The 55348-nt window shown below is 73.2% G+C and carries 53 protein-coding genes (1 of these 53 running past the window's edge); 21 read left to right on the top strand and 32 right to left on the bottom strand.

The window, feature by feature from the left end; all coding sequences use genetic code 11:
• The 4 genes from ABD954_RS19670 to ABD954_RS19655 all read right to left on the bottom strand — a co-directional run.
• A protein-coding gene (locus ABD954_RS19670) for an ADP-ribosylglycohydrolase family protein (RefSeq protein WP_345487350.1) crosses the window boundary here: on the bottom strand, positions 1-281 show its start. Its footprint begins 844 nt before the window's first position; the window shows 281 of its 1125 coding nt (coding positions 1-281); its start codon is at positions 279-281; its stop codon lies beyond the left edge, outside the window.
• 149 nt (positions 282-430) lie between these two features.
• Positions 431-3031 (bottom strand): bifunctional FO biosynthesis protein CofGH, encoded by a 2601-nt coding sequence (locus ABD954_RS19665; RefSeq protein ID WP_345487349.1) that lies wholly within the window; start codon positions 3029-3031, stop codon positions 431-433.
• A 133-nt stretch (positions 3032-3164) separates the two neighbouring features.
• Complete coding sequence (locus ABD954_RS19660) at positions 3165-4001, bottom strand: LLM class F420-dependent oxidoreductase (protein ID WP_345487348.1); 837 nt, start codon at positions 3999-4001, stop codon at positions 3165-3167.
• Positions 4002-4082: 81 nt separating this feature from the next.
• Positions 4083-4616, bottom strand: coding sequence for a GNAT family N-acetyltransferase (locus ABD954_RS19655; protein ID WP_345487347.1), 534 nt, complete (start codon positions 4614-4616; stop codon positions 4083-4085).
• Positions 4617-4686: 70 nt separating this feature from the next.
• Between ABD954_RS19655 and ABD954_RS19650 the strand changes: the two genes are divergently transcribed.
• Positions 4687-5481 carry a GNAT family N-acetyltransferase gene (locus ABD954_RS19650; protein ID WP_345492317.1) on the top strand — a complete coding sequence of 265 codons (795 nt, stop codon included), beginning with the start codon at positions 4687-4689 and terminating at the stop codon, positions 5479-5481.
• Positions 5482-5528: 47 nt separating this feature from the next.
• Here the strand turns inward: ABD954_RS19650 and ABD954_RS19645 are convergent, their stop codons facing one another.
• Entirely contained in the window at positions 5529-6002 is a 474-nt protein-coding gene (locus tag ABD954_RS19645) for a GNAT family N-acetyltransferase (RefSeq protein WP_345487346.1), read from the bottom strand.
• A 58-nt stretch (positions 6003-6060) separates the two neighbouring features.
• Here ABD954_RS19645 and ABD954_RS19640 point away from each other — a divergent pair, with 58 nt between their 5' ends.
• On the top strand, positions 6061-6279 hold the full coding sequence (locus ABD954_RS19640) for a hypothetical protein (RefSeq protein WP_345487345.1): 219 nt from the start codon (positions 6061-6063) through the stop codon (positions 6277-6279).
• 96 nt (positions 6280-6375) lie between these two features.
• Here ABD954_RS19640 and ABD954_RS19635 read toward each other — a convergent pair whose 3' ends face one another.
• The 6 genes from ABD954_RS19635 to ABD954_RS19610 form a co-directional block, all read right to left on the bottom strand.
• On the bottom strand, positions 6376-7938 hold the full coding sequence (locus tag ABD954_RS19635; protein ID WP_345487344.1) for an APC family permease: 1563 nt from the start codon (positions 7936-7938) through the stop codon (positions 6376-6378).
• 251 nt (positions 7939-8189) lie between these two features.
• Positions 8190-9629 carry an aldehyde dehydrogenase family protein gene (locus tag ABD954_RS19630; RefSeq protein WP_345492315.1) on the bottom strand — a complete coding sequence of 480 codons (1440 nt, stop codon included), beginning with the start codon at positions 9627-9629 and terminating at the stop codon, positions 8190-8192.
• An 89-nt stretch (positions 9630-9718) separates the two neighbouring features.
• The gene (locus ABD954_RS19625) at positions 9719-11458 is read right to left on the bottom strand and encodes an N-acyl-D-amino-acid deacylase family protein (RefSeq protein WP_345487343.1); all 1740 of its coding nucleotides are present in this window, start codon (positions 11456-11458) and stop codon (positions 9719-9721) included.
• Between the two features lie 127 nt (positions 11459-11585).
• Positions 11586-12710 (bottom strand): LLM class flavin-dependent oxidoreductase, encoded by a 1125-nt coding sequence (locus tag ABD954_RS19620; RefSeq protein ID WP_345487342.1) that lies wholly within the window; start codon positions 12708-12710, stop codon positions 11586-11588.
• 128 nt (positions 12711-12838) lie between these two features.
• On the bottom strand, positions 12839-13600 hold the full coding sequence (locus tag ABD954_RS19615; RefSeq protein ID WP_345487341.1) for an SDR family NAD(P)-dependent oxidoreductase: 762 nt from the start codon (positions 13598-13600) through the stop codon (positions 12839-12841).
• A gap of 17 nt (positions 13601-13617) precedes the next feature.
• Positions 13618-14535 carry an LLM class F420-dependent oxidoreductase gene (locus ABD954_RS19610; RefSeq protein WP_345487340.1) on the bottom strand — a complete coding sequence of 306 codons (918 nt, stop codon included), beginning with the start codon at positions 14533-14535 and terminating at the stop codon, positions 13618-13620.
• A 45-nt stretch (positions 14536-14580) separates the two neighbouring features.
• Between ABD954_RS19610 and ABD954_RS19605 the strand changes: the two genes are divergently transcribed.
• Positions 14581-14850 (top strand): PIN domain-containing protein, encoded by a 270-nt coding sequence (locus tag ABD954_RS19605; RefSeq protein WP_345487339.1) that lies wholly within the window; start codon positions 14581-14583, stop codon positions 14848-14850.
• Between the two features lie 163 nt (positions 14851-15013).
• Here ABD954_RS19605 and ABD954_RS19600 read toward each other — a convergent pair whose 3' ends face one another.
• The gene (locus ABD954_RS19600) at positions 15014-16231 is read right to left on the bottom strand and encodes an amidohydrolase family protein (RefSeq protein ID WP_345487338.1); all 1218 of its coding nucleotides are present in this window, start codon (positions 16229-16231) and stop codon (positions 15014-15016) included.
• Positions 16232-16866: 635 nt separating this feature from the next.
• On the opposite strand from ABD954_RS19600, the gene afsR reads away from it, so the two are divergent.
• The 3 genes from afsR to ABD954_RS19585 all read left to right on the top strand — a co-directional run bounded on the left by afsR (position 16867) and on the right by ABD954_RS19585 (position 20876).
• Positions 16867-19749 (top strand): SARP-family global regulator AfsR, encoded by a 2883-nt coding sequence (gene afsR / locus ABD954_RS19595; protein WP_345487337.1) that lies wholly within the window; start codon positions 16867-16869, stop codon positions 19747-19749.
• A gap of 323 nt (positions 19750-20072) precedes the next feature.
• Complete coding sequence (locus ABD954_RS19590) at positions 20073-20276, top strand: hypothetical protein (RefSeq protein WP_345487336.1); 204 nt, start codon at positions 20073-20075, stop codon at positions 20274-20276.
• A 276-nt stretch (positions 20277-20552) separates the two neighbouring features.
• Complete coding sequence (locus ABD954_RS19585) at positions 20553-20876, top strand: hypothetical protein (RefSeq protein WP_345487335.1); 324 nt, start codon at positions 20553-20555, stop codon at positions 20874-20876.
• Here the strand turns inward: ABD954_RS19585 and ABD954_RS19580 are convergent.
• A complete protein-coding gene (locus ABD954_RS19580) occupies positions 20873-21268 on the bottom strand; it encodes a VOC family protein (RefSeq protein WP_345487334.1) in 396 nt (131 codons plus the stop codon). The two genes, ABD954_RS19585 and ABD954_RS19580, sit on opposite strands and share 4 nt — an antisense overlap.
• Positions 21269-21731: 463 nt before the next feature.
• Between ABD954_RS19580 and ABD954_RS19575 the strand changes: the two genes are divergently transcribed.
• Entirely contained in the window at positions 21732-22121 is a 390-nt protein-coding gene (locus ABD954_RS19575) for a hypothetical protein (protein ID WP_345487333.1), read from the top strand.
• 91 nt (positions 22122-22212) lie between these two features.
• Here ABD954_RS19575 and ABD954_RS19570 read toward each other — a convergent pair whose 3' ends face one another.
• Complete coding sequence (locus ABD954_RS19570; protein WP_425584042.1) at positions 22213-23763, bottom strand: FadD3 family acyl-CoA ligase; 1551 nt, start codon at positions 23761-23763, stop codon at positions 22213-22215.
• A 110-nt stretch (positions 23764-23873) separates the two neighbouring features.
• Here ABD954_RS19570 and ABD954_RS19565 point away from each other — a divergent pair, with 110 nt between their 5' ends.
• From ABD954_RS19565 to ABD954_RS19555, 3 genes are read left to right on the top strand one after another with little or no spacing between them, the layout of a single operon-like run.
• A complete protein-coding gene (locus tag ABD954_RS19565) occupies positions 23874-25016 on the top strand; it encodes a lipid-transfer protein (protein ID WP_345487332.1) in 1143 nt (380 codons plus the stop codon).
• 23 nt (positions 25017-25039) lie between these two features.
• On the top strand, positions 25040-25465 hold the full coding sequence (locus ABD954_RS19560) for a Zn-ribbon domain-containing OB-fold protein (protein WP_345487331.1): 426 nt from the start codon (positions 25040-25042) through the stop codon (positions 25463-25465).
• Positions 25462-26244 (top strand): enoyl-CoA hydratase/isomerase family protein, encoded by a 783-nt coding sequence (locus ABD954_RS19555; RefSeq protein ID WP_345487330.1) that lies wholly within the window; start codon positions 25462-25464, stop codon positions 26242-26244. Before ABD954_RS19560 ends, ABD954_RS19555 begins: the two co-directional genes overlap by 4 nt.
• Here the strand turns inward: ABD954_RS19555 and ABD954_RS19550 are convergent.
• A complete protein-coding gene (locus tag ABD954_RS19550; protein ID WP_345487329.1) occupies positions 26231-26821 on the bottom strand; it encodes a hypothetical protein in 591 nt (196 codons plus the stop codon). The genes ABD954_RS19555 and ABD954_RS19550 overlap by 14 nt on opposite strands.
• Positions 26822-26951: 130 nt before the next feature.
• On the opposite strand from ABD954_RS19550, the gene ABD954_RS19545 reads away from it, so the two are divergent.
• Positions 26952-27743 carry a hypothetical protein gene (locus ABD954_RS19545; protein ID WP_345487328.1) on the top strand — a complete coding sequence of 264 codons (792 nt, stop codon included), beginning with the start codon at positions 26952-26954 and terminating at the stop codon, positions 27741-27743.
• A gap of 29 nt (positions 27744-27772) precedes the next feature.
• On the opposite strand, the gene afsK is transcribed toward ABD954_RS19545, so the two are convergent.
• Together afsK and ABD954_RS19535 are read right to left on the bottom strand one after the other, a co-directional pair.
• Positions 27773-30211: a protein serine/threonine kinase AfsK gene (gene afsK / locus ABD954_RS19540; RefSeq protein ID WP_345487327.1), complete on the bottom strand. Its 2439-nt coding sequence runs from the start codon at positions 30209-30211 to the stop codon at positions 27773-27775.
• 127 nt (positions 30212-30338) lie between these two features.
• Positions 30339-31328: a VOC family protein gene (locus tag ABD954_RS19535; protein ID WP_345487326.1), complete on the bottom strand. Its 990-nt coding sequence runs from the start codon at positions 31326-31328 to the stop codon at positions 30339-30341.
• A gap of 308 nt (positions 31329-31636) precedes the next feature.
• Between ABD954_RS19535 and ABD954_RS19530 the strand changes: the two genes are divergently transcribed.
• Positions 31637-32284, top strand: a complete 648-nt coding sequence (locus ABD954_RS19530; protein ID WP_345487325.1) for a TetR family transcriptional regulator — start codon at positions 31637-31639, stop codon at positions 32282-32284.
• A gap of 101 nt (positions 32285-32385) precedes the next feature.
• On the opposite strand, the gene ABD954_RS19525 is transcribed toward ABD954_RS19530, so the two are convergent.
• Positions 32386-32865 (bottom strand): nitroreductase family deazaflavin-dependent oxidoreductase, encoded by a 480-nt coding sequence (locus ABD954_RS19525; protein ID WP_345487324.1) that lies wholly within the window; start codon positions 32863-32865, stop codon positions 32386-32388.
• A complete protein-coding gene (locus tag ABD954_RS19520) occupies positions 32866-34257 on the bottom strand; it encodes an acyl-CoA dehydrogenase family protein (RefSeq protein WP_345487323.1) in 1392 nt (463 codons plus the stop codon).
• A gap of 106 nt (positions 34258-34363) precedes the next feature.
• Here ABD954_RS19520 and ABD954_RS19515 point away from each other — a divergent pair, with 106 nt between their 5' ends.
• The 3 genes from ABD954_RS19515 to ABD954_RS19505 all read left to right on the top strand — a co-directional run bounded on the left by ABD954_RS19515 (position 34364) and on the right by ABD954_RS19505 (position 37724).
• The gene (locus ABD954_RS19515) at positions 34364-35545 is read left to right on the top strand and encodes a thiolase C-terminal domain-containing protein (RefSeq protein ID WP_345487322.1); all 1182 of its coding nucleotides are present in this window, start codon (positions 34364-34366) and stop codon (positions 35543-35545) included.
• 113 nt (positions 35546-35658) lie between these two features.
• On the top strand, positions 35659-36927 hold the full coding sequence (locus ABD954_RS19510) for an FAD-dependent monooxygenase (RefSeq protein WP_345487321.1): 1269 nt from the start codon (positions 35659-35661) through the stop codon (positions 36925-36927).
• Between the two features lie 128 nt (positions 36928-37055).
• On the top strand, positions 37056-37724 hold the full coding sequence (locus tag ABD954_RS19505; RefSeq protein ID WP_345487320.1) for a pyridoxine/pyridoxamine 5'-phosphate oxidase: 669 nt from the start codon (positions 37056-37058) through the stop codon (positions 37722-37724).
• Positions 37725-37798: 74 nt separating this feature from the next.
• On the opposite strand, the gene ABD954_RS19500 is transcribed toward ABD954_RS19505, so the two are convergent.
• The 4 genes from ABD954_RS19500 to ABD954_RS19485 all read right to left on the bottom strand — a co-directional run bounded on the left by ABD954_RS19500 (position 37799) and on the right by ABD954_RS19485 (position 41371).
• Positions 37799-39013 carry an ABC transporter permease gene (locus ABD954_RS19500; protein WP_345487319.1) on the bottom strand — a complete coding sequence of 405 codons (1215 nt, stop codon included), beginning with the start codon at positions 39011-39013 and terminating at the stop codon, positions 37799-37801.
• The gene (locus ABD954_RS19495) at positions 39013-39726 is read right to left on the bottom strand and encodes an ABC transporter ATP-binding protein (protein ID WP_345487318.1); all 714 of its coding nucleotides are present in this window, start codon (positions 39724-39726) and stop codon (positions 39013-39015) included. The genes ABD954_RS19500 and ABD954_RS19495 overlap by 1 nt, the downstream gene beginning before the upstream one ends.
• Positions 39727-39734: 8 nt before the next feature.
• Positions 39735-40805: an efflux RND transporter periplasmic adaptor subunit gene (locus ABD954_RS19490; RefSeq protein ID WP_382746032.1), complete on the bottom strand. Its 1071-nt coding sequence runs from the start codon at positions 40803-40805 to the stop codon at positions 39735-39737.
• A 62-nt stretch (positions 40806-40867) separates the two neighbouring features.
• On the bottom strand, positions 40868-41371 hold the full coding sequence (locus ABD954_RS19485) for a hypothetical protein (RefSeq protein ID WP_345487317.1): 504 nt from the start codon (positions 41369-41371) through the stop codon (positions 40868-40870).
• A gap of 89 nt (positions 41372-41460) precedes the next feature.
• Here ABD954_RS19485 and ABD954_RS19480 point away from each other — a divergent pair, with 89 nt between their 5' ends.
• A complete protein-coding gene (locus tag ABD954_RS19480; RefSeq protein ID WP_345487316.1) occupies positions 41461-42120 on the top strand; it encodes a response regulator transcription factor in 660 nt (219 codons plus the stop codon).
• On the top strand, positions 42117-43382 hold the full coding sequence (locus ABD954_RS19475) for an ATP-binding protein (protein WP_345487315.1): 1266 nt from the start codon (positions 42117-42119) through the stop codon (positions 43380-43382). The genes ABD954_RS19480 and ABD954_RS19475 overlap by 4 nt, the downstream gene beginning before the upstream one ends.
• Here ABD954_RS19475 and ABD954_RS19470 read toward each other — a convergent pair.
• From ABD954_RS19470 to ABD954_RS19460, 3 genes are all read right to left on the bottom strand, one after another.
• Positions 43303-45225, bottom strand: coding sequence for an AMP-dependent synthetase/ligase (locus ABD954_RS19470; protein WP_382746028.1), 1923 nt, complete (start codon positions 45223-45225; stop codon positions 43303-43305). The two genes, ABD954_RS19475 and ABD954_RS19470, sit on opposite strands and share 80 nt — an antisense overlap.
• Before the next feature lie 188 nt (positions 45226-45413).
• A complete protein-coding gene (locus tag ABD954_RS19465) occupies positions 45414-46748 on the bottom strand; it encodes a dicarboxylate/amino acid:cation symporter (RefSeq protein WP_345487314.1) in 1335 nt (444 codons plus the stop codon).
• A 382-nt stretch (positions 46749-47130) separates the two neighbouring features.
• Positions 47131-47397, bottom strand: coding sequence for a DUF4229 domain-containing protein (locus ABD954_RS19460; protein WP_345487313.1), 267 nt, complete (start codon positions 47395-47397; stop codon positions 47131-47133).
• Positions 47398-47505: 108 nt separating this feature from the next.
• Here ABD954_RS19460 and ABD954_RS19455 point away from each other — a divergent pair, with 108 nt between their 5' ends.
• Entirely contained in the window at positions 47506-48039 is a 534-nt protein-coding gene (locus ABD954_RS19455; protein ID WP_345487312.1) for a GNAT family N-acetyltransferase, read from the top strand.
• A 56-nt stretch (positions 48040-48095) separates the two neighbouring features.
• Here the strand turns inward: ABD954_RS19455 and mqnE are convergent, their stop codons facing one another.
• Positions 48096-49259 carry an aminofutalosine synthase MqnE gene (mqnE, locus tag ABD954_RS19450; RefSeq protein WP_345487311.1) on the bottom strand — a complete coding sequence of 388 codons (1164 nt, stop codon included), beginning with the start codon at positions 49257-49259 and terminating at the stop codon, positions 48096-48098.
• A 69-nt stretch (positions 49260-49328) separates the two neighbouring features.
• Complete coding sequence (locus ABD954_RS19445; protein WP_345487310.1) at positions 49329-49784, bottom strand: Lrp/AsnC family transcriptional regulator; 456 nt, start codon at positions 49782-49784, stop codon at positions 49329-49331.
• A gap of 126 nt (positions 49785-49910) precedes the next feature.
• On the opposite strand from ABD954_RS19445, the gene ABD954_RS19440 reads away from it, so the two are divergent.
• Positions 49911-50039, top strand: a complete 129-nt coding sequence (locus ABD954_RS19440) for a hypothetical protein (RefSeq protein ID WP_345492653.1) — start codon at positions 49911-49913, stop codon at positions 50037-50039.
• Here ABD954_RS19440 and ABD954_RS19435 read toward each other — a convergent pair.
• From ABD954_RS19435 to ABD954_RS19425, 3 genes are read right to left on the bottom strand one after another with little or no spacing between them, the layout of a single operon-like run.
• Entirely contained in the window at positions 50036-50725 is a 690-nt protein-coding gene (locus ABD954_RS19435; RefSeq protein WP_345487309.1) for a UbiX family flavin prenyltransferase, read from the bottom strand. The genes ABD954_RS19440 and ABD954_RS19435 overlap by 4 nt on opposite strands.
• A gap of 22 nt (positions 50726-50747) precedes the next feature.
• Positions 50748-51650: a menaquinone biosynthesis prenyltransferase MqnP gene (mqnP, locus tag ABD954_RS19430; protein ID WP_345487308.1), complete on the bottom strand. Its 903-nt coding sequence runs from the start codon at positions 51648-51650 to the stop codon at positions 50748-50750.
• The gene (locus tag ABD954_RS19425) at positions 51647-53098 is read right to left on the bottom strand and encodes a menaquinone biosynthesis decarboxylase (RefSeq protein WP_345487307.1); all 1452 of its coding nucleotides are present in this window, start codon (positions 53096-53098) and stop codon (positions 51647-51649) included. Before ABD954_RS19425 ends, mqnP begins: the two co-directional genes overlap by 4 nt.
• A gap of 88 nt (positions 53099-53186) precedes the next feature.
• On the opposite strand from ABD954_RS19425, the gene ABD954_RS19420 reads away from it, so the two are divergent.
• Entirely contained in the window at positions 53187-53573 is a 387-nt protein-coding gene (locus ABD954_RS19420; protein WP_345487306.1) for a PLD nuclease N-terminal domain-containing protein, read from the top strand.
• Positions 53573-54454, top strand: coding sequence for a LysR family transcriptional regulator (locus ABD954_RS19415; RefSeq protein ID WP_345487305.1), 882 nt, complete (start codon positions 53573-53575; stop codon positions 54452-54454). The genes ABD954_RS19420 and ABD954_RS19415 overlap by 1 nt, the downstream gene beginning before the upstream one ends.
• On the opposite strand, the gene ABD954_RS19410 is transcribed toward ABD954_RS19415, so the two are convergent.
• Complete coding sequence (locus ABD954_RS19410; protein ID WP_345487304.1) at positions 54360-55280, bottom strand: DMT family transporter; 921 nt, start codon at positions 55278-55280, stop codon at positions 54360-54362. The genes ABD954_RS19415 and ABD954_RS19410 overlap by 95 nt on opposite strands.
• Positions 55281-55348: the final 68 nt, after the last annotated feature.

Raw genomic sequence — 55348 nt, 5'->3', positions numbered from 1 at the left:
CAGGCGCCGGTGTCGCGGCGGACGTGGGCGCGGATGAGGCCGTCGACGGTGAACAGGGACATCTGGGTGGCGGCGGTGACGGCGCCCCTGCGGCCGTGCGCGGGGACGGGCTCGGTCAGGCCCTCGGGTCCGTGGGCCGCGCGGAGCTCCTCGAGCGAGCGCCCGGCGGCCCCGGCGCCGAGGGCGTCGCCGACCGCCCCTCCGAGCAGACAGCCGCGGACCCTGGACCGGAAGTCCTGCTGTTCGGTGCGGCCCCACACAACCGCGGCTGTGGTGGTCACGACGTGCCCTCCCCCGGTCAGCAGCTCCTGGTCCAGCACTGTAATAGACTGGATGCGCTCGTTCGGGGGCCGGAACGTTATGTGATCCGTCGCCCTTCAGTCCTCTTTTGACCGCACTTTGTCCGGTCCATGAAGGGCCGCGGGGCGCCCTACTCCTGGACGACCGGCAGCAGCTCCGGCAGGTGCCCGTCGGAGGCGCGGGCCGCGCGCTGCCGCTCCTCGGGCACCTCCCCGTACAGGGTCGTCCGGGGCCTGGCGGGGCGGCCCGCCGCCTCGGCGATGGCCTCCAGGTCCCGGATCGAGCGGTACGAGCCGTAACTCGACCCGGCCATGCGCGAGATGGTCTCCTCCATCAGGGTGCCGCCCAGGTCGTTGGCGCCCGAGCGCAGCATCTCGGCCGCGCCCTCCGCGCCCAGCTTGACCCAGCTGGTCTGGATGTTCGGGATGTGCGGGTGGAGCAGCAGCCGGGCCATGGCGGTGACGGCCCGGTTGTCGCGGACGGTCGGGCCGGGGCGGGCGATGCCGGCGAGGTAGACGGGCGCGTTGGTGTGGATGAACGGCAGCGTCACGAACTCGGTGAAGCCGCCCGTCTCCTGCTGGATGCGGGCCAGGGTGCGGAAGTGGCCGAGCCAGTGGCGGGGCTGGTCCACGTGCCCGTACATCATCGTGGAGCTGGAGCGGATGCCCAGCTCGTGCGCGGTGGTGATCACCTCGATCCAGGTGGCCGTGGGCAGCTTGCCCTTGGTGAGGACCCAGCGGACCTCGTCGTCGAGGATCTCCGCGGCCGTCCCCGGGATCGAGTCGAGGCCGGCCTCCTTGGCGGCGGTCAGCCACTCGCGGATCGACAGGCCGGTGCGGGAGGCGCCGTTGACGACCTCCATCGGAGAGAAGGCGTGCACGTGCATGCCGGGGACGCGTTCCTTCACCGCCCGCGCGATGTCGAAGTAGGCGGTGCCGGGCAGGTCCGGGTGGATGCCGCCCTGCATGCAGACCTCGACGGCGCCGACGTCCCACGCCTGCTGGGCCCGGTCGGCGACCTGGCCGAGGGAGAGGGTGTAGGCGTCGGCGTCGGTGCGGCGCTGGGCGAAGGCGCAGAAGCGGCAGCCGGTGTAGCAGACGTTGGTGAAGTTGATGTTCCGCGTGACGACGTACGTCACGTCGTCGCCGGACACCGACCTGCGCAGGTCGTCGGCGACCGCGCACAGCGCGTCCAGGGCCGGGCCGTCGGCGTGCAGCAGGGCGAGGGCCTGCGGGTCGGTCAGCCGGGTCGGGTCGTCGGCGGCGACGGCCAGCGCCTCCCGGACGTCGGCGTCGATCCGCTCGGGCACCATGCCGGGCGCCGCGGCCTCGCGCAGGGCCTCCCAGTCGCCGTAGACGTGGTCGAAGTCCTCGCGGCGGTCACCGGTGCGGCCGGTGGTGTCGATGGTGCGGTGCAGGTCGGTGCGGCCGGTGCCGCCGGCGGCGGCGAAGGTCTCGTCGGGCTCCTGCCAGGGCAGTCCGCGCACCGGCGCGTCCGCCTTCGCGAGACCGGTCTCCGGGTCGGCGAGGGCGCGCACGTGCGGCAGCAGGCGGGGGTCGAGCCAGGGCTCGCCGCGGGTGACGAACTCGGGGTAGACGCAAAGCCGTTCGCGCAGGCGGAAGCCGGCGGCGGCGGACTTCTCGGCGAGCTCCTCGATGCGGGGCCAGGGCCGCTCGGGGTTGACGTGGTCGATGGTGAGCGGGGACACCCCTCCCCAGTCGTCGATGCCGGCGGCGATCAGCCGCCCGTACTCGGCGTCCACCAGGTTCGGCGGGGCCTGGAGGCAGGCGGAGGGGCCCATGATGAGCCGGGCCACGGCCACGGTGGCGACGAGGTCGTCGAGTTCGGCGTCCGGCATGCCGCGCATCGCCGTGTCCGGCTTGGCGCGGAAGTTCTGGATGATCAGCTCCTGGATGCCGTGGTAGGCGCGGGCGATCCGGCGCAGCGCGAACAGCGAGTCGGCCCGCTCCTCGTAGGTCTCGCCGATGCCGAGCAGCAGCCCCGAGGTGAACGGCACGGAGGAGCGCCCCGCGTCCTCCAGGACCCGCAGGCGCACGGCGGGCTCCTTGTCGGGCGAGCCGTAGTGGGGCTGCCCGGGCTCCTCCCACAGCCGCCGGGAGGTGGTCTCCAGCATCATGCCCATGCTGGGGGCGACGGGCTTGAGCCGCTGGAAGTCGGTCCACGACATCACCCCGGGGTTGAGGTGGGGCAGCAGCCCGGTCTCCTCCAGGATGCGGATGGACATGGCCCGTACGTACGCGAGGGTGTCGTCGTAGCCGTGCGCGTCCAGCCACTCGCGGGCCTCGGGCCAGCGGTCCTCGGGCTTGTCGCCGAGGGTGATCAGGGCTTCCTTGCAGCCGAGTTCGGCGCCCTTGCGGGCGATGTCGAGCACCTCGTCCGGCGACATGAACATCCCGTGGCCCTCGCGGCGCAGCCTGCCGGGGACGGTCGCGAAGGTGCAGTAGTGGCACTTGTCCCGGCACAGCCGTGTGAGCGGTATGAACACGCTCTTCGAGTACGTGATGACCCCGGGCCGCCCGGCCGCCTCCAGGCCCGCGTCCCGCACCCGTCCGGCCGTCGCGACCAGGTCCTCCAGATCCGCGCCCCGCGCCTGCAACAGCACGGCGGCCTCGGTGACATCGAGCGCGACCCCGTCCCTGGCCCGCCGGAGCGCGCGGCGCATGGCGTTCTCGGTGGGTACGGGGGTCCGGGGTGCCTGCTGATCGGTCATGGACCGAGCATACGAGCGGGTGAGGGGGCGCGGGTGGGGTCCGAAGCCGGGGGCCGGACCGCGTTCGTCGCGAAGCGCGGCCCGGGGGCGGCATGCCCCGACCGCACTTCGGAGCGTGTTCCGAAGGCAGGGCTCAGAGGTGGCGTCCGAACTCGTCCAGCACCCCCAGAACCTCCCGCTCGTCCCCCGGCGGCAGCTGGAGCACGACCTCCTCGCAGCCCAGTTCCTCGTAGTGGGCGAGCTTGCCGGGGCTGGGCAGGACCGCGTACGGGACGACCTGGAGCGCCTTCGGGTCGCGGCCGGCCCGGGCCCAGACCTCCCGGAGCGCGGGGACGGTCTCCGTCAGGCCGCGGCCGCCGATCGGCATCCAGCCGTCGGCGTAGTCGGCGACGTGGGAGAAGAGCCCGGGCCCCGCGGCGCCGCCGACGAGGGTGCGGGGGGCGCCGCCGGTGACGGGCTTCGGCCAGGCGTGGGAGGCGCGGACGGACAGGCCCGAGGTCGGGCCTTCGTACGGGGTGGGTTCGGGCGCCCACAGGGCCCGCATCAGGTGCATCGCCTCGCGGGTGCGTTCGCGGCGCCCGGCCCAGTCCACGCCGTGGTCGGCGGCCTCCTCCCGGTTCCAGCCGAAGCCGACCCCGAGCGTGAAGCGCCCGCCGGAGAGGTGGTCCAGGGTCGCGATCCGCTTGGCGAGGGCGATCGGGTCGTGCTGGGCGACGAGCGTGATGCCGGTGCCCAGGCCGAGGCGCTCGGTGACGGCCGCGGCCTGCCCGAGGGCCACGAAGGGGTCGAGGGTGCGGCCGTACTCGCGCGGGAGCGGGCCGCCCGCCGGGTAGGGGGTGGCGCGCTCGACGGGGATGTGGGTGTGCTCGGGCAGGTAGAGCCCGGCGAAGCCGCGCTGTTCGAGCTCGCGGGCGAGCCGCACGGGGGTGATCGTCTCGTCGGTCAGGAAGATCGTGGTCGAGATCCGCATGGGGGCACGGTAGGGGGCGGGGCGCGGTTTTCCGAGGGCCGTGACAGGAATGCGGTGCCACGGGACCTCGGGAGGAGCGCGTCAGGCCCGGTACTCCGTGAGGTCGATGGCGTGGACCCGCAGCGGGTGGCCGTACTCGGGGTCGACGGTCTCCCGCTCCGGGACCATGCCGAGCTTGCGCATCACGTTCTCGGAGGCGGTGTTCCCGATCCTGGCGATGCTGATGACCCGGTCGAGACCCCGGTCCTCCAGGGCGAACTCCAGGGCGGCGTGCGCGGCTTCGGAGGCGTAGCCCTGCCCCCAGAAGGGACGCCCGAGCCGCCAGCCGATCTCCACGGCGGGAAGGACCTCGGGGAGGAACTCCGGAACGGACAGGCCGGTGAAGCCGATCAGCTCGCCGGACCCGAGGAGCTCGACGGCGAACAGGCCAAAGCCCTCCTCGTCCCACATCTCCTCGATCCGCTCGATGGCCTCGGCGGTCTGCTCCAGGTCGCGCACCGAGCCGTCGCCGATCCACCGCATGACCTCGGGGTCGGCGTTGATCTCGGCCAGGGGGACGAGGTCGTCGTCGGTCCAGCGGCGCAGGAGGAGTCGGGGCGTGAGGATCTCGGTCATGGGTCCATCATCGCGCGTGCCCGGCCGGCCGCCGGAAATCCGCCTGCGCCCGCCCTCGCCCGCCTCTACCGTGGCCCGCGTGCTGAACCGAATCGAAACCTATTACGACGCCGTCCCCCGCTCGGCCGCCCGCGCCGAGGACTTCGGACCGCTCACCCTCTTCGTACGGGAGGGCGGGGGCTGGCCCTACTACGCGCGGCCCGCGCTCGGCCACACCGGACCGGTCGGGGTCGAGGCGGTGCAGAAGGTGCGGGCGCGACAGCGGGAGCTGGGGGTGCCGGAGGCCTTCGAGTGGGTCGCCGAGACGACGCCGGGGCTGCGGGCGGCCGTCGAGGAGAGCGGTCTGGTGGTGCACGAGCATCCGCTGATGGTGCTCGACGGGGCCGCGGAGGAGCTGCCCGCGCCGCCGCGGGACGTCACCGTGCGGATGGTCGGCGCCGGCGATCCGGCCCTGGAGACCTCGGTCGCCGCCCCGTACGCGGCCTTCGGCGCGGCCCCCGCGCCCGGCGCCGTCGCGCAGGTCGCCGCCCGGATCGAGGCCGGCCTGACCCGGCTCGCGGCCGCCCTCGACGCGTCGGGCACGGCCCTCGCGGCCGGCCAGCACCAGCCGGTCGGCCCGGTCACCGAGGTCGTCGGCGTGGGCACCCGCCCGGAGTCCCGCCGCCGGGGCCTGGGCCTCGCGGTCACGGCCGCCCTCGTGGCGGACGCCCGGGCCCGGGGCGCCGAGACGGTCTTCCTCACCGCCACCGACGAGACGGTGGCCCGCCTCTACGCCCGCCTGGGCTTCCGTACGATCGCCACGGCCCTGATCGCGGAACCGGCGGAGTCGGAGCAGACGGAGGCGGAGGCGGAGCAGGCCGGGTAGCTCGCACGCCGACGGGCCGTACGCGCCCTCCGCTCAGGTGCCCGCGCTCACCGCCCCGCCGCCGGCTCGCGGACCATCCACACGTCGACCGGGTCCTCGGCCTCGACGGTGAACCCCTCCCGCTCGTAGAGCCGACGGGCGGCGCTGCCCTGGAGGACGACGAGGCGGACGGGGACGCGGCGTGCGTCGGGGCGGGCGAGGAGGGCGCGCAGGACCGCCGTGCCGAGGCCGCGGCCCTGGGCCTCGGGGACCAGGTAGAAGTGCTCCAGGTGGAGGCCGCCGCCGTTCTCGGCGGGGCGGAGTGTCACGCAGCCCGCGAAGGCGCCGTCGGTCTCGACGACCGAGGTGTGGGCGGGCGAGAAGCCGTCCCGCAGGCGCTTGCGGACCCGGTGCTCGTCGTAGCGGCCGAGGCGTTCGAGGTCGTCCCGCATCACCCGGGCCCTGAGCTCGGCGATGACCTCCACGTCCTCCGCCCGGCCCGGGCGGAGAGACCAGTTCGGTTCCGTGTGCGCGTACGACATGACGGCATCGTAGGGAGCGGTACGTAACCCGGCGCGGCCGGTCGCCGTTGGGTGCGGCATGAAGAAGTTCCTCACCACCGCCGCCCTGACCTCGCTCGCCGTCGCGGGCGGGCTCGCCGCCACCGCCGGGACAGCCGCCGCCGAGAGCGGCGGCAACAGCCTCGGCCCGTCGCTCCCGCTGAGCGGTCTGCTGGACCCCGCAGAGAAGCCCGCGGCCCCGGCCGACATGCCCGCCGCCAACCGGCTGGTGGGGGGCCTGCTGCCGGGGCACCACTGAGCCGGCGGCCGCCGGGCCGGGACACGACGAAGGTGGCGGGACCCCCCACGGGCCCGCCACCTCGCCGTTTCCGCTACCGGTCGTCCGAGGAGTCCATCAGTCCTCGACGACCAGTGACGGGGTCTCCTTGGTGAGCACCTCGCCCCGGAAGAAGGCGGGGCTGCGGCGCTGCATGACCAGCATGATCACCACGCCGAGCAGCAGCAGTCCCACGCCGATCACGAAGACCGAGCCGACGCCGAGGACGGCGGAGCCGGAGCCGTAGGCCGGGTCCCACATGTCGTAGAGCGTCTTGCCGAAGACGGCGGTCAGCATCAGGCCGCCGAGCAGCGGCATGAGGCCCTTGTAGGCGAAGTCGCGGCCGGAGCGGAAGAGCTCGGCGCGGAAGTACCAGACGCAGGCGAAGGCCGTCAGGGCGTAGTAGAAGCAGATCATCAGACCGAGCGCGTAGATCGTGTCGACCAGGACGTTCTCGCTGACCAGGGTCATCACGGTGTAGAAGACGCCGGTCGCGACACCGGCGACGACCGTGGCCTTGCCGGGGGTCTTGAAGACCGGGTGGACCTTGGTGAAGGACTTCGGCAGGGCCTCGTAGGTCGACATCGCGAGGACCGTGCGGGCGACCGGGATGAAGGTCGTCTGCAGGCTGGCGGCGGCGGAGGCGAGGACGGCGACGAAGAGCAGGATGCCGAGGGCGGGGCCCATGACGGGGCCGGCGAGGGCGGCGAAGACGTTGTCGGAGGTCTCCGGGTTGGCGAGGCCGAGGCCCTGGTCGCCGGAGCCGACGGCCATCTGGGCGGCGATGCCGGTGGCCAGGTAGGAGGCGACCAGGACGACCATGGCGATCAGCGCGGCGCGGCCGGGGGTCTTCTGGCTGCCGGTGGTCTCCTCGTTGGTCGCCATGCAGGCGTCCCAGCCCCAGTACATGAAGATCGACAGGGAGAGGCCGGCGGTGAAGGCGGCGAAGGACTGGACCGCGAAGGGGTTCATCCAGGACCAGGAGAAGTCGACCGAGGTCTCGAAGGAGCCGGCCTTCGACAGCGCCATCGCCACGAAGAGGCCGAGGACGACGAGCTGGAGGCCGACGAGGGCGTACTGCACGCCCTTGGTGGCGGTCATGCCGCGGTAGCTGATCGCGGTGGCGACGGCGATCAGGGTGAGGCAGGTGAGGATGTGGACGGCCTTGTTGCCGTCGAGGGCGGCGACCGATTCGCTGCCGGTGATCTCACCGGCGAGGAGCCAGAAGTAGGAGGTCGCGACGCCGGCCAGGTTGGAGAGGACGATGATCGTCGCGATGACCAGGCCCCAGCCGCACATCCAGCCGATCTTCGGGCCGAAGGCCTTCACCGTCCAGGTGAAGGAGGTGCCGCAGTCCGGCATCACCCGGTTGAGCTCGCGGTACGCGAACGCGACGAGAAGCATCGGCAGGAAGCCCGCGAGGAACACGGCGGGCATCTGCAGTCCCACCTCGCCGGCCGTGGAGCCGAGCGTCGAGGTGAGGCAGTAAACCGGGGCGACAGTGGAGATGCCGATGACGGCACTGCCGAGGAGGCCCACGGAGTTCCCACCGAGGCCCTTGGTACGCACACCGTGACTGTCGCCCGGCGTGACGCCCCTTACCGTGTCTCCGGCCTGGGGCCGCGCTTCCACCTGAGTCATGAACAGGACGTTAAATGCTGCGGTTTCCACATCCGGAAGATCGAACTCCGCCGGTCTCGACGATCTATACCTTGCATTGCGAGGTCAAAATCGGACGCACGCCAATGATTGAAAGATCGACGACCCCGGCGAACCGACCAACCGGTAGGCGCCTGACCGACCGTCCGATATGCGGGAACCGCAGCGGTGCCCCAAATGTCCGTTTTCAAATTTTCCCGAGGAATTTTCGCGGAGGTCTCCCGGCCCCGGTTTCAGCCCGGCCAGACCACAGCCTGTAGCTCGCTGTACGCGTGCAGTGCGTACGAGCCCACGTCGCGACCGATTCCGCTCTTCTTGAAGCCGCCGAACGGCGCTTCCATGTTCCGGGCGATCGTGTTCACCCCCACCCCGCCGGCCCGCAGCCGGGCCGCGATGCGGAATGCGCGGGCCACGTCGCCGGACCACACGTAGTCGATCAGGCCGTAGTCGGTGTCGTTCGCCAGCGCGATCCCCTCCTCCTCGTCGTCGAAGGGCACCACCACGACCACCGGCCCGAAGATCTCCTCCCGCACCACCCGCATCCCGGGGGTGCAGTCCGCGAGCAGCGTCGGCGCCACGTAGAAGCCCCGCCCGTCGCCGACCACCGGCCGCTCGCCCCCCACGACGACCCGGGCGCCCTCCTTGCGGCCGAGCTCCACGTAGGACTCCACCCGCTCGCGGTGCGCCGCCGAGATCACCGGGCCGACCACCGTGCCGGCCGCCGCCGGATCCCCCACCCTCAGCCGGCCGGCGTACCCGGCGAGAGCGGCGACCAGCCGGTCGTGGATCGCGCGCTGGGCGAGCACCCGGGTCGGCGCCGTACAGATCTGCCCGCTGTAGAAGGAGAAGGTCGTCCCGATCCCCCGCACCGCCGACTCCAGGTCGGCGTCGTCGAGGACGAGGGCCGCGCCCTTGCCGCCCAGCTCCATCAGCTGCCGCTTCAGGTCCCGGCCGCACACCTCGCCGATGGCCTGCCCGACGGCCGTGGAGCCGGTGAAGGACACCATGTCGACCGCCGGGCAGTCCACGGCCGCCTCGCCCACGGCGGGCGCGGAGCCGGTGACCACGTTGACCACCCCGGCCGGGACCCCGGCCTCTTCCAGCGCCCGGGCCATCGCGTACACGGACAACGGGTCCTGCGGGGCCGGCTTCACCACGACCGTGTTGCCCATCGCGAGCGCCGGGGCGATCTTCCCGGCCGGGTTCGCCCAGGGGTTGTTGTACGAGGTGACGCAGGTGACGACCCCGACCGGGCGCCGCACCGCCACCGCGCCGACGATCCCGGCGCCGCCCAAGGGGCCGGCCTCGTTGATCTGCGGGGGCAGCGGCTGCTCGACGGGTTCCAGGGCGCCCCGGGCGTAGCGGCGGAAGCGGGAGACGCCGACGGCGACCTGCATCCCGCGGGCGGTGGCGGTGGTCGCACCGGTCTCGGCCCGGGCCAGCAGGGCGTTCGCCCCGGCGTCGCGGGCCATCACGTCCGCGGCCCGGTCCAGGATCGCGGCCCGCTCCTGCGGCTTCGTGCGGGACCAGGACGCGAAGGCCGCGCGGGCCGCCTCGGCCGCCTCGTACACCTGGGCGCGGGAAGCCTCGGGGGCGAGGCCGACGACCTCCTCGGTGGCGGGGTCGACCACCTCGTAGTGCCCGCCGTCGGGCTCGACCCACTCCCCTCCTATATAGAGGCGCTCGCTGACCGGCTCGCGCGCCGGCCCGCGCGCCGGACCGTGTGCGGGGCCGCGCGCCGGACCGTGTGCCGGGTGCCGGGTCACCGGGTGCTCACCGTCCTCGTGTCGCGGCCCGAGCGCAGCACCCGCCCCGGGACCGCGCCGGTCACCTCGTCGTCCCGGACCGTCTCCACCCCGTTGACCCGCACCGACACGATCCCGCTCGCCCGCGAGTCCAGGCGCGGGCTGCCGCCCGGCAGGTCGTGCACGAGGGTCGCGGGGCCGGCGTCGATCCGCCCGGGGTCGAAGAGGACCAGGTCGGCGTGGAAGCCCTCGGCGATCCGGCCGCGGCCGCGCAGCCCGAAGAGCCGCGCCGGGTCGTCGCTCAGCATCCGCACCGCCTGCTCCAGCGGGAGGAGGCCGCGGCCGCGCAGACAGTCGCCGAGGAAGCGGGTGGTGTACGGCGCCCCGCACATCCGGTCCAGGTGGGCCCCGGCGTCGGAGCCGCCGAGCAGCACGTCCTCGTGCTGCCAGGTCTCCCGCCGCAGCGCCCAGCTCGCCGGGTCGTTGTCGGCGGGCATCGGCCACAGGACGGTGCGCAGGTCGTCGTTGGCGCAGATCTCGACGAGGCACTGGAAGGGGTCCTGGCCGCGTGCGGCGGCGATGTCGCCGACCACCCGGCCGGTCAGTCCCTCGTTCTCGCGGCTGTAGGTGTCGCCGATGACGTAGCGGCCGAAGTGCGCGAGCCGCCGGAAGACGCCGGCCTCGCGGGAGTCGGCGCGGCGCAGCATCCCGGCCCGTACGGCGGGGTCGCGCAGCTTCGCGATGCGCTCGGGCACGGGAAGGCCGAGGATCTCGCCCCAGCCGGGGATGAGGTTGAGGGCGCAGAAGGTGCCGAGCGACATGTTCATGGGGGTGAGGATCGGCATGGTGAGGGCGACGATCCGGCCGCCGGACTTCCGGGCCCGTTCGGAGGCGAGGAGCTGGCGCGGGACGCGTTCGGGGACGGTGGCGTCGATGGTCAGCACGTTCCAGTTGAGGGGCCGGCCGGCGGCGGCCGTCATCTCGACGAAGAGGTCGATCTCGGCGTCGGAGAACTGGTCGAGGCAGCCGGCCAGGATCGCCTCGATCTGGGTGCCCTCGTGTTCGCCGACGGCCCGGGACAGGGCGATCAGTTCGTCGGGGGCCGCGTGCCGGGAGGGGACGGGGGCGCCGTCGCCGTCGGAATGGGTGGCGGACTGGGTGGTGGACAGGCCAAAGGCTCCGGCGTCCATGGCCTCCTTCAGCAGGGCGACCATCCGGTCCAGCTGCGCCGGCGTGGGCCGTCCGCCGACGGCGTCCGGGCCCATCACGTACCGCCGCAGGGCGCAGTGGCCGGCCATGAAGCCGGCGTTGACCGCGATCCGCCCCTCCAGGGCGTCGAGGTACTCGCCGAACGACGACCAGCTCCAGTGGACGCCCTCCTCCAGGGCCGTGAGGGACATGCCCTCGACCTTGGACATCATGCGCCGGGTGTAGTCGGCGTCCTCGGGCCGGCCGGGGTGCAGCGGGGCCAGGGTGAAGCCGCAGTTGCCGCCGACGACGGTGGTGACGCCGTGGTTCATGGAGGGCGTGGCGTACGGGTCCCAGAACAGCTGGGCGTCGTAGTGGGTGTGCGGGTCGACGAAGCCGGGGGCGAGGACGAGACCGCCGGCGTCCTCGGTGCTCCGGGCCTCCTCGGTGACGCCTCCGGCGTCGGCGATCACGGCGATCCGGCCGTCGCGGACGCCGACGTCGGCGACGCGGGCGGGGGCGCCGGTGCCGTCGACGACGGTGGCGCCCTCGATCAGGTGATCGAGCATGACGTTCCCCTCTCTGCACGTGGGCACGGGTGCGCCCCGGACCGGGGCCGCCGCGGAACGGCCGCCGGCCGGGGCCGGTACGGGGCGGCGGTCCGGGAAGACACCGCCCCGCGCTGGGTGGGGCCCGTCAGGAGCCGGCGGCCTGCCGGAAACGGGTCGTGCGGTGGACCGGGTCCGTGTCGACGGCGGGGATCACGTGCTCGCCGATCAGCTTGATCGTGTTCATCGTGTCCTCGTACGAGATCCCGATCGGCAGCCCGAAGGACAGCTGGTCGGCCCCGGCCCGCTCCCACCGCCCGCACTGCGCGCGCACCTCGTCCGGGTCGCCGCAGATCATCAGCTCCTCCTGGATGAGGAGTTCGATGATCTCCGTGGAGTACTCGGGGAGGAGCTCCGGCCACTCGGGGACGCCCTCGGGCCGGGGGAAGGTGTCGTGGTAGCGGAAGAGCAGCGACTGGAGGTAGTTGAGACCGCCGCCGGCGGCGATCTCGACGGCCTTGTCGTGGGTCTCGGCGCAGATCGCGGTCGAGGTCACCATGACGTTGTCGTTGACGAAGTCGCCCACGGCCTTCGCCTCCTTGATCGCCGTCTTGTACGACTCGACGACCCACTCCATGTCCGAGACCTTCTGCACGCTGAAGCCGAGGACCCCGAGCCCCATCCGGCCCGCCATCGCGTACGAGGTCGGGGACCCGGCCGCGTACCACATGGCCGGGTGGGACCTGCCGTACGGCTTGGGCAGGACCTTGCGCGGCGGGAGCGACCAGTGCTTGCCCTGGAAGCCGACGTACTCGTCCTGGAGCCACATCTTGGGGAACTCGGCGATCGTCTCCTCCCAGATCTCCTTGGTGTGGTTCATGTCGGTGATGCCCGGCATGAACCCGAGGATCTCGTGGGAGCCCGCGCCGCGCCCCGACCCGAACTCGAAGCGTCCGCCGGAGAGGTGGTCGAGCATGGCGACCTTCTCGGCGACCTTGACGGGGTGGTTGACGGGGGCGAGCGGGTTGAAGATGCCGGAGCCGAGGTGGATGCGCTCGGTGGCGTGGGCGAGGTACCCGAGGTAGACGTCGTTCGCGGAGAGGTGGGAGTACTCCTCCAGGAAGTGGTGCTCGGAGGCCCAGGCGTACTTGAACCCGGACCGGTCGGCCTGGATGACGTACTCGGTCTCCTCCATGAGCGCCTTGTGCTCGGCTTCGGGATCGGTCTCGGCGCGCTTGCCGACGTATCCCTGTACGAAGATCCCGAATTCCAAGGGAGTTCACCGTCCTCGAGAGTTTCTGACGTTCCGTCAGATTGTGTGATGCGCCGGGGCCTGTCAATACCTGATGGGGCGTCAGGCACCCTCGGGGGCGCGGTTCGGCGCACGGATCAGCGCACGGTTCAGAAGAGCCGCACGCCCGCCAGCCAGCCCCCGTCGATCACGAACGGCTGGCCGGTGATGTACGAGGAGTCCTCGCCGGTCAGGAACAGCGCCAGGGCCGCCACCTCCTCCGGCCGCCCGATCCGCCCCAGCGGCACCAGGGAGCGGTACAGCTCGGCCGTCGCCGCCGGGTCGACGCCCTCCGGACGGCTCATGGGCGTGTCGACGGCCCCGGGGCAGACCGCGTTGACCCGGATGCCCCTGCCCGCGAGCTCCAGGGCCGCGACCCGGGTCAGGCCGAGCACGGCGTGCTTGCTCGCCGCGTAGGCGCCGACCCCGGCCATGCCGGTGACGCCGGTGTACGAGGCGGTGTTGACGATCGTGCCGCCGCCGGCCGCCTCGATCTCCGGCGCGACGGCCCTGATGCCCAGGAAGCAGCCCGTCTGGTTGACCCGGACGACCGCCTGGAACTCGTCGAGCGGCGTCGACACCAGCTCGTTGAAGCGGAGGATGCCCGCGTTGTTGACCAGGCCGTCGATCCGGCCGAAGCGCTCCTTCGCGGCGGCCACGGCGGCGGCCCAGTCCTGCTCGCTGGTCACGTCGAGGTGGACGTAGAGCGCCCGCTCCTCGCCCAGCTCCTTCGCCAGCGCCTCGCCGGGCGCGTCGAGCACGTCCCCGAGGACCACCCGCGCCCCCTCGGCGGCGAAGAGCCGCGCCTCCTGCTCGCCCTGCCCGCGCGCCGCGCCCGTGATGACGACGACCCGCCCGTCCAGCTTGCCCATGCCCGTACTCCTCGCCTCTAGAGGTGGGGTGCCACCTCGGCCGCGAACGCGGCCATCTGGTCGGTGAGTTCGGTGCGGCTCCGGGAGCGGAACCGCACCTGGATCTGGTGCACGCCCATCTCCCCGTAGGCGCGCAGGGAGCTCGCCAGCGCCTCGGGCTTGCCGGCGAGCGTGCGCCGCCCGACGTCCCAGCCGGGCTCGCCGACGTACAGCGCCTCGGTGATCGCGCCGACGGTGACCGGCTCCTCGATCCCGGCCTCCTCGCGCAGCCGCCGAAGCCGCGCGATCCGCTCCGGGAGCCGGTCGCGCGGATCGCCCTGCGGCAGCCAGCCGTCGCCCCTGAGCGCGGCCCGGCGCACGGCGGCCGGGGACGAGCCGCCCACCCAGACCGGGACCCGCGGCTGCGCGGGCCGGGGCCGCTGCCCGAGGTCGCGGAAGGAGAAGCGCTCGCCGCCGTGCTCCGGGTACTCCTCGGGCCCGAGCGCCGCCCGCAGCGCGTCGATCGTCTCGTCGAGCACGCCGCCGCGCCCGGCGAAGTCGGCCCCGACCGCCTCGAACTCCTCCCGCACGTGCCCGGCCCCGACCCCGAGGACCAGCCGGCCGCCGGAGAGGTGGTCGAGCGTCGCGTACGCCTTGGCCGTGACCAGCGGGTGGCGCAGGCCCACGACGGCGACGTGGGAGAGCAGCCGGACCCGCTCGGTCGCGGCGGCCAGGAAGGAGAGGGTGGCCACCGGGTCGTACCAGACGGTGCTCATCGCCCCCGCCAGGCGGCGCGGGATCGCGACGTGGTCGCAGCAGGCGACGTAGTCAAAGCCGTGGACGTCGGCGGCCCGCGCCACGGCGACCAGATCGGCGGCCCCGGCCCCGGCCTCCCAGGGCTCGGCGTACAGGGTGCTCTGGGACTGGACGGGCAGCTGGATGCCGAAGACCACCATGGGACTCCCCTTGTCTGACGTGTCGTCAGTTACGGTGTGCGGGCCATGCTCGCCGCCGACGGGCCGCCCGGGCAAGGGGTGCGACGAGGAGCGGGCGGTCACGGCGGCCCCGCCCTCACGGCCGCAGGGCTCGCCGACCTGCTGTCGGTGACATGGGCCGGGGAACACGGGAGCGCCTCGGTCGTCGACCTGCTCATCGCCGCCACCGCGGCCCATCACGGGCCGGCCGTGCCGCACGACGACGCCGACCACCGCACCCTCGCTCGGCACGCCCCGGACCTGAGCGAGCACAGCGTCCACGACGTCCTGCCGTAGCCGAGGCGGGCCGCGACTCGCGGGGCGGACCCGGACCCCGCCCGGACCCGGACTCCTCACGGACCCGAACCCCTCACGGACCCGGACTCCCCACGGACCCGGACCCCTCGTCCGCGCGCTCTGCGCCGGTCCACCGGCAGTGCCGGCCCGGCAGGGCGCTCCGTCACGGTCGCCAGAGGCCGTCCTCCGTCAGGCCCAGGAGGTCGATCGCGTTGCCGCGCACGATCCGCTCGACGACGTCCGGCGCGAGGTGGGCCATCTGGGCCTCGCCGACCTCCCGGGACTTGGGCCAGGTGGAGTCCGAGTGCGGATAGTCCGTCTCGTAGAGCACCTGACCGACCCCGATCGCGTCGAGGTTGCGCAGCCCGAAGGCGTCGTCGAAGAAGCAGCCGTAGACGTGCTCGGCGAAGAGCTCGGACGGCGGGCGCAGTACTTTTTCGGCCACTCCGCCCCAGCCGCGGTTCTCCCCCCAGACGACGTCGGCGCGCTCCAGGATGTACGGGATCCAGCCGATCTGTCCCTCGGCGTACATGATCCGCAGGTTCGGGAAGCGCTCGAAGCTGCCGCTCATCAGCCAGTCGACCAGTGAGAAGCAGCAGTTGGCGAAGGTGATGGTGGAGCCGACGGCGGGCGGGGCGTCGGCGGACGTGGACGGCATCCGGCTGGAGGAGCCGATGTGCATGGCGATCACGGTGCCGGTCTCGTCGCAGGCGCGCAGGAACGGGTCCCAGTGGTCGGTGTGGACCGACGGGAGCCCGAGGTGCGGCGGGATCTCGGAGAAGGCGACGGCCCGCACGCCCCGGGCCGCGTTGCGGCGGACCTCGGCGGCGGCCAGCTCGGGGTCCCACAGGGGGATCAGGGTGAGGGGGATGAGCCGGCCCCGTGCCTCGGGGCCGCACCACTCCTCCACCATCCAGTCGTTGTAGGCCCGGACGCCGAGCAGGCCGAGTTCACGATCGGCGGCTTCGGTGAAGGTCTGTCCACAGAACCGGGGGAAGGTGGGGAAGCACAGCGCCGACTGGACGTGGTTGACGTCCATGTCGGCGAGCCGCTCGGGCACCGAGTAGGAGCCGGGCCGCATCTGCTCGTAGGTGATGACCTCCAGGCGGATCTCGTCGCGGTCGCAGCCGACGGCGGTGTCGAGCCGGGTGAGGGGCCGGTGCAGGTCCTCGTAGACCCACCAGTCCCCGATGGGTCCTTCGTCCCCCTTGGCACCCATCACGGGGGCGAACTTTCCGCCCAGAAAGGTCATTTCCTTCAGCGGAGCACGCACGATGCGGGGTCCGGTGTCGCGGTAACGGGACGGGAGCCGGTCCTGCCAGACGTGCGGGGGCTCCACGGTGTGGTCGTCCACCGAGATGATCTTCGGGAAGCTCTCCATGCCGTTCACGGTAGCGCCGATCTGACGATCCGTCAGCAAACGGGCCACCGGGGCCCGCGGCGGGGCCTCTGTCACAGCCTGGGAACGGCCGACCCGATGCTGACGCACGCCCTGAGGACAAGGCAGACTGTCTTGGGCGAAACCAGCGGTACGGGCAGGGGGAGCGAATGGACCGTGAGAACGGGCCGCGAGTTCCGGAGCAGCGGACTCCGGCGAGGGGTTCCGGCGGAACCGGCACCGGGCCGGCCGACGACCCGCGCTCCGGCACACCCGGCGAGCGACGACGCACCTCGGGCACCGGAACCGCCGGGACCGCAAGGACCGGAACCGATGGGTCCGCCGGGACCGGAACCGGCGCGACGGCCGGAACCGGAACGGCCGGAGCCGCTGGAAGCGGAACCGACGGAACGGCCGGAACCGGAACCGGTACGAGCGCCGGAACCGGAATCCGGACCGGAACGGCACCCCGCGCCGACGCGCGGGGTGGCGCCGCGGTGCCCCGGGCCGCGAAGGCCGCCGCGTCCACCGACTCACCCTCCGACAGCTCACCCTCCAACAGCTCGCCCTCCGGAAACTCCCCCTCCGGAAGCTCTCCCTCCGGAAGCTCTCCCTCCGAGGCCGAGCTGCGGTTCCGCGTGCTCGGCCCCGTCCGCGCCGCCCGCGGTGACCAGGCGCTGCCCACCGGTTCGCCCCAGCAGCGCGCCCTGCTCGCCGCGCTGCTCCTGCGCGACGGCCGGACCGCCACCGCCGCCGAGCTGATCGACGCCATCTGGGGCGAGGAACCGCCCTCCCAGGCCCTCGCCGCCGTCCGCACGTACGCCTCCCGGCTGCGCAAGGTCCTCGACCCCGGCGTCCTCGTCAGCGACGCCGGCGGCTACGCCCTCCGCACCAGCCGCGCCGGCCTCGCCCTCGACCTCACCACCGCCCACGAGCTCGCCGCCGAGGCGGAGAAGCTGCGCGCCGCCGGACGGCGCGGCGAGGCCCGCGACCGCCTGAACGAGGCCCTGGCCCTGTGGGACGGCGAAGCCCTGGCCTCCGTACCCGGACCGTACGCCGAGAACCAGCGCACCCGCCTGGAGGAGTGGCGGCTCCAGCTCCTGGAGACCCGCCTCGACCTCGACCTGGAGGTCGGCGCCCACGCCGAGGCCGTCTCCGAGCTGACCGCGCTGACGGCGGCGCACCCGCTGCGCGAGCGGCTGCGGGAGCTGCTGATGCTGGCGCTCTACCGCAGCGGCCGGCAGGCCGAGGCGCTCGCCGTCTACGCCGACACCCGCCGGCTGCTCGCCGACGAGCTCGGCGTCGACCCCGCCCCGGAGCTGTCCCGGCTCCAGCAGCGCATCCTCCAGGCGGACGCCGAGCTCGCCCTCCCCGTCGAGGAGCAGGCCCCGGCCGCCGCGCCGGTGGCCCGGCCCGCCCAGCTGCCCGCCACGGTGCCGGACTTCACGGGCCGCAGCGCCTTCGTACGGGAGCTGGGCGACCGGCTCGCCACCGCCGAGGGGTCGGTCATGGCGGTCTCCGCCCTCGCCGGCATCGGCGGCGTCGGCAAGACCACCCTGGCCGTGCACGTCGCCCACGAGGCCCGGCCGCACTTCCCCGACGGGCAGCTGTACGTGGACCTCCAGGGCGCGGGCTCGCGGGCCGCCGCCCCCGAGACCGTGCTCGGCGCCTTCCTGCGCGCCCTCGGCACGCCCGACTCGGCGATCCCGGACTCCCTCGACGAACGGGCCGCGCTCTACCGCTCCACCCTGGACGGCCGCCGGGTCCTGGTGCTGCTCGACAACGCGCGGGACGCCGCCCAGATCCGCCCGCTGCTGCCCGGCACGGCCGGCTGCGCGGCGCTGGTGACCAGCCGCATCCGGATGGTCGACCTGGCCGGGGCGCACCTCGTGGACCTGGACGTGATGTCGCCCGAGGAGGCGCTCCAGCTGTTCACCCGGATCGTCGGCGAGGAGCGGGTGCGGGCGGAGCGGGAGGCGGCGCTCGACGTGGTGGCGGCGTGCGGGTTCCTGCCGCTGGCCATCCGCATCGCCGCGTCCCGGCTGGCCGCGCGCCGCACCTGGACCGTCTCCGTGCTCGCCGCCAAGCTCGCCGACGAGCGGCGCCGCCTGGACGAGCTCCAGGCCGGGGACCTCGCCGTCAAGGCGACCTTCGAACTCGGTTACGGGCAGCTGGAGCCGGCCCAGGCCCGCGCCTTCCGCCTGCTCGGCCTCGCCGACGGCCCGGACATCTCCCTGGCGGCGGCCGCCGCGGTCCTGGACCTCCCGGAGTGGGAGACGGAGGACCTCCTGGAGGCGCTGGTCGACACCTCGCTCGTCGAGTCCGCCGCGCCCGGCCGCTACCGCTACCACGACCTGGTCCGGCTCTACGCGCGTGCGTGCGCGGAACGCGACGAACAGACGCCGGTGGAGCGGGAGCTGGCGCTGTCCCGGCTCCTCGACTTCTACCTGTCGACGGCGAGCCGGGTGTACGCCATCGAGCGCCCCGGCGACCGCCTGGTCGACCACCTGGAGCCCACCCACTACGAGGGCCTCGCCTTCACCGACCGCCACGCGGCGCAGGACTGGCTCTACGCGGAGGCCAACTGCCTCCTCGCCTGCGTCCGCCAGTCCGCGAGCGACCCGCGCACGCTGCGCCGCGCGGTGGACCTGCTGTGGGCGGCGCTGGACCTGGGCGAGTCGGGTGCCAACGCGAAGGAGTTCGAGGCCGTCGGCTGCTTCGTGCGGGACGCGGCGCACGACCACGGCGACGCGCGGGCCCGGGCACGGGCGTTGATGGCGCTGGCGGGCGTCCACCACACGGCGGGCCGGTTCGAGGAAGCCGACCGTGACGCCGAGCTGGCCCTGCCGTACGCGGAGGCGGCCGGGGACCCGCTGCCCGCCTGCTGGTCCGCGAACGCCCGCGGCATCATCGCCCTGTACCAGAACCGCTTCGAGGAGGGCGAGGTGCACCTCGCCCACGCCATCGAGCGCTTCCGCAGCATCGGCGACCGTCCCGGCGAGGCGAGCGCCCTGTGCAACCTGTCCCGGATCCACCTCGCCATGGGCCGCACCGCGCAGGCGATCGCCCTCGCCGAGGAGGGCACCCGGATCTACGACTCGATGGGGCATTCGCTGCGCGGCGCCAACGGGCGGTACGCGCTGGGACTGGCGCTCACCGAGGCCAAGCAGCTGGGTGACGCCGTCGAGCGGCTGCGCGAGGCGCTGGAGGTCTTCCGGGACAGCCGGCAGCGCCTGTGGGAAGGGATGACGCTGTTCCGCCTGTCCGAGGTGGACATCGCCGCGCAACGCCACGCGCAGGCGGCGTCCAACGCCGAGATGGCGCTGACCGTGCTGCGCGGAATCGGCGGCGCGTGGCGGCGGGGCAACGTGCTGACCGTGCTCGGCCGCGCCCTCGACGGCATAGGGCAACCGGGGCGTGCCCGCGTGTGCTGGCAGGAGGCCCTCGACATCTTCGAGTCCCTCGGCGCGACGGAAGCGGCCGAGGTCCGGAGCCTGCTGGCCCCGGCGGCCGCGGCCTGACGGACCGCGCGGGGCCGGTTCGCGGAGAGAGGCCACGCGGAGAGCGGCGGCGCGAGGAACGGCCGCGCGAGCAACGGCCGGCGGGGAGGCCGGCCGGGAGCGGCTCCCGCCCTCCCTTCCTGCGCGTTCATCGTTCGTTTATCGCGGTCCGACATGCTTCTTCTTGTCGATCCGTCGCGTCGGGGGGCAGACGGGTCGCCCGGCGCGGCCGTCACTGCTGGCAACTAGGGTGATCGGCCAAGAGCGGTCCGTCCGGCTGGTCACGGGGGAGCGGCCGGACGGATCGCACCGGATCCCACCCATCAGACGCAGGAGTTGACGAGATGAGCAACCCCATCGAGCGGGACGCTGTCGTGAAGCCCCAGGACATGCACGCCACCGGCGGCACGGAGTCCGAGATCACCACGAAGGACATGCACGCCACGTCGGAGCCGGCGATCGACGCCATCACCAAGAAGGTGACGGGCACGGGCACGGGCGAGATCACGACGATGGACATGCACGCCACCACCGAGCCCGCCAAGTAGACCGCACCACACGGGGACGGTTCCGGAGACGCCATCGGGGGAGTCGCCGGGGCCGGGCGGGGCCGTACGGTACGCGGGGCTCGGGGGACGCCCGAGGGATCCGGGGGGAACCCCTGGGGCAGGGCCCGCGCGCACCGGACAGGCCCGCAGAGGAGGGGCCGGGCATGAGCCGCCCGGCCCCTCCGGCATGCCACGGCGCCCCCGGCCCTGCCGGCCGGCCCCCGCTGCCACCGCCCCGGACCACCCTCGTACCCGACACCTGAGGTGAGCCCCGCCATGCACGCCGTGGACCCATCCCCTTGGTTCGTCTGGGTCGCCCTCGGCCTGGTCGTCCTGCAGGCCGTCGCCCTCGTTCCCGTCGTCCGACGGATGCGCGGGCCCGACCCCACCGTACGCTCCGAGGCGCGACTCGACCTTCTGGAGACCGTCGGTTCGCTGCTGTTGTTCTTCGGCCTGCTGCTGAGCCTCTTCGTGGCGGAATCCCTGTTCTGGATCGCCCTCGCCGGCTTCGCGCTCATGGCCGGCGTCTACGCCGTCAAGGGCCTCCGCCTGCTCCGCGCCCGGCGCCGGGCGCGGAGTGGGCCGGAAGCCGGCTCCTAGACCTCGGCGTTCTCCACGTCCTGCGGGTACCAGCGCAGTTCGACCGTGTTGCCGTCCGGGTCCTTGACGTAGACCGACTCGGCCGAGCCGCGCGCGCCCCAGCGGGGGACCGGGCCCTCCAGGACGTCGAAGGTGCCGGAGTCGATGACCTCCTGCCAGTCGAGGGGGTCGACGACCAGGCAGATGTGGTCCACGTTGGACTCGCCGCGCGGGCGGGAGAAGAGGTCGATGACCGTGCTCTCGTCGATGCGGACGGAAGGGAAGGGCACCTCGCCGGCCCGCCACTCCTCCACCCGCTCCGGCGCGAGGCCCAGCGGGCCGGTGTAGAAGGCCAGGGCCCGCTCGACGTCGGTCACGTTGAGCACGAGGTGGTCGAAGGCTTTGACGCGCATGGGGGTGCCTTTCCGGGGCGCGGGTTCGCTGGTCCGGTTCAGGTGATCATGTCCGTCGGCGGTGATCAAGAGGCCGGCACCCGGGCTCTCCGCGCACTTCGGCCCATACGGATCACGCCAGACCGACCTGACGGATTCGGCCAGCCGGCCTCGCACCCGCGTTCGATGTGGATGATGATCGTTCACGTCCGGTACGGCAGGCGGTGGGGACCGCCCGTCGTGCGGGGCGATGCACGCCACGCGCGCGCAAGGGGGGAGGGCCCGGACCGGTCACACCGGTCCGGGCCCTTGCCGCGCGGGGGCGCCCGCACACCGAGGGGGCGTGCGCCCCCGTCACTCCATCGGAGGACGGCCGGACGCTTCCCGAGTGGCGGCGGGCGGCCGCTTCTCGTCTCGGCGGCATGGACCAGGGGACCAGGGGGTCGTCGACCAGGCCGCGCTGTGGTCGGCGTCGCTCGCCGCGGTGATCACGCTCTCGCTGGGCGAAGGACGGTACGACTGGCTGAGCTTCGCGCTCGGCGTCACGCTGGCGCTCCAGATCGCCGTCTTCTACCGCCCGACCCGTCACACGCCTGGCGACCGCGCTCAACGGGCCGTCGCCGCGGCCGGGTTCGGCGCGGTCGCGGGTCTCGTGGCGACCATGGTGCTGGCGTGGCCGGTGCAGACGGCCGTCGGGACACCGCGCCTGTGCCACCGGCTGCACGCGGCCGGCGAGGCCGACCTGGCGGACTGCGCCGGAGAGGCCGCCTATCCGTGGCTGGGGGTGGTGTGGCTGACGGCCGCGCTGGTGCTGGGCTGCTGGCACTGGGTGAGGATGGCCGACCGGACACCGCCGGAGCTCACCGGGTCCTGACCACTACGGCGGGGTTCGACGCTCAGCCGCGACAGGAACCGCTGCCACGCGGCGCGGGGGGGCCTTGGAGTGGTGTGCCCGGATACCCGGGTCACACGCCCCGCCCCCGCAGCGCCCCCTTCACCACCTTCCCGCTGGCGTTCCGCGGCAGCCGCGCCACGAATTCCACCTCGCGCGGGACCTTGTAGTTGGCCATCTCGCGGCGGGACCACGCGATCAGGTCGTCGGCCGTGAGGCGGGCGCCGGGGCGGCGGACGGCGAAGGCCTTGCCGACCTCGCCGAGGCGGGGGTCGGGGACGCCGATGACGGCGACGTCGGCGATGTCGGGATGGAGGCCGAGGAGCTGCTCGATCTCGGCGGGGTAGGCGTTGAAGCCGCCGACGATGAACATGTCCTTGATCCGGTCGGTGATCCGCAGGTTGCCCGCCTCGTCGAGGACCCCCACGTCGCCGGTGTGCAGCCAGCCGTCCCCGTCGATCGCCTCCGCCGTCGCCGCCTCGTCCTCGAAGTAGCCGCGCATCACGTGGAAGCCCCGCACCAGGACCTCGCCCGAGGGAGCCAGGCGGACCTCGGTGCCGGGGATGGCGCGGCCGGACGTCGTCGCGACCACCTCGGGCGGGTCGCCCCGGCGGCACATGGTCACGATGCCGCTCGCCTCGGAGAGGCCGTACGCTGTGAGGACCGTGCCCACGCCGAGTTCCGCGCGCAGGCGTTCGACGAGCCGGAGCGGGACCACGGCGGCGCCGGTGACGACGAGGCGGAGGGTGGACAGGTCGTACGAGGCGCGGGCCGGGTGGTCGAGGAGCGACTGGTGGAGGGTGGGCGGGCCCGGCAGCACGGAGATCCGTTCGGCGGCGATGTGGGCGAGGACGGTGTCCACGTCGAAGACCGGCTGCGGGACCATCACCGCGCCCTTCATCAGGCAGGCGATGATCCCCGCCTTGTAGCCGAAGGTGTGGAAGAAGGGGTTCACGATGAGATAGCGGTCGCCCTCGCGCAGGCCGGCGAGCTCGCTCCACACCTCGTAGCAGCGCAGGGTCTGGGCGTGGGTGATGACCGCGCCCTTGGGGCGGCCCGTCGTGCCCGAGGTGTAGAGGATGTCCGAGGGGTCCGACGGTGCCACGGCCGCCGCCCGGGCCCGCACCTCCCGGGACCCGACTCCGTTCCCCTCCGAGAGGAACGACGTCCAGGTCGTGTAGCCCTCCTCGTCCGGTGCCGCGTCGCCGAACACCACCACCCGCTCCAGGTCGGGGAGGTCGATCCCCGCGCGGCGCAGCGACGCCACGTACGAGGTGCCGAGGAAGGTGCCGGTGACGAAGAGCAGCCGGGCCCGGGAGCGGGCCAGGACGTCCGCCGCCTCCGCGCCCTTGAAGCGGGTGTTCAGGGGCACGAGGACCGCGCCCGCCGTGACCGCGCCGAGCGCGGAGACGATCCAGTCCAGGGTGTTGGGCGCCCAGACCGCCACCCGGTCCCCCGCGCGGACGCCGTCGGCCAGGCACGCGGCCGCCGCCCGTTCGACGCGGGTGCCGAGCTCGGCGTACGAGACGCGGGTGCGGCCCTCCACGACCGCCTCGCGCTCCCCGTACCGCCGCGCGGCCCAGCGCACCAACTCCGCCACCGAGCACCACTCCACAGCGCCCACCCCTCCCGCGGCCCGCGCACGAGCTAGCTGACTATCCGTCAGATTAGCTGTAGCCTGACGCCCTGTCAGCAGCGAGCAGCCAGCCGCAGCCAGCGATCGGGGAGGTCGCCGTGCTCAAGGACGCCACGGCCATCGTCGGCATAGGTCAGACACCCTTCGCCAAGCACCTCCCGGAGACCGAGAAGACCCTCGCCTGCCGGGCCGTGCTCGCCGCCCTCGACGACGCCGGCATCGCCCCCTCCGAGGTGGACGCCTTCGCCTCGTACACGATGGAGGAGACCGACGAGGTCGAGCTCGCCAAGGCCATCGGCGCCGGCGACGTCACCTTCTTCTCCCAGGCCGGCTACGGCGGCGGCGGTTCCTGCGCCACCGTCGGACACCTCGCCGCCGCCGTCGCCACCGGGCAGGCGTCCGTCGGTGTCGCCTGGCGCTCCCGCAAACGCGGCTCCGGCCCCCGCCCCTGGAAGAACACGGCCGTCCAGCTCCCCACCCCCGGCCAGTGGACCCGGCCCTTCGGGCTCCTCCGCCCCGCCGACGAGATCGGCATGCTCGCCCGCCGCTACATGCACGAGTACGGCGCCACCCGCGACCACTTCTTCAACGTCGCCCTCGCCTGCCGCAACCGGGCCAACCAGAACCCGGCCGCGATCATGTACGAGCGCCCGCTGACCCGCGAGATGTACATGACCTCCCGCTGGATCAGCGAGCCCCTCTGCCTCTTCGACAACTGCCTGGAGACCGACGGGGCGCTCGCCTGCGTGGTCGTCTCCGCCGAACGGGCCCGCGACTGCCGCCACCGGCCCGTCTACGTCCACGCCGCCGCCCAGGGCCTGCCCGCCCAGCACCACGGCATGGTCAACTACTGGAACGACGACCCGCTCTCCGGACCCGCCTGGACCGCCGCCCGCCACCTGTGGAAGCGGGCCGACTTCGGCCCCGCGGACGTGGACGTGGCCCAGATCTACGACGCCTTCACCCCGCTCGTCCCCCTCTCCCTGGAGGGCTACGGCTTCTGCGGCCGGGGCGAGGGCGCCGCCTTCACCGAGGGCGGCGCCCTGGAGATCGGCGGCCGGCTGCCCCTCAACACCGGCGGCGGCGGCCTCTCCGAGGCGTACGTCCACGGCTTCAACCTCATCAACGAAGGCGTCAAGCAGCTCCGCGGCAGCTCCACCGCCCAGGTCCCCGACGCCGCCACCTGCCTCGTCACCGCCGGCGAGGGCGTCCCCACGTCCGCGATCCTGCTGAGGAGCTGACCCGCCATGGGAGTTGAACCGCCGTGCTGACCCCCGTCGCCGACGAGGACGGCGCGCCCTTCTGGGAGTACGCCGCCAGGGGCGAGCTGCGCGTCCAGGCGTGCGCCGGCTGCGGGGAGCTCCGCTTCCCGCCCCGGCCCTGCTGCCCCCACTGCCAGTCCTTCGACAGCGCGTGGCGCCCGATGTCCGGCCGCGGCCGCATCTGGTCCTTCGTCGTCCCCCACCCCCCGCTGCTGCCCGACTACGCCGCCCAGGCCCCCTACAACGCGGTCCTCGTCGAACTCGCCGACGCCCCCCGCATCCGCCTCGCCGGCAACGTCGTCAGCTCCCCCGGCGCCCCCCTGAACTCGGTCGATCCGGCCCGGCTGCGCATCGGGGCCGCCGTGCGGGTCGCCTTCGCCGAGATCGACGGCGTCACCGTGCCCCGCTGGCTCCTGGAGCGCGGATGACGGTCACGGTCGAACGGGACGAGAGGACCGGGGTCGCCGTCGTCACCCTCGACCGGGCCGAGAAGCACAACGCGATCACCCTCGCGATGGCCCGGGCACTGGGCGAGGTGTGGCGCGGCTTCCGCCACGACGACGCGGTCCGGGCGATCGTCCTCACCGGGGCCGGCGGGCGGGCCTTCTGCACCGGGATCGACCGGGACGACGCCGTGGCGGTGCCGCAGCCCTCCTCCCCGTACACGATCGACGACCCGCTGCTCACGATCGGCCCCAAGGCCAACGACCTGTGGAAACCGGTGATCGCGGCCGTCGAGGGCATGGCCTGCGGCGGCGCCTTCTACCTGCTCGGCGAGGCCGAGTTCCTGATCGCGGGCGAGGGCGCCGAGTTCTTCGACCCGCACACCACCTACGGCATGGTCAGCGCCTTCGAGACCGTCCACATGGCGCAGCGGATGCCGTTCGGCGAGATCGCCCGGATGGCGCTGATGGGGACCGCCGAACGGATCTCGGCCCGGCGGGCGTACGAGACGGGCCTGGTCAGCGAGGTGACGCCGACGGGCGGGGCGCTGGCGGCGGCACGCGGGGCGGCGGCCGAGATCGCCGCCTGTCCGACAGGCGCCGTGCAGGGGACCGTACGGGCCCTGTGGTCGGTCAGGGAAGCCGCCCGCGCCCAGGCCCTCGCCCACGCGCCGCACCTGGTGACGCTGGGGAACCTGCCGCCCGAGCGGCAGGCGGAGCTCTTCGCCGGGAGAGGCAGGGAGCAGGGGTTCAGGAGGAGGTAGCCGAGGCGGTGGCGCCCGGGGTGGCCGGCGAAAGCTCGCGGACGTCGTAGACGTAGCAGTCCTTCACCTGGCCGACGGCCTTCGGCTTGCGCATCCTGACGTCGAAGGACTTCGACGCGTTGCCGTCGACGGAGACCACGGTCTCGGCCCGGTCCACCGCCGAGCCGCCCGCTCCCTTGAACTCCAGGACCACCTTGTACGTCTTCGACCGCGCGCTGCGCGAGGTGATCTTCAGCGTGGCGGTGGTGTCCGCCTTGCGGGCCGGCTTGCCCTTGCGCTTCTTCTGCGCGGGCTCGACGCAGTCGACGACGAAGACCTCGACGTCCGAGGTGGGGGACGAGGTCGGCGAGGGCGTGTACGAGGAGCCGTTGCCCGAGTCGCCGGAGGTGGCCCCCTCGTCGTCGTAGTCGTCGTTCTTCTTCTCGGAACTGGAACAGCCGCCGCTGCTCCTGCTCTTGCTCTTGCTCTTGCCCGACTTGCCGCTGCCGCCCTTGCCGTTCACGGTCGTCTGGAAGCCGGTCAGGGCAAGGACCACCACCGTGAGCGTCGCCGCGAGCTTCAGCCTGGTGCGGACCATGAGAACCCCACCCTTCCTCTCGTTTCGCCGTGTGCGCGTCACCCTAGCGCCGGGCCGCCGCCGCGATGGCGGGCCCCCCGGACCCGGCGTAGCGTCGAGAACGAGAGCCGGACCCGAAGGAGGCCGCTCGATGATCCGTAACATCGTCGGTTCGGTCCTGGCGCTCCTCGGAGCGACGGCCGCCGTCTGGAGCCCCTTCCGTGCCTGGTACGACGGCCGTCACGGGCGCGACTACGCGATCGATGAGCTCTTCACCGGTGTCACCGACGCCAAGGCGGAGATCATCGGTTCCCTCTTCCTGCCGTTCGCCTTCGCCGCCCTGCTCACCCTGATCGGGATCGTGCTGCGCTCCCGCGTGCTCGTCGCCGTCGCCGGCGTCGTCGTGCTCGGCTTCACCATCCTGTGGATGGTCCGGGTCGGGCAGGTCGAGGACGGCCTCTCCGTCGGGTCCGACGGGCGGGGCCTCGGCGACGGCGTCGCGACCGCCCTGGGCGGCGGGGTGCTGCTGCTCCTGGCCGCGCTCGTGATGTCGGGCCGGGGACGTCGGCACGCCACCCGTCTGGACGAGTCCCGGGGTGAGACCACGGCCGCCGCCGGTCAAGGGCAGACGTACGGGTACGAGGGGCGCGGGCACGACGGGCGCGGGCACGACGGGCAGACGTACGGGTACGAGGCACAGGGCCACGGGCGCGGGTACGAGGAGCCCGGGTACGAGGAGCCCGGGCACCACGGGCGCGGGCACGACGGGCAGACGTACGGGTACGGGGCACAGGGCCACGGGCGCGGGTACGAGGAGCCCGGGGGCCGGGGCGACGGCGGGCCGGAGTCGGCGCCGCCCCCGACCTCACCGCCGCCGTCCTCCGACCGGCCCTGGGACCCGGGCCGCGACGAGACCCCGCCGCCTCCGGAGCGCCGGGCCTGAACCCGGTCGCCCCCGCCTGGGCGACGGCGCTACGCGCCGCCCCGGTTCGTCGCCGTGCCCTTCACCGCGTCCAGCGCGTACACGCAGCGGTCCTTGCTGCACGCGTACACGACGCCGTTGCGCGCCACCGGCGAACCGGTGATCTCGCCGCCGGTCGCGAGCTTCCAGCGGAGCTGGCCGCCGCTCGCGTCCAGGGTGTAGAGCACGTGGTCGGCCGAGCCGAAGTGCACCCGGCCGTCGGCCACGACGGGGCTGCCGATCAGCTCGCCGCCCGCCGCGAACCGCCACTTCGGGGTGCCGGTGACCGCGTCGAGGGTGTAGAGCGCGCTGCCGCTGCCGACGTGGACGTTGCCCCCGGCGACGAGCACCGGCTCGACGGACTGCCGGGGCTCGGTCGCGATCCGCCAGCGGTCCTTGCCGGTGGTCGCGTCGATCGCGTACACCGTGCCCAGGTGGTCGGCGAGGTAGACCCCGCCGCCGGTGACCGCCGGTCCGGGGGCGAAGGCCGGAGGGGACAGGAACACGGCCGGCGCCTCGAAGTGCCAGCGGACGTGCCCGCTCGCGATGTCCACGGACAGCACCCGGGTACCGGCCGCCACGTACACGCAGCCGTCCTCGGCCGCGGCCACCCGCACCGGCACGTGGGCGCAGGAGGCGGCGTCGCCGATCGGGTACGACCAGCGTTCCGCGCCGGTACGGGCGTCGAGGGCCTGGAGCCGGGCGTCGCGCCACACGTACACGGTGTCGCCCCGCAGGGCGGGCCCGCCCTCGGGGGTCTCGAAGTCGGTCTGGGCGCCGGTGATCTCCCAGAGCTTGGCCCCGTTGGACGCCTCCCACGCCTGCACGCCGCCGCCGCGGGTGCCGGTGACGACGGTGCCGCGGTCCACCTGAAGGGAGTACACCCAGGCGTCCGTGTGCAGCCGCCAGCGCTCGCTGCCGTCGAGGGCGTCGAGCGCGTAGAGGGTGGGCCCGTCGGAGGCGTGGATGCGGCCGCCGGCCACCGCCATCGACCAGGCCACGTCCCGGGTCTTGAACTGGCGCCGGCCGCTGGCCGTGTCCAGGGCGTGCACCTCGAAGGAGGTGACGTAGAGCAGGTCGCCGTCGACGACGGGCGTGCCCCACACATCGTTCGACATGCGGAAACGCCAGGGCCGCCAGTGGCCGGGGCCCTCCGGCGCCGGGGTCGGCCGCGTCTCGGCGGCACCGGCCTGGCCGGGCAGCGGGCGGGAGCCGGGCGGCGGGCCGGGCTCGGCGCCGTGCGGGCCGCCGCCGGGCGGCCGGATCCAGCCGGTGGCGGTGCCGGCCGCGGCGCCGGGGGCCAGGCCGACGGCGGCGCGGGTGTCGGCGACCCGGGGGCCGGGGCCGATCGGCACGGCGGCGCCGGCGAGCCGCACGGGACCCGCGTCCGGCACCGACTCGGCGACGGAGGCCGGGCCCGCGGAGGCCGGCGAGGGCCGGGACCCGGCGGCGGGACCGGCGTGCCGGCCGCCGCCGCGCGGGTCTCCGCTCCAGTCGGCGGGCCCGCGGGGCGGGCGCGGCGGCATCGGCGGGGCGGCCGGGGGCGGCGGGGTGGCCCGCCCGCCGCGCCGGGCCTCGATCATGGCGGTGGCGCGCTGCGGCAGCCAGGCCGCCGCCGTACCGCTGTCGTCCTCGCCGGAGCCGAAGAGGTGCGGGGCGAGCTGGGCCTGGAGGTCGGCCGGGGTGGGGCGCTTGGCGACGTCCATCTGCATGCAGGACTCGATCAGCGGGCGCAGCTCGTCGGGCAGTCCTTCGAGGTCGGGGCCCTCCCGGAGCAGCATGAAGACGGTCTCGACCGGATTGGCGCCGTGGTACGGGGCGTGGCCGGTGGCGGCGAAGACCAGCATGGAGCCGAGCGAGAACACGTCGCTCGCGCCGGTGACGCTGCGCGAGTCGCGGGCCTGCTCGGGGGACATGTAGGCCGGGGTGCCGACGGCGACATTGGTCATGGTCAGGCGCGTGTTGGAGACGCCCGACGCGATGCCGAAGTCGATCACCCGGGGGCCGTCCTCGACGACGAGGACGTTGGACGGCTTGAGGTCGCGGTGGACGAGGCCGGCGCCGTGGATGGACTGCAGGGCCTCGGCGACGCCGGCCGCGAGCCAGCGCACCGCCTGGGCCGGGAGCGGCCCGCACTCGTTCACTATTTCTTCGAGGGACGGCGCCGGGACGTACGCGGTGGCGAGCCACGGCACGGCGGCGCGCGGGTCGGCGTCGACGACGGCCGCGGTGTAGAAGCCGGAGACCGCGCGGGCGGCCTCCACCTCACGGGTGAAGCGGACGCGGAACAGCTGGTCCTCGGCGAGCTCCGTCCGCACGGTCTTGATCGCCACGCGCCGCCCGGACGCCGAGCGCGCGAGATAGACGAGCCCCATTCCGCCCGCGCCGAGCCGGCCCAGCACCTCGAAGGGCCCGATCCTTCTCGGGTCGTGCTGCGTCAGCTGCTCCACTTGCCTGCCACCTCCCCGTAGGGCCATGAGGGTACGGCCCCGTGGACCCTGATTGTTCCTGTCCGGGGCGGTGGTTGCGAACCCGGGGGCGGATCGGGGTGTCACAGGTCATATCGGAAGGGGCGGCTCACAGCTCGGGGGCGGGGTGCCGGGGCTCGTCGGCCCCGCCGGTCCCGTCGGCCCCACGGGTCCCGTCGGTCCCGCCGGACTCGTGACCGGGTCCCGCGGATCCGGCGGGTTCGGCGGCGCGGCCGGGTTCCGCCGGCTCGGCAGTCGCACGGCCGGGCTCCGCGGGAGCGGCCGACGCGCCGGGTGCCGCGGGACCGGCGGGCCCGTCCTGCGCGCGGGGCTCGGCCAGGACCGCGAAGCGGGCGCCCTGGTTGTCGTGGAGGACGGCGATGCGGCCGTGGGGGGTGTCGAAGGGGTCGGTGGCGACCCGGCCGCCGAGGCGGACGGCGGTGGCGCAGGTCTCGTCGCAGTCGCGGACGGCGAAGTAGACGAGGACGTGGCCCGGCATCTCGGCGGGGAAGTCGTCGGAGATCACGGCCCGGCCGCCGAAGGCGGTGTCGTCACCCGGGCGGGAGCCGGGCGGGGACCAGACGCGGTAGTCGAAGCCGCTGCTGCGGCCCTCGGCCGCGGGGTCGGCCTGGCGGCCGAGCCAGCCGAAGACGGAGGCGTAGAAGGTGTCGACCGCCTCGGGCTCCCGCGTGTAGACCTCCATCCAGCAGAAGGCTCCGGGCTCGCCGGTGACCTCGAAGCCGTCGTCGTCGCCGGCCTGGCGCAGCCCGAAGACGGCACCGCCGGGGTCGGCCGCCAGGGCCAGGACGCCGAAGGGGCCGACCGGGTAGGGGTCCATCACCATCCGGCCGCCGGATGCCTTGACGCGGGCGGCGACGGTACCGGCGTCCTCGGTGGCCAGGTAGACGGTCCAGGTGGTCGGCATCCGCCCGTCGCGCTTGGGCAGCAGCCCGGCGACCCGGCGGCCCCCGAGGAGGGCCTCGTCGCGGTCGGGGTCGAATCTCCAGCCGAAGAGCTCGCCGTAGAAGCGCTTGCCCGCCTCGAGGTCGGGAAGCTGTGCGTCCACCCAGCACGGGGTGCCCTGTGTGCGTACGGCCATGCCTCCAGAATGGGGTCGGGACCACCGCCCCGCACCCCCCGAAATCGAACATATACGCCTTTAGGGGGGCGGGAGCCCTTGTCCCGCCTGGGTTGTCCACCGAAGTTGTCCACAGGCTGTTAATAAGCCCATCGGGGATCGGGGACCTCCCGGAGGGGTCGGGAGGGGGCCCGGCGGAGATCCCCGAGGCGCCCCTGAGGGGCGTCGGAAGGTCCGCGCAGAGGGCCCGGAGAGCCTTCCCGAGGGGGGTGCACCCCATTTGCAGTCGGCCGAATCGCGCGCCGATCACCCCTCGGTAAGCTGACGGCATGACAGGACAAGTACGCACCGTCGACGGCCGCGTGGCCGGACGACGCGGCCAGGCGACGCGGCAGAAGCTGCTCGACTGCCTCGGCGAGATGCTCAGCTCCTCGCCCTACCGGGACGTCAAGGTCATCGACGTGGCCCGGAAGGCGGGTACTTCACCCGCGACGTTCTACCAGTACTTCCCTGACGTCGAGGGCGCCGTCCTCGAGATCGCGGAGGAAATGGCCAAGGAAGGCGCCGGGTTGACCGAACTGGTCTCCGGACGCTCCTGGGTCGGCAAGGCCGGCTGGCAGACCTCCGAGGAACTGGTCGAGGGATTCCTGGACTTCTGGCGCAGGCACGACGCGATCCTGAGGGTGGTGGACCTCGGGGCGGCGGAGGGCGACAAGCGCTTCTACAAGATCCGCATGAAGATCCTCAACTCGGTCACCAACTCCCTCACGGACGCGGTGAAGGAGCTCCAGGCGAAGGGCAAGGTCGACAAGGACGTCAGCCCCGCCGCGATGGCGGGCTCCCTGGTGGCGATGCTGGCGGCGGTCGCCGGCCACCAGAAGGGCTTCCAGACCTGGGGCGTCAAGCAGGCCGAACTCAAGCCGAACCTGGCCCTGTTGGTGCATCTCGGAATCACGGGGAAGAGGCCGACGAAGTAACCCCGCCGAGCGTCCCGCTCCTTCACCCGTCCTGTCGCGCCGACGGCGGTCCCGTGTCCGTACGGGAGACCGCCGTCGGCGTTCTTGTGTCCCGGCTCCGCTCAGTGCCGACCGGTCCTGGTGAGCCGGAAGAGCCGGATCTCCCGCTCGACGCGTGCCTGGTACGCCGCGTACGGCGGCCAGAAGGCGAGCGCGGTGCGCCACGCCTCGGCCCGCTCCTCCCCGGCGAGCAGCCGGGCCCGTACGGGAAGGCTCTCGCCGCGCCAGCTGACCTCGGCGTCCGGGTGGGCGAGCAGGTTCGCCGTCCAGGCCGGGTGCCCCGGACGGCCGAAGTTGGAACCGATGAGCAGCCAGGTCCCGTCGGCCTCCGGCACGCAGGCGAGCGGCGTCACGCGGGGCTGCCCGGTCCTGGCGCCCCTGGCGGTGAGGACCAGGCCCGGCAGCATGCGGGCGCTCGGCAGCACCCTGCCCCGGGTGAGCCGGTGGACGGTCCGGTCCAGGGCGGGGACGACGTGCGGGGCGACCCGGGCGAAGGCGCGGGTCGCGGAGACCCTCTGAATCAGACGCAGCCCGACGGCCATCTAGGCCACCTCCCCGGAGACCGGGCCGCCGGCGCTGCCTCCGGCCGGGCCGCCGCCGAAGAGGGCCGCGGCCGGGTCGCCGTCGAAGAGTCCGGCCCGTGCGGCGGCGTGGGCGCGCAGGCGCGGGGCGGGGCCGAAGAGGAGCTCGTCGGCGGCGGCGCGCTTGAAGTAGAGGTGGGCGTCGTGCTCCCAGGTGATGCCGAGGCCGCCGTGCAGCTGGACGGTCTCGGCGGCGGCGGCGCGCTGGGCGTCCAGGGCCTGGGCGAGGGCGAGCGCGGCGGAGACGCGGTCCTCCTCGTGGGCCGCGCACAGGGTGAGGGAGCGGGCGGACTCGATCTGGACGAGGAGGTCGGCGAGGCGGTGTTTGACCGCCTGGAAGGAACCGATGGGGCGGCCGAACTGTTCGCGGGTGACGACGTGTTCCACGGTGCGGTCGAGGGCGCCGCGGGCAGCGCCGACCGCCTCGGCGGCGAGCATCACGGCGGCATGGCGCCCGGTCGCGGCGAGGGCGGCGAGGGCGTCGACCGGTTCCTCGCCCAGCAATTGCGCGGGCACGTCCCTGAGTTGGACGGTGGCCTGGGAGCGGGTGAGGTCCAGGGTGGGCTCCCGGCGCCGCACGAGACCGTTCACCCCCGCCGTGCCCTTCACCCCCGCCGTGCCCTTCACCCCCGCCGTGCCCTTCTCCCTCGCCGAGCCCGCCGCACCCTTCTCCCCCGCCGAGCCCGACGCGCCCTCCCGGTTCGCCGCGCCCTTCCCGTCCGTCCCGTCCGCCCGTACGAGGAAGAGCAGGGTCCGGCTGCGCGGGAAGCCGCCGGTGTGGGCGGCGACCAGGAGCAGTCCGGCGCTGTGCCCGTCGAGGACGTGGTCGGCCTGCCCGTACAGCGACCAGTGATCGGCGCCGGGCGCCCGGGTGGCCTGGACGCCGCCGGAGCGGCCGCCGCCCGCCCAGGGCGTGGCGGTGTTGTCGCCGGTGAGGCCGAGGGCGAGCGGGAGGGAGCCGCCGGGGAGGGCGAGGGCGCAGGTGAGGGTGCCGTTCGCGATGCGGGGCAGGAGTCCGGCGCGCTGCCGGGGGGTGCCGAGGGCGGCGATCAGCGGGGCGGCGAGGACGCCGGTGGCGAGCAGCGGGGAGGGGGCGAGGACGCGGCCGGTCTCCTCGCAGGCGAGGGCGAGATCGACGGGGCCGCCGCCGACGCCCCCGTACTCCTCGGGCAGGGCGAGTCCGGGCAGTCCGAGGGCGCCGGCCAGGGTGGCCCAGAGTTCCGTGTCGTATCCCTCGGGGGTGGTGACGGCGGCGCGGGTCGCGGCCGGTCCGGCGCGCTGGGCGAGCAGGTCGCGCAGGGTGCGGCGGATCTCCCGCTGTTCTTCGGTGACGGTGACGGCGGCGGTACGCATGGGGCTCCCCTCCGTATCTGACGGGGCGTCATGCTAGGCCGGTGCGGGGCGGAAGCCCAGTGCGACGGGACTCCCGATCCAGGGAATCTGATGTACCGTCAGATTTATGTCCACCACCTCGCGGAACCGCCGATCGCCGTCGCGCCGGCGTCGCGTGGCCGCCGTCGGCGTCTCCCTCTCCGACTGCGGCCGGGTCGACGAGGCCACCCCCTACAGCCTGCACGCCCAGGCCGCCCGCCGCGCCCTCGCGGACAGCGGCCTCGACCGCTCCCTCGTCGACGGCCTCGCCTCGGCGGGCCTCGGCACCCTGGCACCGGTGGAGGTCGCCGAGTACCTGGGGCTGCGGCCCCGCTGGGTGGACTCCACCGCCGTCGGCGGCGCCACCTGGGAGGTCATGGCCGCGCACGCCGCCGACGCGATCGGAGCCGGCCGCGCGAACGCCGTCCTGCTCGTCTACGGCTCCACCGCCCGCGCCGACATCCGGGCGGGCCGGCGCACCGGCAATCTGTCCTTCGGGGCGCGCGGCCCGCTGCAGTTCGAGGTGCCGTACGGCCACAGCCTGATCGCCAAGTACGCGATGGCGGCCCGCCGGCACATGCACGAGTACGGCACGACCCTGGAGCAGCTGGCCGAGGTGGCGGTCCGGGCGCGGGCGCACGCGGCGCTCAACCCGGAGGCGATGTTCCGGGAACCGATCACGGTCGACGACGTGCTCGACGGCCCGGTGATCGCGGACCCGTTCACCAAGCTGCACTGCTGCATCCGCAGCGACGGGGGCTGCGCGGTGCTGCTCGCGGCCGAGGAGTACGTCCCCGACACCGCGAAGGCGCCGGTGTGGGTGCTCGGCACGGGCGAGTACGTCTCGCACGCCGCGATGTCGGAGTGGGAGGACTTCACGGTCTCCCCGGCGGCGGTCAGCGGCCGGCTCGCTTTCGAGCGGGCGGGCGTGGGCCCGGGGGACATCGAACTGGCCCAGATCTACGACGCGTTCACCTACATGACGCTGGTCACCCTGGAGGACCTGGGCTTCTGCGCCAAGGGCGAGGGCGGCGCGTTCTTCGCGCAGGAGGACCGGCTGCCGGTGAACACCGACGGCGGCGGGCTCTCGGCCTGCCACCCGGGGATGCGGGGCCTGTTCCTGCTGGTCGAGGCGGTGCGGCAGCTGCGCGGCGAGGCGCCGGGACTCCAGGTCAGGCGGCCGGACGGTGCGCTGCCGGAGCTGGCGGTGGCATCGGGGACGGGCGGCTGGTTCTGCTCCTCCGGGACGGTGGTGCTCGGCCGGGGCTGAGGTCCGCCGACAGGACTTATACAAGCGTCATAGACAGCCGTGTAGGACGTCCGTATAGTCGCCGGTGCGGGCCGGTACGGCCCCGCGCCGGCCCCGCGACCAGGAGTCCCGCCATGACGCGCCCGCCCGTGAACAAGACCGTCCTGATCTCCGGCGCCTCGGTCGCCGGGCCCGCCCTGGCCCTGCGGCTCCACCGCCACGGCTTCGTCCCCACCGTCGTCGAGCGTGCCCCCGCGCTGCGCACCGGCGGCTACAAGGTCGACATCCGCGGCACGGCGGTCGAGGTCTGCCGCCGGATGGGCGTCCTCGACGCGATCCGCGCCGACTCCACGGACATGGCCGGCGGTTCGTACGTCGACGGCGACGGCCGCACCATCGGCGAACTGCCCGCCGACGTCTTCGGCGGCCGGGTCGAGGGGGACGACGAGATCATGCGCGGTGCGCTCGCCCGGATCCTCCACGAGCGCACGCGCGACGACGTCGAGTACCTCTTCGGCGACTCCGTCGCCGCCCTGCACGACGACGGCGACGGAGTCGACGTCACCTTCGAGAGCGGCACCCGGCGCCGCTTCGACCTGGTGGTCGGCGCGGACGGCCTGCACTCGCACACCCGGCGGCTCGTCTTCGGCGACGAACGGCGGTTCAGGCGGCACCTGGGCGCGTACATCTCGATCTTCACGGCCCCCGACCACCTGGGCCTGGAGCGCTGGGAGACGTACCACGCCCTGCCGGGCAAGCTCGTGTGCGTCTACCGCTCGGCCGGCGAGACGGACGCGAAGAACCTCTTCGTCTTCCGCGCGCCGACCGAGCTCTCCTTCCACCACCGCGACGTCACGGCTCAGAAGCGCCTGCTCGCGGACGCGTTCGCGGGCGACGGATGGGAGGTTCCCCGGCTCCTGGGCCACGCGGCCGACGCCGACGACTTCTACCTCGACTCCCTCAGCCTGATCGAGATGGACCGCTGGTCCCGCGGCCGCGTCGTCCTCGTCGGCGACGCCGCCCACTGCGCCTCCCCCGCCTCCGGCCAGGGCACCGGCCTCGCCCTCACCGGCGCCTACGTCCTGGCGGGCGAACTGGCGGCGGCGGGCGGCGACCACCGCGCGGCGTTCGAGGAGTACGAGCGCGTGATGCGACCGGGAGTCGAGCAGAACCAGCGGCTGGCGGAGGGCTTCGTGAAGGAGATGACCCTGGACACGAAGCGGAAGATCGCCCTGCGGATGTTCATGGTGCGGACGCTGCCGAAGACGCCCTGGCGGAACCTGATCGCGAAGAAGATCCGCGACGACATCCAGAAGGCCGCGAACGCGGTCCCGCTGAAGGACTACCCGGCAGGCGGAACCCTCCGGGCGGACGCCTCGACGGGGGCCCGAACGGGCGCCTGAACGGGTGCGGGAACGGGTGCCGGAACGGGTTCGCATGCGCTTCCGGGGCCCGCCGTACCGCGCCGGCTGATCCCCCGCCCCGCGCCGTTTGCCGCGCCGCCCCGCCGCAGGGCCTCATGATGGACGCCATGGACGACGAACGGCGTTTTCAGGAGGCCCTGCGGTCCGTACGGGTCTGGGACACCGAGCTGCCCGGCTTCGATCCGGCCGACGTGCCGGAGGAGCCGGTCGCGCTCTTCCACAGGTGGTTCGCGGACGCGGTGGCGGCCGGGGTCGTGGAGCCGAGCACGATGGCGGTGGCGACGGCGGACGCGGACGGGCGGCCCGACGTGCGGACGGTGATCCTGCACGACGTGGACGCCCGCGGCTGGCACTTCGCCTCGCACGCGGGAAGCGCGAAGGGCCGCCAGCTCGCCGCCCGACCCGAGGCTGCGCTGCACTTCTACTGGGCCGGACAGGGCCGCCAGGTGCGGGTGCGGGGCCGGGTGGTCACCGGGACGCCCGAGGAGGCGTACGCGGACCTGCACGCCCGGACCACCGGGGCCCTGGCCTCGGCGCTGGTGAGCCGGCAGAGCGAGGTCCTCGGCTCCCTCGACGAACTGGAACGGGCCAGCGCCGCGGCCTGGGAGCGGGCCCGGCAGGACCCGGAGGCTCCCGCCCCCAGCTGGACGCTCTACGTGGTGGAGCCGGCGGAGGTCGAGTTCTTCCAGGGCGACCAGGACCGCCGGCACGTACGGCTGCGCTACCGGCGGCCGCCGCAGGGCGACGGCTGGATGCGCGAGCTGCTCTGGCCCTGAGGGGTCCTCGCCCAGCGGCTTTGCACGAGGAGGGGGCCCGCCCGCCGGCAGGCCCCCTCCTCGTCTCCCCTCCCCTACGCGGCCGCCAGCGCGAGCGTCGGCGACTGCCGCGAGGCCCGCACCGCCGGGTAGAGGCCCGCCACCGTGCCGATCGCCAGCGTCGCGGCGAAACCGCCCGCCGCCGCCCAGGGCGGGACCACCCAGGGCAGGCCGCCGGTGGCCGCGTACACCGCCGTCGCCGCCGCGCCCAGGGCCACGCCGGCGAGGCCGCCGAGGCCCGAGAGCATCAGCGACTCCGTCACGAACTGGACGCGGATCTGTCCCCGGGTCGCGCCCAGCGAACGGCGCAGACCGATCTCGTGGCGGCGCTCCAGGACGGAGATGATCATGGTGTTGGCGACGCCGACGCCGCCGACGAGCAGCGCGATCCCGCCGAGGCCCAGGAGCAGGGTGGAGAACGCTCCCTCCGTCGCCGCCTTCGCCTTCAGCGCCGAGGACGGGTCACCGACGGCCACGTTCTGCGGGCTGCGCGGGTCGATCGTCGGGGCGAGCAGCCGCTGCACCTCTTGTACGGACGCGTCCGTGGACCGCTCGTACACCGCCGTCGGGTGTCCGTCGAAGCCCAGCAGCCGCTGGGCGCCCTCCCAGCCGACCAGGGCGGAGCGCTCGATCTCCGGGGCGAGCGGCAGCGGCCGGAGGATGCCGACGACGGTGAAGTACCGGTCGTCGATCCAGACCTGGCGCCCGGGCCGGTCGATGCCGAGCCGTTCGGCGGCGACGTGTCCCAGCACCACCGACGGATAGCGGCCGTTGGCGGCGTTCAGCCACGTGCCGGACGCCATCGTGCCGCGCAGCACCCCGAGCAGCCCCTCCGTCGCCGCCTTCACCGAGAGGCCGCCGGTCTCGCCCTTGGGGATCTTCTCGGAGCGCCGCACCGAACGTTCCAGGTCGCCCGTCCCGCCGGCCTCCTCCACGCCCTGGATGCGGCCGACCATGCCGACGGCGTCCTTCGGCAGCTTGATCTGCTGTCCGCTGAACATCCCCTCGCCCGGCTTCGCGACCAGCATGTTCGTGCCGAGCGCGTCGAGCTGCCGCAGCAACTGCGCCTGGCTGGAGGCCGAGATGCCGACCACCGCGATCATCGTCGCGATGCCGATGGCGATGCCGAGCGCGGACAGCACCACGCGGACGGGCCTGCTGCGCAGCCCGGCGGAGCCGACGTGCAGGACGTCGCGCGGGCCGAGCCGGGCGGCCTTCAGGGAGCGCGCACGGGCGCGCGAACCGGCCATCAGGCGGCGGCCTTTGCTCGGGCCGTGTCGGCGACCACCCGGCCGTCCCTGATCCGGACCTGGCGCGGCAGCCGTCCCGCGATCTCGGCGTCGTGCGTGATGACGGCGATCGTGGCGCCCTCCTCGTTCAGGGTGTGCAGCAGCTCCATGACGGCCTCGCCGGACGCCGAGTCCAGCGCGCCCGTCGGCTCGTCGGCCAGCAGGAGATCGGGCTGTCCCACCACCGCGCGGGCGATCGCGACGCGCTGTTTCTGGCCGCCGGACAGTTCGTGCGGCCGGTGGTGCATGCGGTCGGCGAGCCCGACCCGGGCCAGCGCGTCGGCGGCCATGCGCCGGCGGCGGGCCCGGGGCAGCCCGGAGTAGAGCAGTCCCTCGGCGACGTTCTCCACCGCACCGACGCCGGGCACGAGGTGGAAGGCCTGGAAGACGAACCCGATGTGGCGGGCGCGCAGGGCGGACAGCCGCCGGTCGGTGAGCGTGGCGACGTCGTGTCCGGCGATGGCGACGGTGCCGGAGGTCGGCCGGTCCAGGGTGCCGACGATGTGCAGCAGGGTCGACTTGCCCGATCCCGAAGGTCCGACGATGCCGAGCAACTCCCCTTCCGCGACGGTGAGGTCGACGCCGTCGAGGGCGCGGACACCGCCCGCGTACTGCTTCACGACGCCTTCGAGTTCCACGACGTTCTTCACGGCCCCGGACGCGGGGGCGGTCATCGGCGCGGTCATACGGACGGCACCCCGACCTTCATGCCCTCGCGCAGGCCGCCGCCGCTGATCTCGACCCGGCCCTGGGCGAACATGCCGAGCTCGACCTTCACGTCCCTGGTCCCGCCGCCGTCGACGACCTGGACGCCGAAGCCGCCGCCGGGCAGCGCGAGCAGGGCGTTGACGGGCACGGAGAGGACGTCCCGGCGGGTCTCGCCGGTGAGATCGACGGTGACCGGGGACTGGTCGACGCCCGTGGCCTTCTCCGGGTCGTCGAAGGAGACCGTGATGTCGATCTTCGGGGTCTTGTCCTGCGGGTCGTCGCCGGCCGTCGCGGTCTTCCCGGCGGCCGACACCCTGCCCGGCAGCCGGGTGCCGTCGGGCAGGGTGACCGTGACCCGGGTGCCGACCTTCGCCGAACCGGCCTCCGCCGCCGGCACCTCGAAGCCGACCACCCGCTCGGAACCGGTCACCGTCAGGACCGGGGAGCCCGCCGTGACCCGGTCGCCGGGCGCGAGGCGGCCGTCGGCCGAGGCGCCCGCCTCCTTGACCCGTACCGCGCTGCCCGCGAAGGCGATCCGGTCCGGGCCGAGGGTGCCGGTCCGCTTCAGGCCGTGGGCCTTCTGCCAGCGCTTGACGGCGGCGGCCGTCTTCGCCGTGTACTCCTCGTCGACGTCGAAGCCGGTGTATCCGAGGGCGGCCAGGTTCTCCTCCAGCTGGCGCACGTCGGTGCCCCGGTCGCCCGTCTTCAGGGTCCGGTACATGGGCTCGTTCCCGTACATCAGCAGCACCGGCCCGCCGTCGACCTCGTAGAGCCGCTCGTCCCGCTCGACGACCGAGCCGGGCGCCGCGAGCCAGGTCAGGGTGCCGCCCGCCACCCCCGCGTTGATCTTCCGCTCGCCGAGGTGGCCCAGGGTGCCGTCCTGCTGGGAGCTGTCGCTGAGGTCGCCCCGGGTGACCGGGGCGGTGGCCGGCGGCATCGCGCGGGAGCCCGCGGAGGGGGGCGGGGGGCCACCCGGGGCCGCGGTGAGGGCGGTGACGGCGGCCCCGCCGCCCGCCACGGCGACGATCGCCACGAGGGCGAGCACCAGCCGGCGCCGGCCCAGGGGCCGCTCCCGGCCCCTTTCCTTCCGCTCCGGGACGAGGGTGCTCACCGGCCCACGCCCTCACAGACCTTGGCGGCCCTGTCGAACTTCGCCTTCTCCGCGCCCTTGGGGATGGGCATGGCCTGCTGCCCCCCGCCCTCGAACTTCGGGTCCGGCATGTTGAAGCCGTTCTCGCGCATGCAGCGCGCGTACGCCAGCGCCTTGTCCTTGTCGGCCTGCGTCAGCTCCTGGCCGAAGCCGCTGCCGCCGGCCTTGCTCTGGCAGGCCTTGAACGCCTTCTCCATCTTCTGCTTCGACATGCCGTCGCCGCTGATGGTGAGGCCGGCGCCGTTCTCGCCCGGCTTGGGCTCGGGCACGTCGAGGCCCTGCTCGCGCAGGCACTTGCGGTGCTCGAATGCCTGGTCCGCCTTCTTGCCCTCCTCGCTGCCCCCGGACGGACCGGCAGCGGACGAACCGGTGCCGGAGTCCGAGCAGGCGGTGGCGAGGAGGGAGAGGGCGGCGGCCAGGGAAGCGGCGGCGGCCGCGCGGGTGATCCGTCGAGTCGTCATGGCGTGGAGCGTGCCGCGAAGGGATGTTTCGCTTCTCTCAGCGGTTTCGTTTACACCGGCGAAAGGTCCCCTTCGGATACACAGGGGCCATGCGCGTACTGGTGGTGGAGGACGAGGCCTTCCTCGCGGAGCTGATCGCCGAGGGGCTGCGCCGCGCCGCGCTGGCCGTGGACGTGGCGGCCGACGGGCTGGAGGCGCTGCGCAAGCTCGGTCTCGGCGAGTACGACGTCCTCATCCTGGACCGGGACCTGCCCGGGATGCACGGCGACGACGTGTGCCGAAGGGTGGTCGAGCAGCGGTTGATGACCCGGGTGCTGATGCTGACGGCGGCCGGCACGGTACGGGACCGGGTGGAGGGCCTCGGGCTCGGCGCCGACGACTACCTGGCCAAGCCCTTCGCGTACGACGAACTGCTCGCCCGGGTGCTGGCCCTCGGCCGGCGCGCCCGGCCCGCGCTGCCGCCCGTCCTGGAGCGGGCCGGGATCGTCCTGGACACCGCCCGCCGCCAGGCCAGCCGGGACGGACGCCACCTGCACCTGTCCCGCAAGGAGTTCGGCGTCCTGGAGACGCTGCTGCGGGCCGAGGGCGCGGTGGTCAGCGGCGAGGACCTGATCGAGCAGGTGTGGGAGGAGCACACCAGCTACCGCACCAACGCGGTCCGGGTGACGCTGAGCAAGCTGCGCGCGAAGCTGGGCGAACCGCCGGTGGTGGAGACGGTCCCCGGCGCGGGCTACCGGATCGCGTCGTGAGGAGCGAACGGTTCCGGCTGACGGCGCTGTACGGCGGTCTGCTGGTGCTCGCCGGCGTCCTGCTCACCGGTGTCGTCTACACGCTGGTGAAGGAGGGGCTCTACTCCTCCATCAGCATGGCCGTCACCACCGCCGTACCGGCGAAGCGCCTGGAGGGCCTGCCGAGCGCGCACCCCACCCTGCCGACGGATGTCGCCAGCGCCGTGCCCGCCAGTCCCGGCCCCCTGCCGCCCGGCACCGTGCCGCGCGAGGTGCTCGCGATCACCCGGACGGTCAGCGACGCTGCCGGGTCCGCCGCCCTGGAGCGGCTGCTGACGGTGTCGGTGACCGTCCTCGCGGTGTACGCGCTGCTGTCCGTGCTGGTCGCGTGGTGGGTGGCGGGCCGGGTGCTGCGCCCGGTCGCCGTGATCACCGACACGGCGCGCCGCCTCTCCGGCGAGAACCTGCACGAGCGGATCGCCCTCGCCGGGCCGCCCGGGGAGCTCAAGCGGCTCGCGGACACCTTCGACGACATGCTGGGGCGGATGGAACGGCTGGTCGCCGCGCAGCAGCGGTTCGCGGCGAACGCGGCGCACGAGCTGCGCACGCCGGTGGCCGTGCAGCGGGCGGCGGCGGAGATCGGCCTCGCGGGCGAGCCGTCCCCGGAGCGGGTGGCGCGGATCCGGTCGAAGCTGATCGAGGTCGCCGACTCCAGCGAGCGGATCATCGAGGGGCTGCTGCTCCTCGCGGCCTCGGAGCAGGGGCTGAGGGAGCGGCGCCGGGTGGCGGTGGACGAGCTGGCCCGGCGGACGGCGGCCGCGCTGGCGGGCGAGGCGGAACGGCGCGGGGTGAGGGTCGTCGTACGGGCCGGGCCGCTGGCCGTCGACGGGGACCCGGTGCTGCTCGACCGGCTGCTGCACAACCTGCTCGTGAACGGGGTACGGCACAACGTGCCGGACGGCCGGGTGGAGATCCGTACCGGGGCGGAGGGGATCGAGGTGACGAACACGGGCCCCGTGCTGCCGCCCGGCACGGTCCCGTTGCTCTTCGAGCCGTTCCGCCGCCTGCACGAGCGCACCCACGGCCCCGGGGAGGGCGCGGGCCTCGGTCTGTCGATCGTCGACGCGATCGCCCGCGCCCACGGGGCGTCGGTGACGGCGGCGGCCCGGACCGGGGCGGAGGGCGGCGGTCTGGCCGTGCGGGTCACGTTCCCGGCGGCGGCCGCTCCGCGTACATCGCGTCGATCTCCCGGGCGAAGTCCCGCAGCACCGCCCGCCTCCTGAGCTTGAGGGAGGGGGTGAGGTGCCCGTCCGCCTCGGACCACTCGGTGGTGAGGACCCGGAAGGCGCGGATCGACTCGGCCCGGGACACCAGCCGGTTGGCGTCGTCGACGGCCCGCTGGACCACGGCCAGCAGGTCCTCGTCGCGGGCGAGTTCCCACAGCGCCAGATGGTCCTTGTGCCGCATCCGCCGCCAGTGCAGCAGCGCCTCGTGGTCCAGGGTGACCAGGGCGGTGACGTACGGGCGGCCCTCGCCGACGACCATGCACCGGCCGACCAGGGGGTGGGCGCGCAGCCAGTCCTCCAGCGGGGCGGGGGCGACGTTCTTGCCGGCGGAGGTGACGATGATGTCCTTCTTGCGGCCGGTGATCCGCAGATGGCCGTCGTCGTCGAGGGTGCCGAGGTCGCCGGTGGGGAACCAGCCGTCGTCGGTGTGGGGCACGGCGGCACCGCGCTGTGCGTCCCAGTAGCCGGCGAAGACGTGGCCGCCCCTGAGCCAGATCTCGCCGTCGGCGGCGATCCGCACGGCGGTGCCGGGCAGGGGGCGGCCGACGGTGCCGGGGCGGGGCCCGGCAAGCGGGGTGACGGTGGCGGCGGCGGTGGTCTCGGTGAGGCCGTACCCCTCGTAGACCTCGATTCCGGCGCCCGCGTAGAACTCGGCGAGGCGCGCGCCGAGCGGTGAACCGCCGCTGATGACGTGGCGGACGCGGCCGCCGAGGGCGGCCCGGACGCGCCGGTAGACGAGCGGCTCGTACAGGGCGCGGGCGGCGCGCAGGCCGAGCGGGGGCCGGCGGGCCTCGCCTCCGGGGCCCGGCGCGGTCATCCTGCCGTACCGCTCGGCGATGCGGGCGGCGCGGTCGAAGGACGCGGCGCGGCCGGTGCGTTCGGCGGTGGCGCGGGCGGTGTGGAAGACCTTCTCCAGGACGTAGGGCAGGGCGAGCAGGAAGGTGGGCCGGAAGGAGGCGAGGTCGGCGAGGAGTTCGTCGCTCTCGACGGAGGGGGCGTGCCCGACCCGCACCCGGGCGCGGAGGCAGGCGATGGCGACCATGCGGCCGAAGACGTGCGCGAGCGGCAGGAAGAGCAGGGTGGAGGCGGGTGCTTCGCGCACGGAGCGGAAGACGGGGTCGAGGAGGGCGACGGCGTTGTCGACCTCGGCGAAGAAGTTGCCGTGGGTGAGGGCGCAGCCCTTGGGGCGGCCGGTCGTGCCGGAGGTGTGGACGAGGGTGGCGAGGGTCTGCGGGGTGAGCAGCCCGCGCCGTGCGGTGACGGTCTCGTCGGCCACCCGGGCGCCGGCTGCGCGCAGCTGGTCGACGGCGCCGGTGTCGAGGACCCACAGCTGCCCGAGGGCGGGCAGCTGGCGCCGTTCGGTGGAGACCAGCCGGGCCTGGGCGGTGTCCTCGACGACGCAGGCGGCGGCGCCGGAGTCCTGGAGGATCCAGCGGACCTGGTAGGCGGAGGAGGTCGGGTAGAGGGGGACGGTGACGAGGCCGGCGGCCCAGGCGGCGAAGTCGAGCAGGGTCCACTCGTAGCGGGTGCGGGACATCAGCGCGAGCCGGTCGCCGGGCCGCAGTCCCTGGGCGATGAGCCCCTTGGCGACGGAGTGCACCTGGGCGGCGAAGGCGGCGGCGGTGATGTCGGCCCAGGTGCCGTCGGGCCGTCTGCGGGAGAAGAGCACGGCCGCCGGGTCCGCGCGGGCGGTCTCGTAGGGCAGGTCGGCCAGTGAGCCGCTCCGGACGGGCGGGGCGAGGGCGGGCACGAAGACCTCGCGGACGGTCCCGTCGACGACGGTCAGCTCGGGGCGGGGATCGGGCGGGCGGCCCGGCGGGGTCTCGGACGCGGTGGGCACGTGCGGCTCCTCGGATGTCGAGAACCGGTCAGTAACCTTACTTCCGAGTAAATCTAGGGCTCCGCACGCCCTTTGGACAGATCCGCGCCACCACGCACCGCGCCCCGGACCGTGCTGCGGTCCGGGGCGCGGTGGCGCTGAGGAGCGGGGTGCGAAGTGCCGTACGGGCCGGACGGCTGCCGTACGCGTCAGGCGGCGGCCGGAACGGCGACCTCGCGCTCGTCGTCCCGCTCGTCCACCGGCGAGCCCGACGCCGACTCGTAGGCGGCGACGTCCAGGATCTTCTCCCGGGCCGAGACGATCACCGGGACCAGGGCCTGGCCGGCGACGTTGGTGGCGGTGCGCATCATGTCGAGGATCGGGTCGATCGCCATGAGCAGGCCGACGCCCTCCAGCGGGAGGCCGAGCGTGGACAGGGTCAGGGTGAGCATGACCGTCGCGCCGGTGAGACCGGCGGTGGCCGCCGAGCCGATGACCGAGACGAAGGCGATGAGCAGGTACTCCTTGACGCCCAGCTGCACGTCGAAGATCTGCGCGATGAAGATCGCGGCGAGTGCCGGGTAGATCGCGGCGCAGCCGTCCATCTTCGTGGTGGCGCCGAACGGCACGGAGAAGGAGGCGTACTCCTTCGGGACGCCGAGGCGCTCGGTGACCCGCTGGGTGACCGGCATGGTGCCGACCGAGGAGCGGGAGACGAAGGCGAGCTGGATGGCCGGCCAGGCGCCCTTGTAGAACTGGACCGGGTTGAGCTTGGCCACGGTCGCCAGGAGCAGCGGGTAGACGCCGAAGAGGACCAGGGCGCAGCCGATGTAGACGTCGGCGGTGAAGGTGGCGTACTTGCCGAGCAGGTCCCAGCCGTAGTTGACGATCGCCTTGCCGATGAGGCCGGCGGTGCCGATGGGCGCCAGGCGGATGACCCACCACAGGGCCTTCTGGAGCAGCTCCAGGACCGACTCGGAGAGGGTCAGGATCGGCTGCGCCTTGTCGCCGAGCTTGAGGGCGGCGATGCCGGCGACGGCGGCCATGAAGACGATCTGGAGGACGTTCAGCTCGGTGAACGGGGTGATGACGTCCGTCGGGACGATGCCCGTGAGGAAGTCGATCCAGCTGCCCTTGTTCTCGGGCAGCTTGCCGTCCTTGGGCGTCAGGCCGGTGCCGGAGCCCGGGTTGGTGAGCAGGCCGATGGCGAGGCCGATGGCGACCGCGATCAGCGAGGTGATCATGAACCAGACGAGGGTCTGGGCGGCCAGGCGGGCCGCGTTGTTGACCTTGCGCAGGTTGGTGATCGAGACCAGGATCGCGAAGAAGACGAGCGGGGCGACGGCCAGCTTGAGCAGCTGGACGAAGATGCCGCCGACCTGGGCCAGGGTCTCCTGGAGCCAGCCGATGTCCTGGCTGCGGGCGAGCCAGCCGAGCAGGACGCCGACGACGAGACCGGCGACGATCTGGGCCCAGAACGGGATCCTGGGTATGCGGGACGGAGATTTCGTCACGGGCGCGGGGGCGGGCGCGGACGCGGACACAGACACACTCCACGGGTGCGTATCGGGAAATACGGGACGGGGGTGCGGCACACTCGCGCGAAAAGCGCGGGCCGCTGCATGATGCCGGGTCAGAGCGCGCGGCAACAGACCGCGGACATACAGCGGCACAGATCGACGTGCAGGCGCGCCACGAGCGGGGTGCTCGCGGCATCGAGGAGGCGCACTGCTGTCTTCATGCCGGACACGTTAACACTTGAACTTTGAGAACCTCAAAGCCCTTCTTTGAGGTGATCTCGCGGATCGAGGCGTACCGGCACCTCCGAAACGCAGAACACCCCAGGCGGGAGCCTTCGAAGCTCCTGCCCGGGGTGCCGGGTTTGTGATGAAACTTACGCGTTGCTTATACGCGCGCGGGAGGTGCTCAGGCGGCGTCCTCGGCCGAGCGGTTCGCCTCCAGGCGGCCCTTCGCCCGGTCGACCTTCTCGACGATCCGCTCGCTCAGCTGGTCGCGCTCCTTGCGCAGCAGCACGTAGCTGAGCGGCGCGGAGACGACGACGGAGAGCAGGAGCACCCACAGCAGGTTGGAGTCGCCGAGGCCGCGCGGCAGCACGCCGAGGTAGACCAGGCCCCAGAGGGCCAGGAAGCTGCCGGCGAAGATGCCGAGGCGGAGCAGGCTGTAGCGAAGCATGTGAGTCCCTCCCGTACAGGACAAGCGTCACTCCAGTGAAGCACGCTCCCCGCCGGACGCGGTCGCCGACCCTTGAGCCGATGGCGAGGTAATGGATAACCTCGCTTCATGACCCTTACCTTCGAGCTGGATCCGGCCGTCGACACCGCCCTGCGCGACGGCGTCCTCGCCCTGTGGGCGGACGTCTCCAACGCGGGCGGCGCCGTCGGCTTCGTCCCTCCCGTGACACCGGAGGAGATCCGGCCCGCCCTGCTCAGGCACCTGCTGGGCATGGCCGAGGGCACCACCCGCCTGCTGGTCGGCCGCGACGAGGAGGGCGAGGTCGCCGCCACCGCCTTCTACACGTACAACAGCCACCCCCTGATGACGCACTGGGTGTGGCTGTACACGGTGATGGTGCACCCCGGACACCAGGGCAAGGGGTACGGACTGGATCTGATGGCGGCGGTCGAGGCGGCGGCCCGCGGCGCCGAGGGCTTCGAGCACATCGAGGCGATCCGGCTCACCTGCCGCGGCGGCACCGGCGTCGACGCCTTCTACGCCCGGGCCGGCTACAAGGAGGTCGGACGCGTCCCGGCCGCCATCCGGGTGGCCCCGGGCGACGACCGCGACGACATCATCATGCTGCTTCCGCTCCGGTAGGACGGAGGGCGTCTCGGACGAAGCGTCTCGGACGAAGGCGTCCCGGACGAGAGGCGTCAGACGCGCATCGGCTGCGGCGACTCGCGGCGCTCCGGGTCCGGGCCCGGGTACTCGCGGATCACCTCGTAGCGCGTGTTGCGCTCCACCGGCCGGAAACCGGCGTCCCGGATGAGCTCCAGGAGGTCGTCCCGGGTCAGCTTGTTCGGGGTGCCGTAGTTGTCGGCGTCGTGCGTGATCTTGTACTCGACGACCGAGCCGTCCATGTCGTCCGCGCCGTGCTGGAGCGCCAGCTGCGCCGTCTGGACGCCGTGCATCACCCAGAACACCTTGACGTGCGGGACGTTGTCGAAGAGCAGCCGCGAGACCGCGAAGGTCTTCAGCGCCTCCGCGCCGGTCGCCATCTGGGTCCGCGCCTGGAGGGTGTTGCGGACCTTGCCGTCCTGCATGTCCACGAAGTCGTGCTGGTAGCGCAGCGGGATGAAGACCTGGAAGCCGCCGGTCTCGTCCTGGAGCTCGCGCAGCCGCAGCACGTGGTCCACGCGGTGGCGCGGCTCCTCGATGTGGCCGTAGAGCATCGTGCACGGGGTCTTCAGACCCTTCTCGTGCGCGAGGCGGTGGATCCGGGACCAGTCCTCCCAGTGGGTGCGGTGGTCCACGATGTGCTGGCGGACCTCCCAGTCGAAGATCTCGGCGCCGCCGCCGGTCAGCGACTCCAGACCGGCCTCGATCAGCTCGTCGAGGATCTCGGAGGCCGACAGGCCCGAGATGGTCTCGAAGTGGTGGATCTCGGTGGCGGTGAAGGCCTTGAGCGAGACGTTCGGCAGCGCCTTCTTCAGCTCGGACAGCGAGCGCGGGTAGTAGCGCCAGGGCAGGTTGGGGTGGAGCCCGTTGACGATGTGCAGCTCGGTGAGGTTCTCGTTCTCCATCGCCTTCGCGAGGCGCACGGCCTCCTCGATGCGCATGGTGTACGCGTCCTTCTCGCCCGGCTTGCGCTGGAAGGAGCAGTAGGCGCAGGAGGCGGTGCAGACGTTGGTCATGTTCAGATGCCGGTTGACATTGAAGTGGACCACGTCGCCGTTCTTGCGGGTCCTGACCTCGTGGGCCAGTCCGCCGAGCCAGGCGAGGTCGTCGGAGTCGTAGAGGGCGATGCCGTCCTCGCGGCTCAGCCGCTCCCCGGCCAGCACCTTCTGCTCCAGCTCGCGCTTGAGCCCAGCGTCCATCTCCGGCCGCCTTCCGTATCTCTCCGTCGATCCCCGTGAATCAGGCCCCACCACCGTACTCGCTGCTCGTCAGCCCTCTTCCGGCAGATCCCCGACCCGGTTCTCCCACTTGGTGGACAGCACGATCGTGGTGCGGGTCCGGGAGACGCCCTTGGTGCCGCTGAGCCGGCGGATGGTCTTCTCCAGGCCGTCGACGTCGGTGGCGCGGACCTTGAGCATGTACGAGTCGTCGCCGGCGATGAACCAGCAGTCCTCGATCTCGGCGAGGTCCTTGAGCCGGCGGGCCACGTCCTCGTGGTCGGCGGCGTCGGAGAGGGAGATGCCGATGAGGGCGGTGACGCCGAGGCCGAGGGACGCGGCGTCGACGGTGGCGCGGTAGCCGGTGATGACCCCGGCCGCCTCCAGACGGTTGATGCGGTCGGTGACGGAGGGCCCGGAGAGCCCGACGAGCCGGCCGAGCTCGGCGTACGAGGCGCGGCCGTTCTCGCGCAGGGCCTGGATGAGCTGCCTGTCCACGGCGTCCATAGGTATGAAGCCTTCCATTGTCCAGCGATACCGCGAGTTTAGGTATAGAATCTAAGGTACACAGGGTCCGACACCCTGTGAATCGTTCATTCAGATCAAAGACGATCTTCAGGAGTGGTGTTCACCGTGTACACGATCGAGATGGCCTACGCCCGTATGCGCGAGCTGCAGGAGATGGCCGACCGCTCGCGTGCCCACCAGCCGTCCGCCGCCTCCCGCCGCGCCGCGAAGAAGCGCGCCGCCAAGAAGCGCTAATCAGCCGGGGGCAGGGCTCCACCGAGCTCTCCCTCCCACCGGCGGTACAGCCCGTGCGGCACCCCTGCCGCGTCGAGCACCCGCCCGGCGACGAAGTCCACCAGGTCCTGGATGTGCGTCGCCCCCGCGTAGAACGCCGGAGAGGCGGGCAGCACCACGGCGCCCGCCTCGTCCAGCGCCACCATGTGCCGAAGCGTCTGCCCGTTCAGCGGGGTCTCCCGTACGGCGACGACCAGCGGCCGCCGCTCCTTCAGCATCACGCTCGCGGCCCGCTGCAACAGGTCCTTCGACAGACCGAGCGCGACCCCCGCCACGGCGGCCGTCGACGCCGGCACGATCAGCATCCCCTTGACCGGGTACGAGCCCGAGGACGGCCCCGCGGCCAGGTCACCCGCCGCCCAGTACCGCACGTCGGCCAGCCGCTCCGGGTCCACCGCGAAGGTGTCCGGCTTCCCGTCGGCGCCCCGCGCCAGCCAGGTCGCCAGGTCCTCGCGCCAGTGCGCGTCCCGGAAGGAGACCCCCGTCTCGTCGAGCAGCGTCAGCCGCGAGGCCCGCGACACGACGAGGTCGACGCTCTCCCCCGCGGCGAGCAGCCCCCGCAGCACGGAGGCGGCGTACGGCGTCCCGGACGCCCCGGACACCCCGACCACCCAGGGACGACGCTGCTGTTTCTGTACCGGCTCCACGCCGACGAGCCTATCCGGACCCCTACGGGGTGAGCCCGCGGACCAGCAGGTCGAGCAGGGCGCACACGAAGAGCGCGATGCCGATGAAGCCGTTCACCGTGAAGAACGCGCGGTTCAGCCGCGACAGGTCGCCCGGCCGCACGATCGTGTGCTCGTAGCAGAACGCCGCCGCCACGATCACCAGACCCACCCAGAAGAACGCGCCCGCGTCCGTGAGCAGCGCGTACCAGACGAGCAGGGCCGTCGTGACCACGTGGCAGACCCGCGCCCCCCACACGGCCGCCGGCACGCCGAAGCGGGCCGGCACCGAACCGACCCCGGTCTCCCGGTCGCTGTCGACGTCCTGGCAGGCGTAGATGAGGTCGAAGCCGCCGATCCACACGCCGACCGCGAGACCGAGCACGACCGCGTCCCACGACCAGGCCCCCGAGACCGCGAGCCAGCCGCCGACCGGCCCCATCGCCTGGGCGAGCCCCAGGATGGCCTGCGGGAAGTTCGTGAACCGCTTGCCGTACGGATAGACCACCATCGGCACCACCGCGACCGGCGCCAGCGCCAGGCACAACGGGTTGAGCAGCGCCGCCGCCCCGAGGAACACCACCAGCGCCACCAGCGCCCCGACCCAGGCGTGCCGCACCGACATCGCCCCGGTGACCAGCTCGCGCTGGGCCGTCCGGGGATTGCGGGCGTCGATCTCCCGGTCGATGATCCGGTTGACCGCCATCGCGAAGGTCCGCAGCCCCACCATGCACACGGTGACGAGCAGCAGCGTCCACCAGTGGACGCTGCGGTCCTCCTCGTACATCGCGGTGAGCGCGGCGATGTACGCGAAGGGCAGCGCGAAGACCGAGTGCTCGATCATGACGAGGCGCAGGAAGGCTTTCGTGCGGCCCGGCCGCGCGCCGGGCACCGCGGCCGTGGTCACAGTCCGTACTCCTTCCAGCGACGGTCCACGAGCGCCGCCGTCGCCGGGTCCGACTCGACCATGTCCGGCCAGCCGCCGTCCCGGGTGTAGCCCTCCTCGGGCAGCTTCTTCGTGGCGTCGATGCCGGCCTTGCCGCCCCAGAACTGCTGGTACGAGGCGTGGTCCAGGTGGTCCACCGGTCCCTCGACGACCGTCAGGTCACGGGCGTAGTCGGTGTTGCCGAGGGCACGCCAGGCCACCTCGTGCAGGTCGTGCACGTCGCAGTCCTTGTCGACCACGACGATCAGCTTGGTCAGCGACATCATGTGGGCGCCCCAGATGGCGTGCATGACCTTCTGCGCGTGCTTCGGGTACTTCTTGTCGATCGAGACGATCGCGCAGTTGTGGAAGCCGCCGGACTCCGGCAGGTGGTAGTCCACGATGTCCGGCACGATGATCTTGAGGAGCGGCAGGAAGAACCGCTCCGTCGCCCGCCCCAGCGGCCCGTCCTCGGTCGGCGGCCGTCCGACCACGATCGACTGGAGCAGCGGGCGCTTCCGCATGGTGACGCAGTCGATCTTCAGCGCGGGGAACGGTTCCTGCGGGGTGTAGAAGCCGGTGTGGTCGCCGAAGGGGCCCTCCGGCAGCATCTCGCCCGGCTCCAGCCACCCCTCGATGACGACCTCGGCGTTCGCCGGGACCTGGAGCGGGACGGTCTTGCAGTCGACCATCTCGATCCGCTTGCCCTGCACGAAGCCGGCGAAGAGGTACTCGTCGATGTCGCCGGGCAGCGGGGCGGTGGAGGCGTACGTGACGGCCGGCGGGCAGCCGAAGGCGATCGCGACCGGCAGCCGCTCGCCGCGCTCGGCGGCGACCGCGTAGTGGTTCCGGCTGTCCTTGTGGATCTGCCAGTGCATGCCGATGGTGCGCTTGTCGTGCCGCTGGAGCCGGTAGAGCCCCAGGTTCCGCACGCCGGTCTCCGGGTGCTTGGTGTGGGTGAGGCCCAGGTTGAAGAAGGAGCCGCCGTCCTTCGGCCAGGTGAAGAGCGCGGGCAGCCGGTCGAGGTCGACGTCGTCGCCGGTCAGGACCACCTCCTGCACGGGGGCGTCCTTCACCTTCTTCGGCGGCACGTGGACCATCGAACCCAGCTTGCCGAAGGCCTCCCGGACGCCGACGAAGCCCTGCGGGAGCTCGGGCTTGAGGAGCCCGCCGATCTTCTCGCTGATCTCCCCGTACGACTTCAGGCCGAGCGCCTTGAGGAGCCGCCGGTCCGTGCCGAACACGTTCATCGCGAGCGGCATCGCGGAGCCCTTCACGTTCTCGAAGAGAAGCGCGGGCCCTCCTGCCTTGTTCACCCGGTCGACGATCTCCCCGACCTCCAGGTACGGATCGACTTCGGCCTTGATGCGCTTGAGGTCGCCTTCGCGCTCCAGCGCCCTGAGCAGCGAGCGGAGATCGTCGTAAGCCATAGGGGCAAGTATCGGTCACCCGATAACCTGGAAGCCTCACCGGGGCCGCTTCGACCGGCCCGCCATCGCACTCAGGGGGCCGTCCCACATGCTCAGGGCACTGATGTTCATCCTGCCGCTGGCGCTGGTCATCTACTCGCTGATCGACTGCCTCAACACCCCCGAGGACGAGGTCAAGCACCTGCCGAAGGTCGTCTGGGTCATCATCATCCTGCTGTTCTGGATCGTCGGGCCGATCGTCTGGTTCGCCGCCGGCAAGATGCGCAAGGCACCGGCCGGAGGCCGCACCCCCAGCGAATGGCACCGCAACCACCGCCACGAGTGGGTGGCCCCCGACGACAACCCCGAGTTCCTGAAGTCGCTCCGCGAGGAGAACGCCAAGGACGAGTCGCTCCTGAAGGACTGGGAGGCCGACCTGCGCCGCCGCGAGGAGGAGCTGAAGAAGCGCGAGCAGGACGGCGACAAGGACCAGTGATGGAGCTGCGGCTGCTGGTCACCTTCGAGAAGGTCGCCACGGTCCTGTCCTTCACCCGGGCCGCCGCCGAGCTCGCGTACGCCCAGTCCAGCGTCACCGGCCAGATCCGCGCCCTGGAGTCCTCGCTCGGCACCGAGCTCTTCGAACGCCTCGGCTCCCGCATCCGGCTCACCGAGGCCGGTGAGCGGCTGCTTCCGTACGCCCGCCAGATCATCGCCCTGACTGAGGAGGCCAGGGCGGCGGTGGCGGCGGGCGGCGAGCCCGCCGGGTCGATCGCCGTGGGCACCATGGAGTCGCTCACCTCCTACCGGCTGCCGCCGCTGCTCGAACTCTTCCACCACCGCTATCCCGGGGTGCGGCTCGCGCTGCGCCCGACGCTGGGCGACGCGACCCGGCAGGCGCTGCGCCAGGGGACGTACGACCTGGGGTTCCTGATGGAGCCGGAGACCGAGCACGAGGGCCTGGAGAGCGAGGTCCTGACCGAGGAGCCGCTGGTCCTGGTCGCCGGGCCGGGTCATCCGCTGACCGGGCGGGCCGGGCTCACCACGGGCGATCTGGCGGCGGCGGGCCTGGTCGGTACGGAGCCGGGCTGTCCCTACCGGGACCTGTTCGAGGCCGAGCTCGCCGCCCACCGGCCCTCCTTCACGGAGTACGGCACGATCGAGGCGACCAAGCGGGGCGTGGCCGCGGGGCTCGGGATCGCCCTGCTGCCCCGGATCGCCGTCCGCGAGGAACTGGCGTCCGGGGCGCTGGTGCGGCTGGACTGGGAGCCGCCGTTCACCCTCTTCACACAGATCGCGTGGCGGCGGGGGAAGCGTCTGCCGGAGCACGTGCGGCTGTTCGTGGAGCAGGCGCGGCGGCTCGTCCAAGAGTCACCTTGAGGCTGGCGAGCACGATCAGCGGGACGCCGAGCGCCTGGACGAGACCGATGTGGTGCCCGTAGACCAGCCAGTCGACGAGCATGGCGACGGCCGGGTAGGTGAAGGCGAGGACGGCGATCTTCGCCATGGGCAGCTTCTGGTAGGCCGCGTACATCAGGACGTACATCACACCGGTGTGGACCAGCCCGAGCCCGGCGAGCCAGCCCCAGCCGGCACCGAGGCCCGCCACCTCGCCGAAGTCGGCGAAGGGCAGCAGCAGCGGGATGCCGGTGGTGACCTGGACGAGGGCGACCAGATGCGGGCGGACGCCGGTGATCCGCTTGGTGACCAGGGTGGACAGGGCGTAGAGCACGGCGGCGGCCAGCGCGTAGCCGAGCCCGGCGAGGGAGGCGGTGTCGCCGGGGCGCACCCCGGAGACGAGGACGAGCCCGGCGAAGGCGACCACCAGCCAGCCCGCCTTCGTCGCCGCGATCCGCTCCCTCAGCACCAGCGCCCCGAACAGCACGAGGAAGAACGGCTGGGTGTGGTAGACGACGGTGGCCAGGGAGATGGAGGTGGCCTCGTACGCCTCGAAGAGGAACACCCAGTTGAAGACGATCAGCGCGCCGCCCAGCGCGGCGAGAGCGAACTTCTTCGGGGTGAGGCCGTGCCCGGTGAAGAAGCCGCGGGCCAGGCTGTAGACGCCGAGCGCGAGCGCCCCGAAGAGGCAGCGGAAGAACACCACCACGAACGGCGACGCGCCGGACTCGACGACGAAGACGCCGAGGGTGCCGGAGAGCACCATGGCGAGGGTCAGTTCGAGGGTTCCCCTGGTCTCGTTTCTCATGCCGTCGACGCTACGGAGCAGGGCCGTAGCCGGTCCACGGGCCAGTGGGAAGCCTTGCCGATGGGGGC

The sequence above is a fragment of the Streptomyces roseoviridis genome, assembly GCF_039535235.1.
In the GTDB taxonomy this organism is placed as follows: Bacteria; Actinomycetota; Actinomycetes; order Streptomycetales; family Streptomycetaceae; genus Streptomyces; species Streptomyces roseoviridis.
Note: the sequence above shows the minus strand (reverse complement) of the source record. Positions and strands in the feature narration are given on the sequence as shown.

What these genes read in the sequence shown, in the direction of transcription:
- mqnE (WP_345487311.1), bottom strand. Translation starts at nt 49,259, where the DNA reads ATGGACGCTGGGCTCAAGCGCGAGCTGGAGCAGAAGGTGCTGGCCGGG.
- ABD954_RS19590 (WP_345487336.1), top strand. Translation starts at nt 20,073, where the DNA reads ATGAGCAACCCCATCGAGCGGGACGCTGTCGTGAAGCCCCAGGACATG.
- ABD954_RS19535 (WP_345487326.1), bottom strand. Translation starts at nt 31,328, where the DNA reads ATGGCCGTACGCACACAGGGCACCCCGTGCTGGGTGGACGCACAGCTT.
- ABD954_RS19605 (WP_345487339.1), top strand. Translation starts at nt 14,581, where the DNA reads ATGCTCGCCGCCGACGGGCCGCCCGGGCAAGGGGTGCGACGAGGAGCG.
- ABD954_RS19545 (WP_345487328.1), top strand. Translation starts at nt 26,952, where the DNA reads ATGATCCGTAACATCGTCGGTTCGGTCCTGGCGCTCCTCGGAGCGACG.
- ABD954_RS19525 (WP_345487324.1), bottom strand. Translation starts at nt 32,865, where the DNA reads ATGGCCGTCGGGCTGCGTCTGATTCAGAGGGTCTCCGCGACCCGCGCC.
- ABD954_RS19635 (WP_345487344.1), bottom strand. Translation starts at nt 7,938, where the DNA reads ATGACTCAGGTGGAAGCGCGGCCCCAGGCCGGAGACACGGTAAGGGGC.
- ABD954_RS19420 (WP_345487306.1), top strand. Translation starts at nt 53,187, where the DNA reads ATGCTCAGGGCACTGATGTTCATCCTGCCGCTGGCGCTGGTCATCTAC.
- ABD954_RS19460 (WP_345487313.1), bottom strand. Translation starts at nt 47,397, where the DNA reads ATGCTTCGCTACAGCCTGCTCCGCCTCGGCATCTTCGCCGGCAGCTTC.
- ABD954_RS19485 (WP_345487317.1), bottom strand. Translation starts at nt 41,371, where the DNA reads ATGACGACTCGACGGATCACCCGCGCGGCCGCCGCCGCTTCCCTGGCC.
- ABD954_RS19500 (WP_345487319.1), bottom strand. Translation starts at nt 39,013, where the DNA reads ATGGCCGGTTCGCGCGCCCGTGCGCGCTCCCTGAAGGCCGCCCGGCTC.
- ABD954_RS19655 (WP_345487347.1), bottom strand. Translation starts at nt 4,616, where the DNA reads ATGACCGAGATCCTCACGCCCCGACTCCTCCTGCGCCGCTGGACCGAC.
- ABD954_RS19480 (WP_345487316.1), top strand. Translation starts at nt 41,461, where the DNA reads ATGCGCGTACTGGTGGTGGAGGACGAGGCCTTCCTCGCGGAGCTGATC.
- ABD954_RS19530 (WP_345487325.1), top strand. Translation starts at nt 31,637, where the DNA reads ATGACAGGACAAGTACGCACCGTCGACGGCCGCGTGGCCGGACGACGC.
- ABD954_RS19495 (WP_345487318.1), bottom strand. Translation starts at nt 39,726, where the DNA reads ATGACCGCCCCCGCGTCCGGGGCCGTGAAGAACGTCGTGGAACTCGAA.
- ABD954_RS19410 (WP_345487304.1), bottom strand. Translation starts at nt 55,280, where the DNA reads ATGAGAAACGAGACCAGGGGAACCCTCGAACTGACCCTCGCCATGGTG.
- ABD954_RS19550 (WP_345487329.1), bottom strand. Translation starts at nt 26,821, where the DNA reads ATGGTCCGCACCAGGCTGAAGCTCGCGGCGACGCTCACGGTGGTGGTC.
- ABD954_RS19625 (WP_345487343.1), bottom strand. Translation starts at nt 11,458, where the DNA reads ATGCTCGATCACCTGATCGAGGGCGCCACCGTCGTCGACGGCACCGGC.
- ABD954_RS19415 (WP_345487305.1), top strand. Translation starts at nt 53,573, where the DNA reads ATGGAGCTGCGGCTGCTGGTCACCTTCGAGAAGGTCGCCACGGTCCTG.
- ABD954_RS19520 (WP_345487323.1), bottom strand. Translation starts at nt 34,257, where the DNA reads ATGCGTACCGCCGCCGTCACCGTCACCGAAGAACAGCGGGAGATCCGC.
- ABD954_RS19615 (WP_345487341.1), bottom strand. Translation starts at nt 13,600, where the DNA reads ATGGGCAAGCTGGACGGGCGGGTCGTCGTCATCACGGGCGCGGCGCGC.
- ABD954_RS19640 (WP_345487345.1), top strand. Translation starts at nt 6,061, where the DNA reads ATGAAGAAGTTCCTCACCACCGCCGCCCTGACCTCGCTCGCCGTCGCG.
- ABD954_RS19445 (WP_345487310.1), bottom strand. Translation starts at nt 49,784, where the DNA reads ATGGACGCCGTGGACAGGCAGCTCATCCAGGCCCTGCGCGAGAACGGC.
- ABD954_RS19580 (WP_345487334.1), bottom strand. Translation starts at nt 21,268, where the DNA reads ATGCGCGTCAAAGCCTTCGACCACCTCGTGCTCAACGTGACCGACGTC.
- ABD954_RS19555 (WP_345487330.1), top strand. Translation starts at nt 25,462, where the DNA reads ATGACGGTCACGGTCGAACGGGACGAGAGGACCGGGGTCGCCGTCGTC.
- ABD954_RS19660 (WP_345487348.1), bottom strand. Translation starts at nt 4,001, where the DNA reads ATGCGGATCTCGACCACGATCTTCCTGACCGACGAGACGATCACCCCC.
- ABD954_RS19505 (WP_345487320.1), top strand. Translation starts at nt 37,056, where the DNA reads ATGGACGACGAACGGCGTTTTCAGGAGGCCCTGCGGTCCGTACGGGTC.
- ABD954_RS19585 (WP_345487335.1), top strand. Translation starts at nt 20,553, where the DNA reads ATGCACGCCGTGGACCCATCCCCTTGGTTCGTCTGGGTCGCCCTCGGC.
- ABD954_RS19610 (WP_345487340.1), bottom strand. Translation starts at nt 14,535, where the DNA reads ATGGTGGTCTTCGGCATCCAGCTGCCCGTCCAGTCCCAGAGCACCCTG.
- ABD954_RS19515 (WP_345487322.1), top strand. Translation starts at nt 34,364, where the DNA reads ATGTCCACCACCTCGCGGAACCGCCGATCGCCGTCGCGCCGGCGTCGC.
- ABD954_RS19510 (WP_345487321.1), top strand. Translation starts at nt 35,659, where the DNA reads ATGACGCGCCCGCCCGTGAACAAGACCGTCCTGATCTCCGGCGCCTCG.
- ABD954_RS19600 (WP_345487338.1), bottom strand. Translation starts at nt 16,231, where the DNA reads ATGGAGAGCTTCCCGAAGATCATCTCGGTGGACGACCACACCGTGGAG.
- ABD954_RS19455 (WP_345487312.1), top strand. Translation starts at nt 47,506, where the DNA reads ATGACCCTTACCTTCGAGCTGGATCCGGCCGTCGACACCGCCCTGCGC.
- ABD954_RS19645 (WP_345487346.1), bottom strand. Translation starts at nt 6,002, where the DNA reads ATGTCGTACGCGCACACGGAACCGAACTGGTCTCTCCGCCCGGGCCGG.
- ABD954_RS19665 (WP_345487349.1), bottom strand. Translation starts at nt 3,031, where the DNA reads ATGACCGATCAGCAGGCACCCCGGACCCCCGTACCCACCGAGAACGCC.
- ABD954_RS19425 (WP_345487307.1), bottom strand. Translation starts at nt 53,098, where the DNA reads ATGGCTTACGACGATCTCCGCTCGCTGCTCAGGGCGCTGGAGCGCGAA.